At 46.9% G+C, this 57,671-nt stretch carries 47 protein-coding genes (1 of these 47 only partly in view); 26 read left to right on the plus strand and 21 right to left on the minus strand.

Annotated elements, in window-relative coordinates; all coding sequences use genetic code 11:
• Window positions 1–36 precede the first annotated feature (36 nt).
• The gene (locus tag NDI48_06555) at window positions 37–4,908 is read right to left on the minus strand and encodes a non-ribosomal peptide synthetase (protein ID MEP0830869.1); all 4,872 of its coding nucleotides are present in this window, start codon (window positions 4,906–4,908) and stop codon (window positions 37–39) included.
• Between the two features lie 248 nt (window positions 4,909–5,156).
• Between NDI48_06555 and NDI48_06560 the strand changes: the two genes are divergently transcribed.
• The 7 genes from NDI48_06560 (at window position 5,157) to NDI48_06590 (ending at window position 10,543) form a co-directional block, all read left to right on the plus strand.
• Entirely contained in the window at window positions 5,157–6,374 is a 1,218-nt protein-coding gene (locus NDI48_06560; protein ID MEP0830870.1) for a transposase, read from the plus strand.
• Between the two features lie 91 nt (window positions 6,375–6,465).
• The gene (locus NDI48_06565) at window positions 6,466–6,978 is read left to right on the plus strand and encodes a hypothetical protein (GenBank protein ID MEP0830871.1); all 513 of its coding nucleotides are present in this window, start codon (window positions 6,466–6,468) and stop codon (window positions 6,976–6,978) included.
• A gap of 220 nt (window positions 6,979–7,198) precedes the next feature.
• The gene (locus NDI48_06570; protein MEP0830872.1) at window positions 7,199–7,777 is read left to right on the plus strand and encodes a Uma2 family endonuclease; all 579 of its coding nucleotides are present in this window, start codon (window positions 7,199–7,201) and stop codon (window positions 7,775–7,777) included.
• Window positions 7,778–8,148: 371 nt separating this feature from the next.
• Window positions 8,149–8,358 (plus strand): type II toxin-antitoxin system HicB family antitoxin, encoded by a 210-nt coding sequence (locus NDI48_06575; GenBank protein ID MEP0830873.1) that lies wholly within the window; start codon window positions 8,149–8,151, stop codon window positions 8,356–8,358.
• 188 nt (window positions 8,359–8,546) lie between these two features.
• A complete protein-coding gene (locus NDI48_06580; GenBank protein MEP0830874.1) occupies window positions 8,547–9,965 on the plus strand; it encodes a hypothetical protein in 1,419 nt (472 codons plus the stop codon).
• Window positions 9,966–10,058: 93 nt separating this feature from the next.
• Window positions 10,059–10,259: a hypothetical protein gene (locus NDI48_06585; GenBank protein MEP0830875.1), complete on the plus strand. Its 201-nt coding sequence runs from the start codon at window positions 10,059–10,061 to the stop codon at window positions 10,257–10,259.
• A 26-nt stretch (window positions 10,260–10,285) separates the two neighbouring features.
• Window positions 10,286–10,543, plus strand: a complete 258-nt coding sequence (locus tag NDI48_06590; GenBank protein MEP0830876.1) for a type II toxin-antitoxin system ParD family antitoxin — start codon at window positions 10,286–10,288, stop codon at window positions 10,541–10,543.
• On the opposite strand, the gene NDI48_06595 is transcribed toward NDI48_06590, so the two are convergent.
• Window positions 10,528–10,680, minus strand: coding sequence for a hypothetical protein (locus NDI48_06595; protein MEP0830877.1), 153 nt, complete (start codon window positions 10,678–10,680; stop codon window positions 10,528–10,530). The genes NDI48_06590 and NDI48_06595 overlap by 16 nt on opposite strands.
• A 6-nt stretch (window positions 10,681–10,686) precedes the next feature.
• Here NDI48_06595 and NDI48_06600 point away from each other — a divergent pair, with 6 nt between their 5' ends.
• Window positions 10,687–10,962: a hypothetical protein gene (locus NDI48_06600; protein MEP0830878.1), complete on the plus strand. Its 276-nt coding sequence runs from the start codon at window positions 10,687–10,689 to the stop codon at window positions 10,960–10,962.
• Window positions 10,955–11,200: a DUF2283 domain-containing protein gene (locus NDI48_06605; GenBank protein MEP0830879.1), complete on the plus strand. Its 246-nt coding sequence runs from the start codon at window positions 10,955–10,957 to the stop codon at window positions 11,198–11,200. The genes NDI48_06600 and NDI48_06605 overlap by 8 nt, the downstream gene beginning before the upstream one ends.
• A 50-nt stretch (window positions 11,201–11,250) precedes the next feature.
• On the opposite strand, the gene NDI48_06610 is transcribed toward NDI48_06605, so the two are convergent.
• From NDI48_06610 to NDI48_06620, 3 genes are all read right to left on the minus strand, one after another.
• Window positions 11,251–11,400, minus strand: a complete 150-nt coding sequence (locus NDI48_06610; protein ID MEP0830880.1) for a hypothetical protein — start codon at window positions 11,398–11,400, stop codon at window positions 11,251–11,253.
• A 148-nt stretch (window positions 11,401–11,548) separates the two neighbouring features.
• Window positions 11,549–14,884, minus strand: a complete 3,336-nt coding sequence (locus NDI48_06615) for a non-ribosomal peptide synthetase (protein ID MEP0830881.1) — start codon at window positions 14,882–14,884, stop codon at window positions 11,549–11,551.
• Window positions 14,885–14,922: 38 nt separating this feature from the next.
• A complete protein-coding gene (locus NDI48_06620; GenBank protein ID MEP0830882.1) occupies window positions 14,923–16,110 on the minus strand; it encodes a transposase in 1,188 nt (395 codons plus the stop codon).
• A gap of 129 nt (window positions 16,111–16,239) precedes the next feature.
• On the opposite strand from NDI48_06620, the gene menD reads away from it, so the two are divergent.
• Together menD and NDI48_06630 are read left to right on the plus strand one after the other, a co-directional pair.
• Window positions 16,240–18,150 carry a 2-succinyl-5-enolpyruvyl-6-hydroxy-3-cyclohexene-1-carboxylic-acid synthase gene (gene menD / locus NDI48_06625; GenBank protein MEP0830883.1) on the plus strand — a complete coding sequence of 637 codons (1,911 nt, stop codon included), beginning with the start codon at window positions 16,240–16,242 and terminating at the stop codon, window positions 18,148–18,150.
• A gap of 698 nt (window positions 18,151–18,848) precedes the next feature.
• The gene (locus NDI48_06630; protein ID MEP0830884.1) at window positions 18,849–19,061 is read left to right on the plus strand and encodes a hypothetical protein; all 213 of its coding nucleotides are present in this window, start codon (window positions 18,849–18,851) and stop codon (window positions 19,059–19,061) included.
• Window positions 19,062–19,943: 882 nt separating this feature from the next.
• Here NDI48_06630 and NDI48_06635 read toward each other — a convergent pair.
• Complete coding sequence (locus tag NDI48_06635; protein ID MEP0830885.1) at window positions 19,944–20,186, minus strand: hypothetical protein; 243 nt, start codon at window positions 20,184–20,186, stop codon at window positions 19,944–19,946.
• A 52-nt stretch (window positions 20,187–20,238) separates the two neighbouring features.
• Window positions 20,239–20,748, minus strand: coding sequence for an MgtC/SapB family protein (locus NDI48_06640; GenBank protein ID MEP0830886.1), 510 nt, complete (start codon window positions 20,746–20,748; stop codon window positions 20,239–20,241).
• Window positions 20,749–21,213: 465 nt separating this feature from the next.
• On the opposite strand from NDI48_06640, the gene chrA reads away from it, so the two are divergent.
• A complete protein-coding gene (chrA, locus tag NDI48_06645) occupies window positions 21,214–22,431 on the plus strand; it encodes a chromate efflux transporter (protein ID MEP0830887.1) in 1,218 nt (405 codons plus the stop codon).
• Window positions 22,432–22,587: 156 nt separating this feature from the next.
• On the opposite strand, the gene NDI48_06650 is transcribed toward chrA, so the two are convergent.
• From NDI48_06650 to NDI48_06665, 4 genes are all read right to left on the minus strand, one after another.
• Complete coding sequence (locus tag NDI48_06650; protein MEP0830888.1) at window positions 22,588–25,941, minus strand: filamentous hemagglutinin N-terminal domain-containing protein; 3,354 nt, start codon at window positions 25,939–25,941, stop codon at window positions 22,588–22,590.
• Window positions 25,942–26,717: 776 nt separating this feature from the next.
• Window positions 26,718–27,683 (minus strand): cysteine synthase A, encoded by a 966-nt coding sequence (gene cysK, locus NDI48_06655; protein ID MEP0830889.1) that lies wholly within the window; start codon window positions 27,681–27,683, stop codon window positions 26,718–26,720.
• A gap of 117 nt (window positions 27,684–27,800) precedes the next feature.
• Window positions 27,801–27,926 carry an Rrf2 family transcriptional regulator gene (locus NDI48_06660; GenBank protein ID MEP0830890.1) on the minus strand — a complete coding sequence of 42 codons (126 nt, stop codon included), beginning with the start codon at window positions 27,924–27,926 and terminating at the stop codon, window positions 27,801–27,803.
• Window positions 27,927–28,148: 222 nt separating this feature from the next.
• A complete protein-coding gene (locus tag NDI48_06665; GenBank protein MEP0830891.1) occupies window positions 28,149–29,399 on the minus strand; it encodes a hemolysin family protein in 1,251 nt (416 codons plus the stop codon).
• A 371-nt stretch (window positions 29,400–29,770) separates the two neighbouring features.
• On the opposite strand from NDI48_06665, the gene mfd reads away from it, so the two are divergent.
• On the plus strand, window positions 29,771–33,286 hold the full coding sequence (gene mfd / locus NDI48_06670; GenBank protein ID MEP0830892.1) for a transcription-repair coupling factor: 3,516 nt from the start codon (window positions 29,771–29,773) through the stop codon (window positions 33,284–33,286).
• A 140-nt stretch (window positions 33,287–33,426) separates the two neighbouring features.
• Here the strand turns inward: mfd and NDI48_06675 are convergent, their stop codons facing one another.
• Both NDI48_06675 and NDI48_06680 read right to left on the minus strand, forming a co-directional pair.
• Window positions 33,427–35,910 (minus strand): ATP-dependent Clp protease ATP-binding subunit, encoded by a 2,484-nt coding sequence (locus NDI48_06675; protein ID MEP0830893.1) that lies wholly within the window; start codon window positions 35,908–35,910, stop codon window positions 33,427–33,429.
• Window positions 35,903–36,169, minus strand: a complete 267-nt coding sequence (locus NDI48_06680; GenBank protein MEP0830894.1) for a hypothetical protein — start codon at window positions 36,167–36,169, stop codon at window positions 35,903–35,905. The genes NDI48_06675 and NDI48_06680 overlap by 8 nt, the downstream gene beginning before the upstream one ends.
• A 302-nt stretch (window positions 36,170–36,471) precedes the next feature.
• Between NDI48_06680 and NDI48_06685 the strand changes: the two genes are divergently transcribed.
• From NDI48_06685 to NDI48_06700, 4 genes are all read left to right on the plus strand, one after another.
• Complete coding sequence (locus NDI48_06685) at window positions 36,472–36,675, plus strand: hypothetical protein (protein ID MEP0830895.1); 204 nt, start codon at window positions 36,472–36,474, stop codon at window positions 36,673–36,675.
• Between the two features lie 34 nt (window positions 36,676–36,709).
• A complete protein-coding gene (locus NDI48_06690) occupies window positions 36,710–37,042 on the plus strand; it encodes a pentapeptide repeat-containing protein (GenBank protein MEP0830896.1) in 333 nt (110 codons plus the stop codon).
• Between the two features lie 69 nt (window positions 37,043–37,111).
• The gene (locus tag NDI48_06695; protein ID MEP0830897.1) at window positions 37,112–37,855 is read left to right on the plus strand and encodes a 16S rRNA (uracil(1498)-N(3))-methyltransferase; all 744 of its coding nucleotides are present in this window, start codon (window positions 37,112–37,114) and stop codon (window positions 37,853–37,855) included.
• Window positions 37,856–38,248: 393 nt separating this feature from the next.
• Window positions 38,249–38,401, plus strand: coding sequence for a hypothetical protein (locus NDI48_06700; GenBank protein ID MEP0830898.1), 153 nt, complete (start codon window positions 38,249–38,251; stop codon window positions 38,399–38,401).
• A gap of 982 nt (window positions 38,402–39,383) precedes the next feature.
• On the opposite strand, the gene NDI48_06705 is transcribed toward NDI48_06700, so the two are convergent.
• Together NDI48_06705 and NDI48_06710 are read right to left on the minus strand one after the other, a co-directional pair.
• A complete protein-coding gene (locus NDI48_06705) occupies window positions 39,384–40,076 on the minus strand; it encodes a hypothetical protein (protein ID MEP0830899.1) in 693 nt (230 codons plus the stop codon).
• 340 nt (window positions 40,077–40,416) lie between these two features.
• The gene (locus NDI48_06710; GenBank protein MEP0830900.1) at window positions 40,417–41,127 is read right to left on the minus strand and encodes an SEC59/DGK1/VTE5 family protein; all 711 of its coding nucleotides are present in this window, start codon (window positions 41,125–41,127) and stop codon (window positions 40,417–40,419) included.
• A 60-nt stretch (window positions 41,128–41,187) separates the two neighbouring features.
• Between NDI48_06710 and yidD the strand changes: the two genes are divergently transcribed.
• A complete protein-coding gene (gene yidD / locus NDI48_06715; GenBank protein ID MEP0830901.1) occupies window positions 41,188–41,424 on the plus strand; it encodes a membrane protein insertion efficiency factor YidD in 237 nt (78 codons plus the stop codon).
• Window positions 41,425–41,700: 276 nt separating this feature from the next.
• Here the strand turns inward: yidD and NDI48_06720 are convergent, their stop codons facing one another.
• The gene (locus tag NDI48_06720) at window positions 41,701–41,976 is read right to left on the minus strand and encodes a response regulator transcription factor (protein MEP0830902.1); all 276 of its coding nucleotides are present in this window, start codon (window positions 41,974–41,976) and stop codon (window positions 41,701–41,703) included.
• 342 nt (window positions 41,977–42,318) lie between these two features.
• Here NDI48_06720 and NDI48_06725 point away from each other — a divergent pair, with 342 nt between their 5' ends.
• The gene (locus NDI48_06725) at window positions 42,319–43,302 is read left to right on the plus strand and encodes a carbohydrate kinase (GenBank protein ID MEP0830903.1); all 984 of its coding nucleotides are present in this window, start codon (window positions 42,319–42,321) and stop codon (window positions 43,300–43,302) included.
• Between the two features lie 130 nt (window positions 43,303–43,432).
• Window positions 43,433–44,692 carry a class I SAM-dependent methyltransferase gene (locus NDI48_06730; GenBank protein ID MEP0830904.1) on the plus strand — a complete coding sequence of 420 codons (1,260 nt, stop codon included), beginning with the start codon at window positions 43,433–43,435 and terminating at the stop codon, window positions 44,690–44,692.
• A gap of 62 nt (window positions 44,693–44,754) precedes the next feature.
• Here NDI48_06730 and dusA read toward each other — a convergent pair whose 3' ends face one another.
• From dusA to NDI48_06750, 4 genes are all read right to left on the minus strand, one after another.
• Window positions 44,755–45,804, minus strand: a complete 1,050-nt coding sequence (gene dusA / locus NDI48_06735; GenBank protein MEP0830905.1) for a tRNA dihydrouridine(20/20a) synthase DusA — start codon at window positions 45,802–45,804, stop codon at window positions 44,755–44,757.
• A complete protein-coding gene (locus NDI48_06740; protein ID MEP0830906.1) occupies window positions 45,801–45,944 on the minus strand; it encodes a hypothetical protein in 144 nt (47 codons plus the stop codon). Before NDI48_06740 ends, dusA begins: the two co-directional genes overlap by 4 nt.
• 44 nt (window positions 45,945–45,988) lie before the next feature.
• Entirely contained in the window at window positions 45,989–46,522 is a 534-nt protein-coding gene (locus tag NDI48_06745) for a hypothetical protein (protein ID MEP0830907.1), read from the minus strand.
• Window positions 46,523–46,684: 162 nt separating this feature from the next.
• Window positions 46,685–47,383, minus strand: coding sequence for an N-acetylmannosamine-6-phosphate 2-epimerase (locus NDI48_06750; protein MEP0830908.1), 699 nt, complete (start codon window positions 47,381–47,383; stop codon window positions 46,685–46,687).
• A gap of 324 nt (window positions 47,384–47,707) precedes the next feature.
• Between NDI48_06750 and NDI48_06755 the strand changes: the two genes are divergently transcribed.
• The 5 genes from NDI48_06755 to NDI48_06775 all read left to right on the plus strand — a co-directional run bounded on the left by NDI48_06755 (window position 47,708) and on the right by NDI48_06775 (window position 53,389).
• Entirely contained in the window at window positions 47,708–49,999 is a 2,292-nt protein-coding gene (locus NDI48_06755) for a mucoidy inhibitor MuiA family protein (protein ID MEP0830909.1), read from the plus strand.
• A gap of 74 nt (window positions 50,000–50,073) precedes the next feature.
• Window positions 50,074–50,688 carry a hypothetical protein gene (locus tag NDI48_06760; protein MEP0830910.1) on the plus strand — a complete coding sequence of 205 codons (615 nt, stop codon included), beginning with the start codon at window positions 50,074–50,076 and terminating at the stop codon, window positions 50,686–50,688.
• A 50-nt stretch (window positions 50,689–50,738) separates the two neighbouring features.
• Complete coding sequence (locus NDI48_06765; GenBank protein MEP0830911.1) at window positions 50,739–52,325, plus strand: mucoidy inhibitor MuiA family protein; 1,587 nt, start codon at window positions 50,739–50,741, stop codon at window positions 52,323–52,325.
• 266 nt (window positions 52,326–52,591) lie between these two features.
• Window positions 52,592–52,861, plus strand: coding sequence for a hypothetical protein (locus NDI48_06770; GenBank protein ID MEP0830912.1), 270 nt, complete (start codon window positions 52,592–52,594; stop codon window positions 52,859–52,861).
• Window positions 52,862–53,002: 141 nt separating this feature from the next.
• Window positions 53,003–53,389 carry a response regulator gene (locus tag NDI48_06775; GenBank protein ID MEP0830913.1) on the plus strand — a complete coding sequence of 129 codons (387 nt, stop codon included), beginning with the start codon at window positions 53,003–53,005 and terminating at the stop codon, window positions 53,387–53,389.
• Between the two features lie 89 nt (window positions 53,390–53,478).
• On the opposite strand, the gene NDI48_06780 is transcribed toward NDI48_06775, so the two are convergent.
• Window positions 53,479–55,872, minus strand: a complete 2,394-nt coding sequence (locus NDI48_06780) for an ATP-binding protein (GenBank protein ID MEP0830914.1) — start codon at window positions 55,870–55,872, stop codon at window positions 53,479–53,481.
• A 166-nt stretch (window positions 55,873–56,038) separates the two neighbouring features.
• Between NDI48_06780 and cobN the strand changes: the two genes are divergently transcribed.
• On the plus strand, window positions 56,039–57,671 hold the 5' end (the start) of the coding sequence (gene cobN, locus NDI48_06785; GenBank protein MEP0830915.1) for a cobaltochelatase subunit CobN. It continues 2,327 nt past the right edge of the window; 1,633 of the gene's 3,960 nt are visible here — the first part of the coding sequence; it begins with the start codon at window positions 56,039–56,041; its stop codon lies off the right edge, out of view.

A 57,671-nucleotide genomic window follows, 5' to 3' on the forward strand; every position in this document is an offset into this window, starting at 1 on the left:
TCACTTGACTAAAGCAGTTGTCACAAAGATTCTGGCTCATCTTTGTTTATCCTCTTTGTTCAGAGACGATAACTTCATGCGCCGACTCTCGCGAGAAATGGGCACCAAGGCTGGGGCTTGACTTTCAGGCTTACTTTCTTTCAAACTGACAACGACCTGTGAAAGTTGTGCGATCGCAGGAGCCTCAAATACACTACGCAAAGGTAACTCTACCCCAAAAGCATCGCGCACCCTAGAAACAAGCTGAGTCGCCAGTAAGGAATGCCCCCCTAATTCAAAGAAATTGTCGTGGATACCCACCCGCTTCAATCCCAAAACAGAAGCAAAAATTTTCACTAGCACTTCCTCAACAGCCGTCCGAGGCGCAACATAACTTCCTGCTAATTCTGATTTAATCGGCTCAGGTGTCGGTAAGGCTCGTCGGTCTACTTTACCATTCGGCGTCAGTGGCAACGCCTCCAGCACCACAAAAGCGGAAGGCACCATGTACTCAGGCAGCTTTTGCGCGAGATAAGCCTGTAACTGCGGCACCAACTTCCGCATTGCCTTCGCTTGCAAGGGATTATTGGCATAGGATTCCCACGGACGTAACTGTTCCTCTGGGTGGGATGGGGAGATGAGGGGCGAATTTTCCCACTCTTCCTGTTTCCTCGTGTGACAGCTTACAAATAGAACATCGTAGCGTCCTTCCGTACCGGAATCAGACCAGCGTATATCAACGCTGTAGGGTAATTCTTGACCCATCGCCCGCCAATCCTCTGGTTCCACTCCCCAATCTGGGAGTTCGCGCAATGCTCTGTGAAACTGAGCTACTGTTTTAAATTCTTCTGCACCGGAGAGCCATTGTGCCGCCTTAACGGCTGTCATCACCCGCGCATTAGGGATATGAGTAATGCCTAATATCTCTGGTTGGTTTTCCACTAATAACTGATGTACAGCAGATACGGTTAAGTTATTTTCGTACCAGTCTAGCCACTCAATAGAATCCCTCCCCAGCCCTCCCCGCAACGGGGAGGGAGCCGGAGTCTTCTGACTTTCTGGTGTTTCGGGAGGATTGAGCTGGAGTTTTAGGGAGGAGGTTTTTCTAGAATTTGTTTCAGTCCCAATATGAAGAATCACATTGTACCGAAACTGAGTCATCTCATTTTGCGCTCGGCCCCGCATTAACTGAAGTTGTACATCGCTAATTTGGGGAAAATTCTGTTTTAATGCCTTGAAGAAAGCGGGATCAATCACTAATTCCGTCTCTTGGAACACTTGCATTTGTACCTGTTGCTGCAACTGTTCGCGGGTGAGAGAAGATTCTGCTTGATGCAGTTGCACGCCGGCATGAAACGCTGATAACAAGGGGAGACTCCGCACATCGCCAATGAAGATAAAGCCACCGGGAGCTAACACCTTCACAGCACCTTCCAGGACATTCATCAGATAGTCAATACTGGGAAAATATTGGACAACAGAGTTCAAAATCACCGCATCAAAGGCTGCTGCCTCCACTCCCTCAAAGTCAGTTGCCATCCTCTGAAGTAGCCTTACTTGGGGTAGGGGTACGGCATGTTCCCTGACATGGTGTTGGATATACTCAAGTGACGCCCGTGAGAAATCCGTTGCCCAATATTGAGTGCAGTGAGGGGCAATTTGGTATAATAATAAACCCGTGCCGCACCCAATTTCTAGCACTCGCTTTGGTTGTAAAGCCAGAATCTGCGCGGATTGGTTGTTCACCCATTCACGCATCTGCTCTGCTGGAATCGGTTGACCGGTGTAGCTGCTATTCCAACCTACAATGTTGAATGTTGAGTCGGCCTCAGCCGTCGATTGCTCATAAGTCTCGTTGTACAGCATCTGCCATTGCAACACTTGTTCATCCTGCAATTGGCTTTCTTGGGTCTGCTGTTGAATATCTTCAGCCTTGAGTACAACATAAGCCACTAAACGCTTTTCCTCTGCATCTTCACGAGTGGTCACTACGTTTTGTTGCACGGCTGGATGCTGAGTTAAGACTGACTCAATTTCACCTAATTCGATGCGATAACCGCGAATCTTGACTTGCTCATCGAGGCGACCTACAAATTGAATATTACCATTGGGTTGATAGCGAACTAAATCGCCTGTTTTATAAAGACGATATTCTGAGTTATGGCTAAAAGGATGAGGAATAAATCGTTCAATTGTTAAATCGGAATGATTGAGATAACCTCGCGCCAGTCCATCACCACTAATGTACAATTCACCCATAACGCCAATCGGTACAGGGTGTAAATATTGATCCAAAACGTAAATTTGTGTGTTGGCAATGGGGCGACCCAATACAGGTATTACGGGCATATTGCCATACGCCCCCACTGTCTCTTTAACAGGAACAATGCCGGATGTGGCAACAACTGTAGCCTCCGTAGGGCCATAGTTATTCACAACCTGAAAGGGGTGGGAAGCGGAAGGATAATGATGAAGCTTGTCTCCTCCTGTGAGTAAGAGTCGTAAAGCGGTATTATTCAACCCATCTAATAACAGAAATTTCTCGGCTAAAGGGGTTGGTAAAAAACTAATTGTGATGGCTTGGGATACGAATTCATCCCGTAATCGCTCAGGGGAGCGTCGAATTTCTTCATTCGGAAAATAAATACTCGCGCCTATGCTGAGATAAGGCCAAATTTCCCACCCACAAGCATCAAACGCAAATCCTGCAATCTGGGTGGCTCGATCAATTGCTGAAATGGCAAATGCTTGTTGATGCCAAAAGACCAGATTTAACAATCCACGATGTTCAATTTGAACTCCTTTCGGCTTGCCTGTGGTGCCAGAAGTGTAAATAACATAAACGAGGTTATTTAATGTAACGCGGTGGGTTAGATTATCTGCATTTTCTTGGGCAATCCTTTCCCTATCTGTGTCGAAACAAATAACTTGTGGCTGATTCTTGCCAATCCGCTCAACCCACTGCTGCTGAGTTAATAAAACTGGCAATTGGGCATCTTCTAGCATCACGCTCAATCGCTCAGCCGGATAGCTAGGGTCTAAAGGTAAATAAGCTCCTCCTGCCTTGAGAATGCCTAATATCCCGACAACCATTTCTGGTGAATGATCTAGACAAAGTCCGACTAAAACCTCCGCCCCAACCCCTTGTTTTTGTAGGTAATGAGCTAGCTGATTACTCCGATTATTCAACTCCCGATAACTGATTTCTTGGTCTGCAAAAACCAAGGCTACAGCATCAGGTGTTTTTTCGACTTGAGCTTCAAATAATTGATGAACGCATCTATCTTTGGGATACTCTATTTGAGTATTATTCCATTCCACTAATAATTGATGCCACTCCGCTTCATTTAATAGCGGTAAGTCTGCCAGTCGCTGTTCGGAATTGGCAACAATACCCTCTAGCAAGGTTTGGAAATGGCCTAGCATTCGGGTAATCGTGGCTGCATCAAATAAATCAGTGCTATACACCACAAAACCACTGATGCCTTCTGAGGTATTAGCTCCTAGACCCTGATTTGGCTTTCGCTCCCACAGATGAAATTCCAAATCAAATCGCGTTGTTCCTGTATCCACAAATTGCAGTGGGCTTAGGGTTAATCCGGGTAACTCTAGGGTTTCCATGGGTGCATTTTGCAGGGCAAACACCACTTGAAATAGGGGATTTTGGTTTAAACTCCGCTCCGGATGCAGTTCTTCCACCAACTTTTCAAAAGGTAAGTCTTGGTGAGCATACGCTCCTAGTGCCACTTCTCGCACTCGACTCAACAATTCCCGAAAGGTGGGGTTACCGGTTAGGTCAGTCCGCAACACTAAGCTATTCACAAAAAAGCCAATTAACCCTTCAATTTCACTCCGGTTACGATTGGCAATGGGCGAACCTACAGCAATATCTTCCTGTTGCGTGTAGCGATAGAGTAAGGTTTGAAACGCCGCCAATAAAGTCATGAACAAGGTGACTCCTTCCCGTTGGCTCAAGGCTTCGAGTGCCTCGCTCAGATTTTTCGGTAATTGCAGAAATTGCGTCGCACCTTGGTAAGTTTGCACTGCGGGTTTTGGTCGGTCACTCGGCATATTTAGCACAGAAATGCCGTCTAACTGCTGCCGCCAATAAGCCAGTTGAGTGGCTAAGATTTCCCCTTGCAAGCATTCACGTTGCCAGTAGGCAAAGTCTACATACTGAATGGGTAATTCAGGCAGGATGAAGGATGACGAAGAGTTGGTTTGACCTTCCCTCTCTAGATAGGCACTGTAGAGTGCGGCTATTTCCCGAATCAGCACCCCCATCGACCAACCATCGGAGACAATGTGGTGCAAAATCATCAATAGCACATACTCGGCTTCATCCAATTGCAGTACTGTTACTCGCAGCAGTGGACTTTTGGATAAATCGAAAGGGCGCTGAGCTTCTTGGGTGATTCGTCGTCGTACTTCATTCTCGCGTTCGGTTTGGGGGTGCGATCGCAAATCGATTACAGGTAAGGATAAGGTTAAGGTGGGTGCGACTACCTGAACCGGTTGCCCTTGCACCGTGACAAAAGTAGTGCGTAACGCTTCGTGACGCCGCACAATTTCGTTAAATGTCTCCTCCAGCGCTGCTAAATTGAGCGAACCGCTGAGACGTACTGCGGCTGGGGTGTTATAGAAGGCATTGTTAGGGACTAACTGGTCGAGAAACCAAAGTCGCTGTTGAGCAAAGGAGAGGGGAAGCGTGCCTTCCCGCGAGATGGGAACAAGGGGGGTAGAAGAGTTGCTGCTAGTACGATTAGCGGCTCTTAGAAATGTAATAATTTCTGCTTTATGCTTTTGTATTTCTGCACGAATTTCTGGTGTTAGAGTTCCTTCAGGGGCGTTGCAGCGCAGGCGGTCACTCTCAACAAAAACCTGAATGTCTAAGCCACGAAGGTAAGATAAGAACTCAACTGTTTTCAAAACTAAATCTCACTCACTAGCAAGATAACTTGCCACTTCCAGAAAACTTAGTCATCCTCCATGAGGAAGAAGCTATTTACGGCTCCCTCTTGAGGCTTTTGCCCATCAACCAGGATGCGATCGCTTACTCCTCTTCCAGCTTTACCTCTCCGCCGCAAGAAGGCTCCCGTCATAATCTCCGATTTGGCGGGGAGATGAATTGCGGTCAGGATATATGGTATGATTACGCTAATTATACCAGCGTAATCATGCTTGTATTTGAGGCAAAACTTGAGGGACAAAAAGGGCAGTATGAGCGGCTTGATGAAGCTATTCGTACTGCTCGTTTTGTTCGTAATAGCTGCATCAGATACTGGATGGACAACAAGGGAACTGGCAAATACGAACTGAGTGCGTATTGCGCTGTTCTTGGTAAAGAGTTCCCTTGGGCTAGCAAACTCAACTCCCAGGCTCGACAAGCATCGGCTGAACGAGCTTGGTCTGCTATTTCTCGCTTCTACGACAACTGTAAGAGAGGTAAGCCAGGAAAGAAGGGGTTCCCACGCTTTAAGAAGCATCAAACTCACGGCTCTGTTGAATACAAAACAACAGGTTGGAAGCTGTCGGAGGATAGACGAACTATCACTTTTAGTGATGGGTTTGAAGCTGGAAGCTTTAAGATGTGGGGTACTCGTGACTTGCATTTTTACCAGTTGAAGCAGATTAAGCGCGTTCGGGTTGTTCGTCGCGCTGACGGGTACTATGTTCAGTTTTGCCTTGATGTTGAACGGGTGGAGAAGCGGGAACCAACAGGGAAGACCATTGGGTTGGATGTTGGGTTGACTCATTTCTACACTGATTCTGATGGGCAAACAATTGACAATCCTCGGCACTTGAGGAAGTCCGAGAAAGCACTCAAGCGTCTTAGCCGTCAGATGTCTAGAACTCAGAAGGGTTCTAACAACAGGGCTAAGAAAAGAAATCGCTTGAGCAGAAAGCACCTCAAGGTAAGTAGGCAGCGTAAAGATTTTGCTGTGAAATTGGCAAGATGCGTTATCCAGTCTAACGACTTGGTTGCCTACGAGGACTTGATGGTGCGGAATATGGTCAGAAATCGAAAACTGGCTAAGTCCATTTCTGATGCTGCATGGTCTAACTTCCGTAACTGGTTGGAATATTTCGGCAAGGTGTTTGGGGTGGCGACCGTTGCTGTCCCTCCCTACAACACCAGCCAGGACTGTTCTAGCTGTGGGGAAGAAGTTAAGAAGTCTTTGAGTACAAGAACTCATCAATGTCAGCATTGTGGGTTTGTTTTAGACAGAGACTGGAACGCAGCTATCAACATACTTGAAATTGCACTTCGTACCGTGGGGCACACGGGAACTAACGCCTCTGGAGACATCGACCTCTACTTAGGTGAGGAAATCCTCACTAAAGCTCCGGCTCTAAGCAAGCCGAGTCGAAGAAAGAGGAAAGCCAAGAAGTAATTCTTGGAATCCCCCACTATATTGCGTTAGCAATTAGCGGTAGGAGGATGTCAAACTATGAACGAATAGTACAAAGTCGTTTGGCAGAAGGATGCTTGACTTAGCCAAAATCGAAGCGATTGCGAAATCCTACTCTCCTCAAGAACTCTTTGCGGCACTGGTTTGGCAACGTCAGTTCAATGAGTTTGATGGCGAGGAAGTGATTACTGACCTTTCTAACCATCCTTCTTTATGGGCTAGCTTTCTGTTTACCAAACCCATCTTTGCACCCGATGAAAATGGTCTGAGCTTTGGTGGCGTAATCGATACACTTCTGGCAATGGCAAACTATCGTCCTATGCCTGAGACGAGCATCATCCATTTCATCCCCTATCCTGCGGATACGCTATACATCCTGACAGAGAACCAGGACACAGCCGTGTCTCAGCTTTTGGACTTGGGCAAAAAGTGGCGGGCTGACTCGGTAGAGGTGAGTGATGGTTCAAATGAGGAGTATGGTTTGCGGCTCAAACGTCGATTGAGGGCGCGATTGGAAGGAGCGTTATGGGGTGAGGACGTGCAACAAGACCGCGATGCCGTTGTGATTTCCTACTGGTGGGATTGAAGGATACTGCTGTTTGAAAGAGTAGATTATTAGTGATTGGGGTGATTGCAAGCGCGGTTAGCTGAGAATAGGGCAAGTTATAACCTTTAAAGATGGGTTAGACGTGGGAGCGATCGCCTGCGCTAAGTTGAAATGACAGGAAAAGAAGATACGTTCCCAACAAGTAGAGAGAGTAAGCTAAAAGTATTGACTCAGGCAAGGATAGCCGGAGGTGAACGCCATGCCCCCACTACTGAACAAAACCACCGACCAACGCATTGTTCATCATGGAACGTGGGAACAGTTCAAGTTCATCCAAAAGGGCTTTGATGGTTCTCCTGGGGTGCGGCTGTTTTACTATGATGGGGCGATTGAGATTCTCATGCCCGGACAAGACCACGAAACTTTTGCTCGCGTCATTGGTTACTTAGTAACTACCTTTCTGGTCGAGCAGGGAATCTTCTTTAAGCCCACAGGGGCAATGACTCAGGAAAAATCAGGAGTTGTCTCGGTTCAAGCAGACGAGTCATACTGCATCGGGAGCGTAAAGCCAATTCCAGATTTGTCGATCGAAGTTGTCTTCACCAGTGGTGACATCAGTAAGTTGGAACGCTATAAAGCTTTGGGTGTTCCAGAGGTTTGGTTCTGGGAAGATGGATTGCTGAAGCTCTATCATCTTCAAGGCAATAGCTATGAACCCATTGATCGCAGCCAGCTACCCGGACTCAGTGAACTCGACCTTGATTTGCTCAGACGCTGCATTTTGATGGCGGAGACTGACGCGGGAGAAGCCATTAGAGCATTCCGCAAAGAGATTTAGCGCGATTTGAAGCCAAGAATTCTAGCAGAGGCGCTTCCTATGACGATTCTTTGAAAGTGCGATCTGCGCTAGGCTAACGCCTCGCTAGGCTAACGCAGCAGCGCTTCGCTATCGCGTTTTGACAGGATGAGAGGGTGTAATGGTGTTAGAGGGTCAGCATGAAAGTTAGGGAAGTGATTAAGCTAATAGAAGAGGATGGTTGGTATCTAGCATGAACTAGGGGCAACCATCGTCAGTTCAAGCATCCAACCAAGTCTGGTTTAGTCACAATTGCAGGGAAACCATCTGATGATGCGAACACCTGGCACGTTAAACAGCATCTTGAAGCAAGCTCAACTCAAGGAACACAAGAAAGCAGGAGAAGAAGAGTAATGCGCTATGCGATTGTGATTGAAAAGCTAGAGAGCAACTATTCAGCTTATGTTCCAGATTTGCCTGAATGTGTCGCAACAGGTGCAACGATTGAGGAGATAGAACAACAGATAAAAGAAGCGATCGCTTTTCATTTAGATGGTTTGCGAGAAGAGGGTTTACCCATTCCCGAACCAACTATTCTGTATGAATATGTTGAAGCTTGCTGAAACACTTGCGAAATAACCCTAGAGACTAATGTACCGTCTCAGTCTAATAAGTAGTTAGGTTGCTTTAGTTCTCGGTTAGGAGAGTACTTGCGTGGTATTGGTGATTAGCCAGAAACCAGGTTGTTTAGAATATTTTTTCTACTCCTAGATCTGAAAGTTTAACTGTTTGCACTATCAGCAGTAATTTTATGCCTAATAAAATACATGAGATTTTTGAAGTCTCTGAGGAAGCTCTAAAAAAAGAGGGAGTGTTCAACGGATTTATAGATATTGACTCAAAGTTTTATATTGATCCACATCTTCTTGAATCTACAAAGGTTCCAGAACTTGAGAACTCATACCAGAGCTTCAAAAACCACTTCACAAAAATCATTCATCTTCTACAAAAAATAAAGAGTGATGAAGATAGATTCTTTCGTGCTGCTCACAAAGAATTGATATTTCCAGAATTGCCATTTGTGTCTTTAGGATATTCCACAGAGGGCACGTCAGGTAGTGGCATTGGATCAGGGATAGCTTTAAATCTAACCAAGACAGCTTGGGAAATCGTACAAGCAGGCATAACTGATCCAGTTGTCTTTGAGCTAGTCGGACTTATTGAAGAAAATATTGGCGCAGATCGAATCAGCGACATGACGCTCCACATCATCTATTTAGATTTGCTAGCTTACTCAGAGCGAGTTGCTAAGAATCTCAATTTAAATACTTGTTATAAAAAAGTACGCAATAGGGAATTTTGGCTTCCAACAGTTCCAGGTAGTAGTCCTACCGTATTTATTCCCCACGAAATTCTAAATGATCTTCCCGTTGCGTATGATTTAGGGGATATTGACCGTGTTTGTGCTCATAACGAAGAATTACGTAATCGTGTTAATGAGATTATTGGGGATTCGTGGAAAGATGCCACAGGGAAAAGAAGAAGAAGAATAACGAAACGTGAGTTGAAGCATATTCTCCTCCATTGCCCTGAAGTGCTGCGGGATTTAATTGAACAATACAAGAAAAAAACCGCTTATGACTTTGATAGAGATCCATCGGGGCAGCTTATATGGTACGACATTGCGAAAAAGTATGCCAATCTATTTCCACTCTTGTTAGATGTGGAGAAAGTGACACCTGACAACATTCTTCAGGTGGTTCTCAAGATATGTAATCACTTTAAAGCCTTGGTTGAGGCTAATGGATTAGCTGTACATTTCTGGAATGACTCAAAAAGCTTAAGAAATGAACGCTTTGCACAACTGCTTTTCTTTGGCATAGCAGATGCCTACTGTAATGCTCACAATCTAGATTTAAGTAGAGAACCTAATGCAGGTAGAGGGCCTGTTGACTTCAAAATCTCTAGCGGTTATAACACACGAGTAAATGTTGAGATCAAGTACACCTCAAATGACATCAGCTCAGGTTATAAGAAGCAACTTCCTATATATAATGCTGCTGAACGAACACAATACAGCATTTTTTTGATTATCAAAACCACTGAGTCTACCAAAGCTTTAGACGCTCTAATCAAGTTTAGGCAAAATGAAGTGACTAGTGGTAAGAGAGCACCAGAGATATTTGTTGTTGATGGAAGAATTTATCCCTCTGCAAGTAAAGTAAAGTAGCAGCAGCAACCTCAACTGATGCTTCTCACACCCTACCGTTGACTTAAACTGCCACTCCATCCGATGGCAGGGTGACTCGGCATCAGGAGAAGCGTGAAGCGAAGCTATCGCGCTAGCGAATCGCTCATTCATTCCCTCCCAACTTTTCCAGCAACGCTTGCCACGCCTCAATCTGCTGCTGCAACTGCTGGATGCGATCGCGCTTGCAGGATAAAGGGATGCGATCGCGTCCGACAGGATAACCTCACCCAACAAGCTACAAAGAGTAAGCTAAAAATTAAACAACTTTACTAAAGACAACCGGAATCAGTAAAAGAGTTATGACCCCGCTGAATATTTCGCTTCCTGAGACCATTCAATCGTTTGTCGAGCAACAAGTCGCTAAAGGAGGTTACAGCAATGTATCCGAATACATCCTGCACCTGATTCTCCAAGAACAAGCTAAAGCTGCACGAGTTGAGGCATTATTACTGGAAGGCTTGGATAGTGGCGAACCGATAGAAGTAACCGATGATTGGTGGGAGCAAAAACGCATTCAGTTAATGCAAGGACTTCAACAGACTCAGGAATGCGAATAAATACGACAGTGCTGCGATCGCGTTTTGGCATGAGGTGAGGAGATGCGATCGCATTTGGTATGAGGTGAAGCTGCGATCAGGGATGTTAGGAAGGGCGATCGCAGGAATAATAATGGGTGACAGAAACCGCTAATCATGAACCAATGCCTGAGATTATCTGGACATCCTATCTTCGTTACCGTGCAACCCAAAGAGATTTTGACCTTGACCTGATTGAAAATATCCTACGGTTCTCTAGCGAACGATATTATGATGTAGAAACAGATCGGGCGATCGCAGTTGGAAAGCATCGTGAGCAGCTAGTTTTAATTCCTTATGAACAAAGCGAAGACACGATTACACCGATTACAATTCACACCACAACCCGGCAGCAAATTCGATTTCGTCTAAAAACTGGGCGGTTTATCACAAATGTCTGACAACAAGCAACCATTGCCACAAATGAACTACTTCAAAGAAGAGGATATTCTTCATCTGCTAATCTCCGAAGAACCAGAATCAGCAAGTGTTGAAATCAGTCCAAATATTACGGCTGAACTCAATGCAGACGGGGAGTTGATTGGTGTGGAAATTCTCAATGCCAGTGCTTACATCCGAGATTCTATTTTAGAATCTGTTCACGGTAAGTTGTTGAACTTGGTTCGCAGTGAAGTATAGTGCGATCGCCATTTTATAGAGTGCGATCGCATTACCAAATAATCTGGTTGTTAGCTAAAGTGCGATCGCGTTTGGCATGAGGTGAAGCTGCGATCGCGTTTGGCATGAGGTGAAGCTGCGATCGCATTTAGGATGAGGTGAAGCTGCGATCGCGTTTTGGCATGAGGTGAGGATGCGATCGCATTTAGGATTAATGTCACTGACTTAAGAGCCTTGAAATAAATTTCAGGCTCAAAGCTCAAGTAAGCTAAAGCTTACTGGATGAGCTTTTTAACCCGTTTTAACCCGTTTTAACGGGTTTTAGCTTTGACGCCGAACTTTAGTTCAGGGTTTATCTGTACCTTTCTATCAAAACTCCACATCTTCTCGCTCATTCCTTGTAGAATTAGCCGTATCCTGACCTTGAGCCGCCCAACAAATTGTTTCAATATGCTTAGCTAAACTCGCCACAGTTGGAGCCTCAAACAAAATACGTACAGATAACTCCACTTGAAAGGCATCACGTATCCGAGAAGTTAGTTGAGTTGCCAGCAGAGAATGACCCCCTAATTCAAAGAAATTATCGTAGATACCGACCTGTTGTTTTCCCAAAATCTGACGCCAAATTCTCGCTAATTCTTCCTCGATGCCAGTCCCCGGTGCCACATAATTTTGTTCCGTATCCAGATTAAATGTATCGACCTCTGGTAGCAGACGACGATTGACTTTACCATTTGGTGTCAGTGGCAGAGAGTCTAGCATCACGTAGGCTGAAGGCACCATATATTGTGGTAACTTCTCGTTCAAAAATTGGCGCAACTCACTCGATTTTGGATTGTTCACTTGCTCGTTAAAGACAATGTAGGCGACCAAGTGTTTATCATCCGGTACGTCCTGCTGAACTATCACCACTGCCTCTCTCACGGCGGGATGCTGATTGAGTACGGATTCAATTTCTCCCAACTCGATACGGAAACCGCGAATCTTGACTTGATTATCAATTCGACCTAAAAACTCGATGTTGCCATCTGCTCGATAGCGGGCTAAATCACCTGTTTTATAAAGGCGCGTTCCTGGCTGGGCACCCATTGTAAGGGCACCCATAAAGGGTGCCCTGGGAATGAATCGTTGAGATGTTAACTCAGGACGGTTGAGATAGCCTCGCGCCAGTCCATCACCACTGATGTACAACTCTCCTGGAATGCCGATGGGTACAGGCTGAAGCTGCTCATCGAGTAGATAAATTTGCGTGTTTGTAATGGGGCGACCTATGGGGATAGATGTTGCTTCTTCCGACACATCTTGCACCTGATAAAAAGAAGAAAAAGTTGTCCCCTCTGTTGGCCCATAAACATGAATTAATTGCTGTGGCGCTCCCTTTTTTTGAACCTTTCTTACCCATCTAGGATCGACCGATTCACCTCCAAATAACAAATATCGCAATGAAGCAAAAGCATGGGGAACATCTCTGACAATCTGTTGGAATAAAGCGGTGGTTAAAAATAGAACAGTAATGCCTTGTTGTTGGAGTTGTAAGGCAAAGTCGTGGGACGAAAGCAGGACATCTCGGCTAATTCCCACAAGCTGAGCGCCATGAAGCAGTGCGCCCCAAATCTCAAAGGTTGCAGCATCAAAGGAAGTATTCGAGACTTGGGCAATTTTATCGGAAGAGTCTAACTTTATATAGTTCGTATTGCACACCAATCGATTCACCGCTTTGTGCGGGATAGCCACTCCCTTGGGTTTTCCGGTTGAGCCAGAAGTGTAAATAACGTAAGCTAAATTGTCACTTGTCACGCCGCTGCTTGGGTTTTCTGAACTTTCTTGGATAACACGATTCCAATCTGTATCTATACCAATAACTTGTAATTTTTGTGTGCCAAGACGCTCAACTAAATGCTGTTGTGTTAATAACACTGAAGCTTGAGCATCCTCAAGCATAAAATTCAGGCGTTCTTGGGGATAATTGGGGTCTAAGGGTAAATAGGCTCCTCCAGCTTTCAGGATAGCCAACATGCCCACAATCATCTCTACAGAACGCTCTACACAAAGTCCCACTAAAACATCCGAACTGACACCCTGTTTTTGCAAGTAATGTGCTAACTGGTTACTACGGCTATTCAGTTCTTGATAAGTCAATGACTTATCATCAAAGATAACTGCGATCGCATTAGGATTGTGTTCGACTTGCTCCTCAAATAACTGATGGATACAGCGATTTTGGGGATAATCTGCAACGGTATCATTCCATTCCCCTAATAACTGCTGCCGCTCCGCGTCCAACAGGAGTGGTAAACTGGCAACCCTCGTTTGGGGATTCGCCACAATCCCTTCTAGCAGTGTTGTAAAATGTCCTACCATTCGCGTAATCGTGGCTGCATCGAATAAATCCGTGTTGTACACCACCACGCCTCTAATTCCTTCGGAGTGTTTCCATTCCTCCCCCCACAGACTTCTGAACCCTCCTGAAGCATCCCAAAGGTGAAACTCCAAGTCAAAGCGCGTTGTTTTAAAGTCAATCGTCAGAGGACTCAGGGTTAATCCCGGCAATTCCAGCGCCTCCATGGGTGCATTCTCAAAACCAAACACCACTTGGAATAGGGGATGGCGGCTTAAAGCCCGTTGGGGATGCAATTCCTCGACAAGCTTCTCAAATGGCAAATCTTGGTGAGCATACGCTCCCAATGTAGCTTCCCGTACTCTACCGAGCAATTCTTGGAAGGTTGGGTTGCCCGATAAGTCGGTACGCAGGACTAATGTATTGACAAAAAAACCAATTAACCCTTCAATCTCGCTGCGGTTGCGATTGGCGATGGGCGAACCGACGACAATGTCCTCTTGCTGGGTGTAGCGGTACAGTAGGGTTTGGAATGCTGCCAGCAACGTCATAAACAGAGTCACCCCTTGTTGTTGGCAGAGTTTCTCTAATCCCTGACTTAAACTTGGGGCGAACTCTAGAAATTGAGTCGCCCCTCGATAACTGGGTACAGTAGGGTTCGGTCGATCCGTGGGCAGATTCAGTCGGGGAATACCATCCAATTGTTGCCGCCAGTAGGTTAACTGAGTTTCCAGGACTTCTGTTTGCAACCATTCGCGCTGCCAATGGGCAAAATCGGCATATTGGAGAGGCAGTTCTGCCAGAGGAGAAGGCTGATTTTGAGCAAAGGCGGTGTAGATAGCGCTTAATTCCCGAATCAGCACTCCGATAGACCAATCGTCGCAGATAATATGGTGCAGATTGAGCAATAGCACATGGTCTGTCTCCTCCAGCTTCAACAGGAATACTCGCAGCAACGGGCCAGTGGCAAGATCGAAAGGACGTTGAGATTCCTCGCTCACCCATTGCTTGGCTTGGAGTTCCCGTTCCCCGGCGGGACAATGCTGTAGGTCGATGACTGGCAAATTTAGGGTGAATCGGGCGGCACAACTGCCCAAGGGAGAGGCTGACGCATTCGCGAAACTGTCGGCAGGAATCATCTGAACGAGTTGCTCTTGGGCTATCCCAAAGCGGGTGCGTAAAGCTTCGTGCCGACGTACAATTTCGTGGAACGTCTGCGCCAAGGCACTGAAGTTGAGTGAGCCGGTCAAACGCAGCGCTGTTGGAACATTATAGAAGGTATTGCCCGGTACTAATTGGTCAATGAACCACAGCCGCTGCTGGGCAAACGAGGCGGGGAAAATAAAGACTTCTTCTTCCTGCTCCATAAAACTGATACAAAACCGGACATAACCGGATATGAGGTTTACTTACTGCTTCGTCCAGGGCTGTCGGCAGCTTCCTGTCCACAGTCGTTAAGTTCCGGAGAAGCCCTCCGTACTTTTTCAGGGGGTGCATATTCCAGATTTAGTGAGGCGTTGAAATCGCGACACTTCACCGAGCCGCACCCTTGGCAATGAAAAACCCTATCGCTTAACTTCATCGGCTGAACGTGTCCACATTCTGAACAAGTCTTTGATGAAGGGAACCAACGGTCTACTAACTCAACAACTGTGCCAAACATGGATTGCTTGTAGGTCAGTTGTCGCCTAAATTCGTACAATCCCAAATTACTGATTGCATCAGCTAGTTTTGAATTAGCCATCATCCCCCTGACATTCAGGTCTTCAACCCTAATACGGTGGTATTTCTGGCTTATTTCGGTTGTTAGATTTTGCAAGAAATCACGTCGAATATTAGCGATTCTGGCGTGAAGTTTAGCTACTTGCTTGTAGTACTTTTTGGCGCTGTTAGAGGCGGGTATTCCCTGCTTTTTATTGCCTAGTTGTTTGTTGCGATTACGCCACTGCAATTTGGCAAGCTTGATTTTCGCTTGTTTGATGGATGCAGGGGCTTCTCTGGTTGTCCCGTCGCTAAAAGTGGCGAATGTCTTCACTCCTAAATCAATGCCGACTTTCTCCACTTCATGCAGTAAAGGGGGGACTTTTTCGGCGTGGATGGCAAACGACACATACCACTTATCCGCTTGACGGGACACCGTGAAAGTTTGGCTGGCACAGGTGAATGGAACGGGTTCATACAGTCTAAATGTTCCTAGTGTAGGGATTTTGATTTTGTGAAGAGCGCTAACGGTGACCAGCCCGTTTGATGAATCGACGGTAAAGGAATCTCTGTCTTTTTTGCGCTTGAAGGTTGGGAATTTTCCTAAACCCTTAAAAAATCGATTTAGTCCATTTTTCAATGCAATCAAAGCGTTTTGGTAAACACGAGATGAAAGTTGATTCATCCAGGCAAAATCAGGCTTCTTTTTGGTTAGATTGGTTAGAACCTTGCGAATGGCTGAAAGTTTTTTGGTCAAACCTCCTTTGATGTCCATCACTTGCTTGTACAGACCTAGCCCGTAGTTGTAGACAAACCTGGAAAAGCCAGCATGTTTCGCCATCAAAGTGCGTTCTTGGTTATTTAGTTTGAGTTCGAGCTTAATGGCATACATGGCTGGAACGTCCTAGCTTGTCTTGAAATTTATGGAGAATCGATTTACTAGGGCTTACTCCCTACCCCCAAAAAACCTTAACATCTTAAAGTACGGGAATCTTGTTTTTCCGAGACGCGATCGCTAGCAATGCCCATTGATTTTCGTAACATTAACACCGTCTGGGCTTCCATCCTGACGGAAACCCTGAAACGCTTAGGATTGACCACCGCCGTCATCTGTCCAGGGTCACGTTCAGCCCCTCTCGCTGTCGCTTTTGCTCAACAAAACGAGATAGAATCGATACCGGTTCTGGATGAACGTTCAGCTGCTTTCTTGGCCTTGGGAATCGCTAAGGCCACTCAACGCCCGGTTGTCCTCGTGTGTACCTCTGGCACAGCCGGGGCGAACTTCTACCCCGCGGTGATTGAAGCCAGGGAAAGTCGGGTTCCGTTGCTCATCTTAACTGCTGACCGTCCCCCGGAACTGCGAGATTGCCATTCTGGGCAAACCATTGACCAACTCAAGCTATATGGTCATTACCCCAACTGGCAAACTGAGTTATCGTTGCCTTCTGTGGGAATTGGTCGATTGAGATATCTACGGCAAACCCTGGTTCATGCCTGGGAACGCGCCCTATTTCCGACTCCTGGCCCCGTTCACCTGAATATACCTTTCCGCGACCCCCTCGCGCCCTTACAGCAACTTGATCCGGATACCCTCCCCTCCCCGTTTGAACTCGAAGAGTTTTTCACGGATTTATCCCATTCCCCATTACCGATTACCCCTTCCCCATACCCCAGTCCCCACTCAGAATGGCAACAATGCGATCGCGGTATCATCATCGCGGGTGTAGCCCAACCTCAGCATCCCAAAAACTATTGTGATGCGATCGCACATTTATCCCAAACTCTAGGATGGCCTGTACTCGCGGAAGGACTCTCACCCGTGAGAAACAATGCAGACATCAACCCTTATCTGATTTCTACCTACGACTTCATCCTGCGTAACCCGAAACTGACGCAACCCCTCACACCTAAAATGGTGATTCAAATCGGGGAACTCCCAACGAGTAAGGAACTGCGTACCTGGTTAGATCAAACCCAACCCCAACGTTGGATCATTGACCCCAGTCATCATAACCTTGACCCCCTGCACGGCAAAACCACCCACCTGCGGACAACAATTGAACAACTGGTTACGACTCTTCCCCCCATTCAAAAAGCGAGGGATACTGTTGGCGAATTAACTGACGGGTCAGACCCCTCCCCAACCCCTCCCCTAAGAGGAGATGGGCTTTCCGGCACCCCCTTCCCTTGCAGGGAAGGGGGCAGGGGGGTTAGGTTTTCCGAATTCGCCAATAACATCGGGAAGTTATGGGAACATCCAACCTCTGGCTACCTAAAGCAGTGGTGTGAACTTGAAACCCAAGTTAGGTCAGCGGTTGACCAGAAAATGGCTACGATGACGCAATTATTTGAAGGAAAAGTCGCCTGGTTACTCTCTCAAATTCTCCCACCGGAAACACCCTTATTCATTGCCAATAGTATGCCGGTGCGGGATGTCGAATTCTTTTGGAAACCCAACAAGAGAAGGATTCAACCCTTTTTTAATCGAGGTGCTAACGGGATTGATGGCACCTTGTCCACCGCTTTGGGTATGGCTCACCGGAATCAAAGTAGTGTCATGCTCACGGGGGATTTAGCCTTGTTGCATGATACCAATGGTTTCTTACTGAGAAATAAATTTGTCGGTCATTTAACCATTGTTTTAATCAACAACAATGGCGGGGGTATTTTTGAGATGTTGCCGATTTCCAAATTTGACCCACCGTTTGAAGAATTCTTTGCCACACCCCAAAACATCAACTTTGCACAATTGTGTGTGACTTATGGGGTAGAACACCAATTGATTGAATCTTGGGAGCAGTTTAAGGAATTGTTAAACCCACTTCCGGCGGAGGGAATTCGAGTTTTGGAGTTGCAAACTAACCGCAACGCTGACGCTAAATGGCGCAAAGAGTATCTCGTAAAGTTGGCATCGGGTCTTAAAATCATCTAGAGCGACGAGCCGAAACTTATTAGACCTCTTGCAAAAGTCTAATTTCCCTCCTTGTATGAGTTCCCGCTCAATCTCTCTGATATGAAGGAATATTTCTTGCTCCCTGGTGTTAAGGATTGATGCCAGAGGTCTATTAATAGACCTCTCCGATAATTAACCTGAAAGCCTTCTAGCAAGGTCGCTGAATCTTAATGTCCGGAAATGTCGAATGAATATAGGCAGATCCTGAATCAATAGAAGTAACCTCTGTAGGTAGCCAGGTATTTGCAGAGCCTATCAAAGGTACTTAACTCAACCTTAACCAGGGCTGACCCCTTCGAGGGCTATGATCTGGACAGGGTGCCGTGTAACTTAATTTCAAAAATATTCTCTATCATTCAGCTAAAAATTGCCCTTTAAAGTGGAGAGAAACCGCTAATAGACTTTTAGTCGGCGGCGAAACCCCAGAAGATTTTAATCAACTCAAATGAGGCTAAAAAACTCAATATTTTTTAGGCTGTGTAGGCTGAAGTAGAAATTAAAATTTATCGATTTAAGCCGTAACCATGGATTCGGGGAAAGTCCAAATTTTAAAAATTAATTGCCGTCATTTTTATCAAAGTTTTCTGATTCTCAAGCCTCCAAATTTATCGTTGGGAGCGGTCAACTATCTATTCTGAGTCATCGCTTAATTACGTTCTGTAATAACCACCCCAGCCATGAAAGATCCGGTATTAAAACAAGCGAAATCTTGGGGGTTTGTTTGTCAAGAAGATAATCAGGGTACCTGGCAAATCTTACCCCAACAACTCAAAGAAAGATGGAAGATGAGGTTAGTACAAGACAGATGGTTACTGATCGTTGGTGATATCCCTCAAATTCATCTTTATTCACACGAAGCGATTACTTTTTTAGATCGCCGTCGCCTTTAAATAAATTCTCTCGAATTCTAGAGAGGGCTTTTCCCTAGCTTAAGCTAGGGAAAAGAATCAAAGCTCTCGCTACATCATCCTACACCCCTATTTTTAGACACCAGGGTAGTTTTTTAATATTTAATTTTTAATTAGATCGAAGTGATTTAAGTTGTTTAGACTCATTCGTAGGAATTTCATTTGAACTCGTGGCTTTTTTTTGCAGCGCTGCTAGCAATTGAGCTCTTACCTCTCGTGCCCAGCACTCAAAGTCAAAGTTATCGTTCAATTCACTGATTTTTGCTTGAAGTGGCGAGGACGATTGGGCCTTCTTAAGATTGGTATTCATTGTTACGTAGTGTTGCACAGCAATGACTAGATTGAAACAAATAATTAAGGCTATACCTGTATCGTAAGGCATAGTTTGAAGCTTTTTATGCAGGAAATGCAAAACAATGATGCAAATTGCGAATAATTTAAATTTAAACGGATCAAGAGTATTTCAATGGGCCAGGAAAGATTAAATTACTCTTAATCTATTACCTAATCTATCATTTTGCGTGCATAGAGTTCCTAAATTCTGAGAAAAATACACAAATAAGTTGTCAGGTGGACATGACCCACCCTACGTATCAATCGGCGTATCAATCGGCACTACGTCCTGCAATCATGCTGTTGTCTAACTCGCCATCAACAGCCTAGATTATTTTGAGTAAGCCCAAGGAATTCCCTCACCTAAATCACTAAAAAAAGCGCCCCAATCTGGAGCGCTGGACAACCACATTACAAAACTGAACCTTAGATGATTTCGACTTTAGCTGTGATTGGCAGAAATTCCAGGTAATCCTGGAACTTCACGCGTCGCTAAAGAGTTGAAATGGCAACACAATTTTACAACCATCTTTAACTTTCAGCCAGGTTGCCACCAATTCCTAATTGCTTTTTGGAATGCTTAAGCTGTTTCCAGAGAGCTTTAATTTGTTTGTAAGCCTCTTCAGAAGAAATTTTGCCATTCGTTTCTAGGTTGCAGATAAAGCTGATCCGTTGGGCGAACTCTTGTAGATTGGCATTAAACACCAGGTTCTCCGGCTTAACCTGACCATAGTAACGACTGTGAGGGTAAATAAATGGGTTGCGTTCAGTCATCACACTCTCCTTATTTTGAAACTTTGGCTTCAAGTTGAACGAAATGGATAGGCTATTGCTCTGTTATCCTTGACTTTTCGATTTTTCCGTCCTTATTTTTGAGACGAATCGAGACTGATTTTTGGATTTTTTTAACTCCACTGAGTATGACCAGTGTCCAAATTGCCCCAATCAGACTCATTTGCCACAGACCACAGCCAATCGCGGCTCCTAATCCCGCAGCTACCCAGATGGTGGCAGCGGTAGTTAACCCCTTAACTTCTAATTTGCCAACTCCCTGATGGGATTGTTGCAAAATCATGCCAGCTCCTATAAATCCCACGCCTGTGGCGACCCCCTGAATGGTGCGACTCAAGGCATTAGTAGCCGCATAGGGGCTGTCTCCTTCAGCTTGTAAAGGAATCATGACAAACATCGCGGCTCCCAAACTGACCAGCATGAACGTTCTCATTCCTGCTGGTCTACCCCCTTGCTGGCGGTTGATTCCCAGCAGGCAACCCACTAGCAGTGCAAGTGTCAGTCTGAACATTAGGCTGGCCCAATCGTTGGAATTGATCAACATAAAACCCCTCCTGTGTACTCCTGGTAGAATTCCATGGCTTCAGTTCGTCAGAAAGGTTGTCACAGACAGGGCAAGCACTGTCAAGCGTTTATAGCTAGCTAGCCTCAACTGTCTTTACTCTGACTTAAGTTACCCTTTGCTTAATTTATTCTTAACCTAAAGTTAACTTTAAGGACGGGTCTGCATTCTCAGTCGTTGAAGCCTGGGCTAGTACTGGACTTTTAATCACTGTTTTTTAAACTTCATTAAATCTACCGGAATAGTGTATAAACGAGGGAAAGCGCAAAAAAAATTAGCGATGAGTTCAACGTAGCTGGACAAGTCAGAGCAGTGATAACACACAGGATCAGGGGGGTTTAAGTCGGTGCTGAATTTGCGATCGCCATAAGCCAGTGTTAATCTCGCCAGCACTACGATGGCAGTGGTGGTTATGCTGAGTGCAACAAACCGTGTTAATCGAACGCGATGAACCAATCAGTATCAGGGCGTCTCAGAGAACTCGCCAAACTCTTTCTTAAACTAGGCATCATCGGCTTTGGGGGGCCAGCCGCTCATATTGCCATGATGGAAAATGAGGTCGTCCAGCGACGTCAGTGGCTAACCAGGGAGCATTTTCTCGACCTGATTGGCGCAACCAACCTGATTCCTGGCCCAAATTCCACAGAGATGGCAATTCATGTGGGATATATCTACGCAGGATGGCTGGGACTGATTGTGTCCGGTGTCTGTTTTATCTTACCGGCTGTTCTCATTACGGCTGGGTTGGCCTGGTTTTATGTGACTTATGGCACTCTGCCGCAAGTTGCCCCTTTGCTGTATGGCATTAAACCCGCTGTTTTAGGCATTATCCTAGATGCTCTCTGGCGGTTAGGAAAGAAAGCGATTAAGACTCGCAAGCTATTCATCATTGCCTTGGGTGTTGTGGTGTTGTTATGCCTGTTGAGACTCAATGAAGTGATTGCTCTGGTCATTGGGGGTATCTTAGGTATGGTTTGGCTGCGTACTGGTGACCAAGACGACTTACCCAAAGATCAGGCCAACCTATTCATGGCTGGCTTAAGCACAGGTGCAACGTTAACCGCGAAAGCGGCAGTGGGAACTTCGGTGGTTACAGCCTCAGCGGTCAATGCCCCATTGTGGCAGTTGGGTTTGTTTTTCCTGAAAGTCGGTAGCATTTTGTTTGGTAGCGGCTATGTATTGGTGGCGTATCTCCAAGGCGGATTAGTTCAGGAATACGGTTGGCTGACACAACAGCAGTTACTCGATGCGATCGCCATCGGTCAATTTACTCCAGGCCCCGTCCTTTCTACAGCTACCTTTATCGGCTACACCATTGCAGGTATTCCCGGTGCGATCGTTGCAACGGTGGGAATTTTCTTCCCTTCGTTTATTTTTGTTGCGGCTCTCAATCCCCTGGTTCCTCGCTTACGCCGCTCTAAATGGACTTCGGCGTTTATCGATTCGGTCAATGTGAGTGCTGTGGCGCTGATGAGTGTCGTCACCCTACAACTGGGAGTCACGACTTTAACAGTACTGAAATTCCCATTTATTGATTTTCTGGCGGTTGCGATCGCAATCCTGTCAGCCGTTTTGGCCATTCGTTTCCAATTCAATGCCGCATGGTTAGTTTTAGGTGCGGCTGTAATCGGTTGGGGAGCTGCACTTTTAGGTTACAGCGGGTAAACGTTGAACTGGCTCAATCAAACCGTCTAAAACGAATAGCACTCAGTTAAGGCTGAAACCTCGACAAAATGGGGGACGAGAGAGATCAGGGAACATAGACTTCCCCACTTTGCCCATCTCCCTTGTCTTCTGTGCCATTCCGCTCTAAAACTAATGCTAGGGTTTGACAGACACTGGCTTCCGAGATTTGGAAACCTCAACAATTGCCGTCATTGGGTTAGCTATGGGTTCAAAGTGGATGTTAATTAGCGACACATATTCACTACCAAGAGATTGACTCACTAACGATAAAATCTTCTGTTTCACTAAGTTTTGATGGCCTGGTAGATTCTGTAACTCTACATCACAATTGGCGAACAAACCACTCACATTTATTGACAAACTGCCCCCATTAGTATTCATGTAGTCAACAATTTTGGACAGAATATCTGGAAGTGATTGACCTTCCTTGTCATTAGAGAAGGTACAGCTTAGCACTCCTACAGATGACACTTGAGTCGGCTGTTGTTGAGGTTGGGGTGAAGTTTGCTCTTCGGGTGGAGCAATTGTTGGTGATGGTTGGGTTGTTGTTGTAGTCGTATTTGAAGTAGGTGACGACGCTGATGTTGTAGTCGTACTTGAAGTTGGAGTTGAAGTTGGAGTTGGAGTTGGTGTCGGGATTGTAGTCGTACTTGAAGTTGGAGTTGGAGTTGGTGTCGGTGTCAGGATTGGAGTCGGTGTCGGGATTGGAGTTGGTGCCGGAATTGGAGTTGGCGTCGGGATTGGTGTCGGGATTGGTGTCGGGATTGGTGTCGGGATTGGCGTTGGTGTTGGTGTCGGGATTGGCGTTGGTGTTGGCGTCGGGATTGGCGTTGGTGTTGGCGTCGGGATTGGTGTCGGGATTGGCGTTGGTGTTGGCGTTGGGATTGGCGTCGGGATTGGTGTCGGCGTTGGCGTTGGGATTGGTGTCGGCGTCGGGATTGGTGTCGGCGTTGGCGTCGGGATTGGTGTTGTGCTGGGCGTACCGATTATGATGCCGCCAGAACTAGTGAATAAATCAGAAGGGGTATTATTCGCAACATACGTACTGTTGTCTCCAATATTGGTCACCCCGTTATTAACGGAAGAAATCCCGCCACCACTTACACCAGCCGTGTTACCGGTAATATTAGAAGTGGAAATATTCGCCGTACCACCATAAACGTAGACACCTCCACCAGATGTGCCAACGGAGTTGCCACTAACTGTGCTGCCGCTGAGTGTCAAGTTAGATTGAAAGGAGAAGATACCTCCACCGCCAAATTCAGTTCCAGTAGCACTGTTGCCGGTGATGGTAGTATTGTTTACACTCAGCCCTGGCGCATATTCGCTTAAAATTCCACCACCTCCGACAGCGCCAGAAGTATTGTTGCTAATGGTGGAATTGTTGATGGTCATGTTGCCCGCATTGCGGAAGACACCACCCCCTCCCAGTGTCGCTGTATTGCCAGTAATGGTGCTGTTGTTGATGTTCACCGTACCAGTACCCGTGAAGTTGGCAATACCGCCACCTGCTGCACTCGCCGAGTTGCCGGTGAGGGTGCTGTTGTTGACGTTCAGGGTGCCAGTGCCAGTGTAACGAACACCACCACCGTATTCAAAACCATTTAGGTTACCACCCGTAATTGTCAAGCCACCAAGGGTGACATTACCACTACCACCGATATCGAACACGCGGAAGGCATTGCTACCACTCACTGTAGTAACCCCCGCACCCGCACCTGTTACTGTCAGGGCTTTGTTGATTGTAATCGTCGTCGGATCAGTGAAGGTTCCGGCGGCTAAATTAACATTCCCGCCTGCCGATGAAACATCGACCGCATTCTGAATTCTGCCAGTAGTGGCTACATTAACTGTAGTGGCAGTCCCTGTGAGAGCTGCCGCTCCTGTTGTGACAATGCCATTTAGTGACACGGTTGGGGCGTTAAAAGCAACTGCCCCATCGTTGGTTGTGATATTTTGATTGAGTGCAATTGCAGTTCCAGCGTTGGCAGTGAGGCCAACACCTGCATTGGTCATGGAGATGGGGCTGACGAAGGTAATATTGTTGGATGCAGCCAAAATCACGTTGGCATTCGCACTATTGATCAAGGCTGGATCGATAATGGCAGTGCTGGTGGTATCTGCTGCGTTGGCAACATCTGCCAGGGTTGCCGTACCGCCCGCCTGCACAATAATGTCTTGTGGATCGAGTAACCACGTCCCGACTAGACCGTTACTTGCCCCCGCATCCACAACAGCACCTGCAATATCCAAGCCCATCTTGCCGGAGGTTTCCACAAACCCACCATTCCCGCCTTGGGCACCGCCCCTCGCGCTAATATTGCCATAGAAACGAGTGGTGTTATCTGCCCAGGCAATGACCTTACCGCCATTGCCATTACTCAGGGCATCGGCATTAATCGTGGTATTGCCATCCACAAAGGTAAACTGGGCATTGGGCACCGTGCCTTGACCCTTGTAATCTCCTCCAATCAACACGGTGCCACCGCCATTCGTACCAGAGGCGTTAATGTTGGCACCTATCACTCTAACTTGCTCACCCAGAACATTGACTTGACCACCCGTCTGTCCGGAAGTGTTCAATGTACCCGAAGTGAGAGCTGTTGCTCCATCAATCGGAACAGCCGTCTCAGAGGCTATCAAGACGACTTGTCCCTGCTCATTGACCCTTACACCTGTGGCTTGACTGACACCCTCGCCAGTAATGAGTTGAGGCAAAGTTAGGGGACTTATATTCGTAGAATTAGAAGTCTCGCTGGGGTCAATCTCCAAACTCAACAGATGTCCCGGTTGCGAAATTTTCACCAAACTCGACCCAGGTACCGCCGCGATGGTAAGAGTTCCTCCCGGTGCCGTTTGCGTCCCTGTGTTAATAACATTGCCACCAACTAAAGTGAGATTTTGTCCTTCATTTACCGCCAGATTTCCCGCATTAATCAGACTTCCTGGTTGATTAAGATTAAAAGCCAATTGGCTGGGTTCTCCCACCAATGCCGCATAATTATTAGAGCCAGTGGCATTAAACCAATGGTTAGAGCCAAAACCAACCCCTGTAGCCGTAGTGGCTGTGAATGAGGCAGGAACGTTTAACTGAGCATTCCCACCAAAAATAATACCGGCAGGATTGACTAAATAAAGGTTAGAGTTCCCTCCCGTAACTTGAAGTAGCCCATTAATCACGGAGGCATTGCCTCCCGTCACCCGTCCCAAGATGTTGTTGATATTGGGATTGGAGACAAAGTTTGCAGTTTGTTCGGCACTCAGACCAAACTGACTAAAGCTATGAAATAGATTGCTGTTATCTCCGGAGAGAGTGCCTCCTGTAATATCGATCTGGTTCCCATTAGGAGTTGCGATCGTACCTGTGCCATCTTGTGCGGGTGTGATAGATTGAGCTTGTACAGAAACAGGTAGAAGACTAAAAAAAGCTAGAAATCCAAAGAGTTTTCTGACTTTTAGTAGAGGATTTTTTGAGGTAAATAGCGACATACTATTAATTCTGAACAAGAGTTAATATAGATTTTTGACACAGATGCCCCTCAGGAAAACGAACAATCTAAAATCTATCATTATTTATTTTTAGCCAAATTTTCCCCGCATCTCTATGGCTTCATTAAATCTCGACAAAACAAAACGACTTTGTAATTTTCCGGTATAGAATTGATAAATCCTCAGTAGAGGCAGCGGATTGCAGCAAAGAACTGAGCCTCTACCGCCTACTGCCCTCCGTTCATTCAGAAGGCTAGTATGGCAGGGTAAACGGTGGTAACAGTATTTGGGCTACCCAATTGGAAGGTTTTTTTTCTTGAACATTCGAGCCTTGCCCTGTTATACCATCTGGGGCGAGGATTTGTCACCGTTATTGGAGGAAACTCCCTACTGGTAAGGTTTCCAAAACGCAAAATCTAAAATCTAAAATCCAAATCTGGGTATTAAGATTACGCATTTTCCAAATCTTCTTGCAAGTCTGTTTGATGCTCAATTCCAAGCGAAAGATAGACTAAGTTATCTTTAATCCCTCGCTACAGTCTTTCTGCTTCTGGCACCCGAAAAAGCAAATATCACCGGAAAAAAAGGGGGATGGGCAAAAACAATAAAAGCGATCGCATAACTAACGCGATCGCTTTTGATACCCAATCCGGCTTGTAGACTCCTTTTTTAAGCGTCTAAAAAATCTCTTTCCTCCCCCCCTCTCTCCTTCCCCCTCCTTTGGGGAATAAGGGGGTTATCGCCACAGATGTGGTATGAACCCCTCATCGACTCAATTAAACCAGTAGTGGGAGTTCTTCTTCCGGTTCCAGTTCTTGGAACATCGGCGTACTCAGATAGCGCTCACCATAGCTCGGTTGTACCATAACAATTAAACGCCCTTCATTTTCTGGTCGTTTTGCCACTTTAATGGCCGCCGCTAAAGCCGTACCTGAAGAAATGCCGGATAAAATGCCTTCTTCTCGTGCCAGACGGCGACCATAGTCAATCGCTTCCTCATCGGTGACGGTAATCACTTCGTCAATTAACTCTTTGTTAAGAACCTCCGGAATAAAACCAGCACCAATACCTTGCTGTTTATGGGGTTGGGGTTCACCACCGGAAAGTACTGGACTATTAGCCGGTTCTACAGCGATCGCCTTAAAACTGGGTTTACGCTTTTTGATCACCTCAGCTACACCCGTGAGAGTACCACCCGTACCCACACCCGCAATCAGGAAATCAACCTCTCCATCCGTATCCGCCCAAATCTCCTCGGCTGTAGTTTCCCGATGAATTTTCGGATTGGCGGGATTGCGAAACTGTTGCGGCATGAAGGCATTAGGAGTCGTAGCCACAATTTCTTGCGCCCGATTGATCGCCCCCTTCATCCCCTGGTATCCTGGCGTCAGTTCCACTTGAGCACCATAAGCTTTGAGCATTGCTTGCCGTTCGTGACTCATGGTATCAGGCATGATCAAAATCACGCGATAACCTTTCGCCGCAGCAACCATCGCTAAAGCAATTCCCGTGTTACCTGAGGTCGGTTCGACGATCACACTTTGTCCCGGCACAATCCGACCGGCTTCCTCTGCGGCCTGAATCATACTCACGCCGATCCGGTCTTTCACGGAAGCGGCTGGATTCATCCCCTCTAGCTTCACGACAATTCGAGCAACACATCCTTCTGACTGGGGAATGGAATTGAGTTGAACCAGAGGCGTATGTCCAACTAATTCCGTTACATCATGAGCAATTTTCATTACTGTTACCCACTTTTGCAAGTCTAAATGTAATATATGGGATTTGACTGTTGGCTCTCATCCCGTTTTTCAAGCAAATCCTGTAAGGTTGGACTATCCCACTGCATCGTAGCGCCATCAATTAAGTTGCGCCAAATAGCGATTTGGGATTTGATGCCCCTCAGCAATCGGGTCGATTTGCAAATAGTTTCCCTGTTGATGATGGCTGGCTAATTCTAGCAAAGCCAACAATACATATCTCATCCGACAGGAAAGTTCCCTGTCGATGGAATCACTTAAAAGCCAACCTCCCCTCTTACTATACTACGGTTATCCGCCCGATATTAAGTTCATTTGTGTTTGTAGGCTTTCTGGGACTGGAACTGACCCAGGAGACAAAATTTCCCTGGTAGGGTTACGAAAGCATCATTTACACTCTGCAAATGTTAAAAATTAATACAAAACTCATCAGTTCAAGGATTTAACTCAATTATCGACTTTTGAATTTCTAGTGCTTGCCACGAGTAACTTATCCACTCGATTGCCGTCCATATCCATCACTTCAAAGCGCATACCCCGCCATTCAAAGGAATCAGTAGCGCTGGGAATACGTCCTAAATGGGTAACAACAAAGCCACCCACAGTGTGATAGTTACCGCGTTGTTCTCTCGGCAATTCTTCAAGATGAAATAACTCAAAAAACTCGTCCACCGATAACATTCCATCCACTAACCAAGACCCATCGTCACGCCGCACAGCTTGGGGTTCGTCTACCTGATCGATAGAGGGAATATCGCCAACAATCTCTTCTAAAATATCGTTGAGGGTTACCAATCCTTGAATCACACCATATTCATCAACGACGATAGCCATCTGAGTACCGGATTGCTTAAACAACTCTAAAATTTTCAATCCAGGTGTACTTTCTGGCACATAGACCGGACGTTGCAAGGCTTTGGTTAGGTCAAGCGGTTTAGTTGCGAGACAGTCGGTTAGCAAATCGTTGACTCGAATGATCCCAAGCACATTGTCTAGTTCCCCCTGACAAACTAGATATCGAGAATGATTACTATCAATAATCGCCTGCCGATTCATTTCTGCTGAATCGTCAAGATCGAGCCAGACAATTTCCGGTCGCGGTGTCATCACAGCGCTCACTCGCCGATCACCCAAGCGAAACACTCGTTCCACCATGTCTTGTTCCGCTTCCTCAAACGTTCCCGCCTCCGTGCCTTGCGCGATCAAAACTCTCACCTCTTCTTCTGTTACCAGTGGCTCTGTAGAAGGTCTGATGTTCAACAGCCGCATCAACATCTCCGTTGAAGCGCTCAACAACTGCACCACAGGAAAGGTGATTTTAGACAACATCTGCATCGGGATGGCAACAGCAGAGGCAATTTTTTCCGGATTGTTTAACGCCAACCGCTTGGGCATCAGTTCGCCAATCACCAGCGTTAGATAAGTGATAATCAAAATCGCCGTTGCTGACGCGATCGCCTGACTATAGACAGCCAGCGAGGGAATCAAATTGACCAAAGCCCCAACTCTCGTCGCAATCACTGATTCACCGAAAGCACCAGAGACAATCGCTAAGAGCGTGATTCCAATCTGAACAGTACCCAAAAACTGATTCGGGGCATTCGCCAGTTCCAAGGCAATACGAGCTTGGACGTTTCCCTGATTGGCTACCTGTTGCAGCCGCACCTTGCGGACGGAGACAATGGACATCTCTGACATGACAAAGATGCCGTTGAGGACGATCAGTAAGAAAACAATGAGAATTTCCACAGAGAAAGAAAACCTTCTTTTACTGGTAGTTTCGGCGAACTGAGCCGAGCTGATTTACTATGGGATCTTCCAACCTCCTATTCCAGTCGCAGAAGGCAGAGGTACGGGGTGCAATGATCAGTGTACATCTAGATAAAGCTTGTGTAGTTGGCCTTTTTACTCCTAATACCCCCAGGCGAAAATCACTCCCCCATCCTCGTATGAGCTCCGGCTCCACTGTGCCTGAGCCCATCAATTCCCAGCGGCTTCTTTAAAATTAGTGAGATAGGCAGCTAGCTTGCCTGCGTTTGTGATTACCCTCTCACACATTCTGTGGACCCATGGCTTTTTCTTCGATCATTCGGGCACTAGAGCGATCGCCCCTCACCGGAGAACTGCTCTCGAAGCTGAATCGCACCTCCTCTCTGCATCTGAGTGGTATCCCCCGTCTACCCAAGGGATTGGTGGCTTCTGCTCTTGCCAAAGCTCGTTCTAGCCACTTGTTCGTTGTCTCTAGCACCCTGGAGGAAGCCAGCCGTTGGGCTACCCAACTGGAAGCGATGGGCTGGGAAACCGTCCATTTATACCCAACCTCTGAAGCCTCGCCCTATGAGCCATTTAACCCAGAATCTGAGATGACTTGGGGGCAAATGCAGGTGTTAGCCGATTTGGTGAGAACTCAAGAGTCACGAGGAGGGGGGACGCAGCCGTCGCCCATACAGGCGTCAGGGGCAACGCACAACGGGCCAATGGCGATTGTCGCCACACACGCGGCGCTGCAACCCCACCTCCCCCCAGTAGAGGCTTTTAAACCCTACTGCTTGACGCTCAACCGAGGGATGACTTGGGACTCCAAAACGGTGGATCAGAAGTTGGCGCGGCTGGGTTATGATCGCGTTCCCCTAGTGGAAACAGAGGGTCAATGGAGTCGGCGGGGTGATATTGTGGATGTTTTCCCCGTCTCCGCTGAATTACCTGTACGGTTGGAATGGTTTGGCGATGAACTCGACCAGATGCGAGAGTTTGACCCCGCCACCCAACGCTCTCTCGATAAGATAGACCAGTTGGTACTCACCCCTACGGATTTTGGCCCGATTGTGGCTGAGGTGCTGAGTACGTCTGGAGTGGAACAAGTCAAAGCCCATCTCTCTCCTGAAGAACAAGACGCCTTGGAGATAGGGACACCCCCAGAAGGCATCCGCCGTTTTCTGGGTTTTGCCTTCAATCAACCCGCGTCAATCCTGGATTACCTGCCAGAAAATACCTTAATTGCGATCGATGAACCAGACCAGTGTAGGGCACATAATGATCGCGCTTACGAACACGCCGAAGAACAACTGGCGCTGATAACTCCAGCACTCCCCAAAATTCACCGTTCTTTTGACGATTCTTTAGCTACCGCACAACGTTTTAAGCCAGTGTACCTGTCGGAACTGGCAGACGAGCAAGGTCTAAATCTCGCCAATCGTCCCGTACCCGCAACACCCCACCAGTTTGCCAAACTCGCCGAGGTGATTCGTGGGGAACGCGATCGCAACTTCTCGATTTGGTTGATTTCTGCCCAACCCAGTCGTTCTGTCTCCCTCCTACAAGAACACGACTGTCCTGCACAGTTCGTCCCCAATCCCCGCGATTACCCAGCGATTGACAAGCTGCAAATCCAGCACACACCAATCGCCGTCAAATATTCCGGATTAGCCGAACTCGAAGGCTTCATTCTCCCAACCTACCGGATCGTCGTCGTCACCGACCGCGAATTTTTTGGGCAACATACCTTAGCCACACCCAGTTACGTCCGCAAACGACGCCGCGCTGCCTCAAAACAAGTTGACCCCAACAAGTTACAGCAAGGGGATTATGTCGTTCACAAAAATCACGGGATTGGTAAGTTCCTCAAGCTGGAAAGCTTAACGCTGAATTACGAAACTCGTGAGTATTTGGTGATTCAATACGCGGATGGCTTGTTGCGAGTTGCTGCTGATCAGTTAGGGGTACTGTCCCGATTTCGCGCCACTGGTGAACGCCCGCCTGAACTGAATAAAATGTCCGGCAAAGCTTGGGAAAAAACCAAGAACCGGGTGCGTAAGGGAATTAAGAAACTAGCAGTTGATTTACTACAACTGTATGCCCAGCGATCGCAACGCCAAGGATTTTCTTACCCCCTCGATTCCCCTTGGCAGGAGGAGTTAGAAGATTCCTTCCCCTACCAGCCAACCCCAGACCAATTGAAGGCGGTGCAGGATGTGAAACGGGATATGATGAGCGATCGCCCAATGGATCGCTTAGTTTGTGGGGATGTGGGTTTTGGTAAAACCGAAGTCGCGATTCGGGCTATTTTTAAAGCCGTTACAGCCGGTAAACAAGTCGCCTTCCTCGCCCCCACCACGATTCTCACTCAGCAGCATTACCACACCATTAAAGAACGCTTCGCCCCTTACCCAATTCATGTGGGTTTGCTCAACCGCTTCCGCACCGCAGAGGAACGCAAGGAAATTCAAAAACGCCTTGCTACCGGGGAATTGGATGTTGTCGTGGGTACCCATCAATTATTAGGAAAAGGGGTAACGTTCCGCGATTTAGGACTGTTGGTCATCGATGAAGAACAACGGTTTGGGGTGAATCAGAAGGAGAAGATTAAGTCGCTCAAAACTCAAGTCGATGTTCTCACCCTCAGCGCCACACCCATTCCTCGCACCCTCTATATGTCCTTGTCGGGGGTACGAGAGATGAGTTTGATTACCACCCCACCCCCTTCACGCCGACCGATTAAAACCCACCTTTCTCCCTACGATCCCGAAGCCATGCGGACTGCGATTCGTACTGAACTTGATCGCGGGGGTCAGATCTTCTATGTTGTACCCAGAATTGAGGGCATTGAAGAAGTGGGTACGCAATTACGGGAAATGATACCCGGTTGCAGACTCGCGATCGCCCACGGTCAGATGAATGATGCGGAACTCGAAGCGACGATGCTGGCCTTTGGTAACGGTGAAGCGGATGTTCTCGTTTGTACCACGATTATTGAATCTGGCTTAGATATCCCCAGAGTCAACACGATCTTAATTGAAGACGCCCATAAGTTTGGCCTAGCTCAGCTTTACCAATTGCGGGGTCGAGTGGGTCGGGCTGGCATTCAAGCTCACGCCTGGTTATTTTACCCGAAACAGAAGGTACTTTCAGAACAGGCTCGCCAGCGCTTACGAGCGATTCAGGAGTTTACCCAGTTGGGTTCGGGGTATCAATTGGCAACTCGCGACATGGAAATTCGAGGCGTCGGCAATTTGTTGGGTGTGGAACAGTCGGGACAGATGGAGGCGATTGGTTTTGACCTGTATATGGAAATGCTACAAGAGGCGATCAAAGAGATTCAAGGGCAAGAAATTCCCAAGGTGGATGATACACAAATTGACCTTAATCTTACGGCCTTTATCCCCGCGGACTATATCCCAGATTTAGATCAGAAGATGAGTGCGTATCGGGCGGTAGCCTCTGCGGAATCCAAAGATGAGTTAGTCCAAATTGCCGCCGATTGGAGCGATCGTTATGGCCCAATTCCCACCGCCGCCAATCAGTTACTTCGGGTCGTAGAACTCAAACAAATTGCCAAATCATTAGGGTTTAGCCGCATTAAACCAGAGGGCAAACAGCACGTTGTTTTAGAAACACCCATGGAGGAACCCGCTTGGAATTTGCTCAAAGAAAAACTCCCCGAACATTTGCGATCGCGCTTAGTTTACACGCCAGGTAAAGTAACTGTTCGCGGGTTAGCTGTGCTCAAAGCAGAGCAACAATTGGAGAACCTAATTAACTTCTTGAGTAAGATGCAAGGAGCACTGCCAGAACCAGCACTCGTTTGAATTTCAGTTAAGTGGGTGTAACATCTTTCTTTAGTATTTATTACACCCCCTTACTTACTTACTTACCAATCTCCTCTCTTTCCTCTCTTTCCTCGGTGTTCTCTGTGCCTCTGTGGTTCGTTCAATTAATTAAATAGGTTCTATCCCGCTAAAGCTGGTGGAGGCAGTAGCTCCCGCTTATCGCCCTGCAAGACTTTAATTTGCCCCTGATCATCTATATCCACAACAACGACATCTGCCTCTTGAAGGCGACCACTTAAAATTTCCTCCGCAAGGCAATCTTCCAACAACCGAGTGATTGCCCGACGCAGAGGACGTGCGCCATAACTGGGGTCATAACCTTCATCCACCAAGCGGTCTTTAAACCGTTCAGTAACCTCCAACGTAATTCCTTGCTCCCTTAACCGACTGAATACTTCGTTTAAAAGAATAGAAGAAATTTGTTTAACTTCATTTTTCGTCAATTGCCGGAAGACAATGATTTCATCAAGACGATTGAGGAACTCTGGACGGAAGTAAGCTTTCAGCTCTTCATTTACCAGCGAGCTAATGAACCTGTATCCAGCATCCGCTTGATTTTCACTCGAATCAAAACCAAGACCACTGCCACCTTTTTCAATGACTTTAGAACCGATGTTGGAGGTCATAATCAACAACGTATTCCTAAAGTCTACAGTCCGACCCTTAGTATCGGTCAAACGACCATCTTCTAAAATTTGCAGCAGCAGATTAAACACGTCGGGGTGGGCTTTTTCAATTTCGTCAAATAGTACAACGGTATAGGGAGAACGGCGAACGGCTTCGGTTAGCTGCCCCCCTTCATTAAAACCCACATACCCAGGAGGGGAACCGATGAGCTTGGAGACGGTGTGACGCTCCATGTATTCGGACATATCCAACCGAATCATCGCCGATTCAGAGCCAAAGAAGTAAGCCGCCAATGACTTAGCGAGTTCCGTCTTCCCTACCCCGGTTGGACCCGAAAAGATAAAACTGGCAATGGGTCGATTGGGATTACTAATGCCCACACGAGCGCGACGAATGGCACGAGAAATCGCCTTGACGGCTTCTTCTTGACCGATGAGTCGCTGATGTAGGATATCTTCCATCTGAAGCAGCTTAGCCGACTCGGATTCGGTTAGTTTGTTCACTGGAATTCCTGTCCAGGAAGCAACAATGTGGGCGATGTCCTCTTGATTGACGACGGGAGCGTAGTCAACATCATCAGCATCACTAAGGTTAGACTGCTCGTCTTGGATGAGTGCGCGAATTTCTGATTGAATTCTCATCTCTTGAGCACGCATTTCTCCGGCTTTACTAAACTCTTGCAAGCCTATAGCGTCTACTTTATCTTTGAGAACTTGGCGCAGTTCTTTCTTCAGGCTTTTGGCACTCGATGGTACTTTTGAGTTGAGTATCCGGACGCGGCTTCCGGCTTCATCAATCAGGTCAATCGCTTTGTCGGGTAGAAAGCGGTCTGAGATATATCGGTCGGAGAGTTTAGCGGCAGCTTCGAGAGCCAAATCTGAGATTTTAAGCTGGTGGTGCTGTTCGTAGCGATCGCGCAAACCATATAAAATTTCAATGGTTTCCTCCACACTGGGTTCATCCACCATCACCGGTTGAAAACGACGTTCTAAGGCAGCATCCCGCTCAATGTACTTACGGTATTCATCCAAAGTGGTCGCACCAATACACTGGAGTTCGCCGCGTGCTAGGGCCGGCTTGAGGATATTTGCCGCATCGAGGGAACCTGACACGGCTCCAGCCCCCACTAAAGTATGAACCTCATCTACCATCAAGATGATATTTTGGCACGACCGAATTTCCTCAATGATTTTCTTGAGGCGCTCTTCAAACTCACCTCGGTACTTCGTGCCGGCGAGTAGCGAACCTGTATCAAGGGTGAGAACCTGCTTGCCTTGAAGGCTGATGGGAACATCGTTGTTGACAATGCGCTGGGCGAGTCCCTCTGCCAGGGCTGTTTTACCGACTCCTGGCTCTCCGATTAAGATCGGATTGTTCTTGGTGCGACGAACCAGAATTTGAATCATTCGTTCGACTTCTTTCTGACGTCCCACAACGGGATCGAGCTTGCCCTGTGCGGCGAGTTGAGTCAAATTGGTGCCACATTCGTCCAGGGTTGGTGTCTTGGTGCGGGTGCGACTTCGCTCATTTAGGGTCGGTTTCGCTTCCGAGAGCATCTCAATGACTTTAGCCCGAACTTCTTTGGAGTCAACTCCTAGGTTTAAGAGTACTCTTGCCGCCACACCTTCTCCATCTCGGATTAAACCCAAAAGTAAGTGTTCGGTGCCAACGTAGTCCTGCCCTAGTGTGCGAGATTCTTCTAGAGACAGTTCCAGTACACGCTTGCTCCTGGGGGTGAAGGGAATTTCAACCGCAACAAAGCCAGAACCCCGACCAATAATTTTTTCAATTTCTTCTCTGACTTCTTGAAGCGTGACGCCCAGAGATTGCAAGACGGTTGCCGCGATACCATCTGCTTCTCCAATCAGACCTAACAAAATCTGCTCTGTACCTACAAAATTGTGACCCAGACGACGTGCTTCTTCTTGAGCCAGCCGAATCACCTTAATTGCTGTATCTGTAAAGCGTTCAAACATGGGGGTGTCCTTGGGGAGGGAGTAATTGCTGTTTTGTCTGGGAGGGGGATTTTAAGCCAGCCACTTGAACCAAAGCCTCTCGGTGAAACTGAACCACGCAAGAGGATGATTCCCGATAAGGCACAGATGTGGAGACTTTTAGTGTAATGTTATGCGACGTCGAGTCTAGTAACCGTTGCACGGTACAGGCTTGCATCTTTCCCTTACAGTAGGCAACGATGCGATCTCCCACCTTAATATCTAACGCTTGAATGTTCATTCGTACTCACCCTCATGTTCAAGGAATTGGCTTAGTCAGTCGTATCCAGCCCGAAACACCGTTTATTAACACGACTTTGCCGAGCAAGCCGTTTATTTTCCTAGAGGTGTCCTAGTTCGCTACCGCCCTTATCGCCTAAAGCCCGTCAGATAGGAAGAGTAGATTTTTCGCTCCTAGCTACTCAACTGTTGTAGTGTCTCTTAAGGGTAGCACGTAAATAAAGGTTGGGATTATATCAAAAAATAAATTTTATCGTCAAGTAAGACTGTTATACTGAAATTATTATTCATCCTGGTTAAAGAATGCTGGCTAAGTTAACGACGCCGCACCAATTGCTGACTCACCTGGCAAATCGTCAGAGTCAGCACCCTACAGCCATCACTCTTGATTACTCAATACTGGGTAAACAGACTTGCCCTTGCTGTTCGGATACCTTGCTGCGTCATATGCGTTTTGGAGGACTGTACTGGCGATGTAGCTCCTGTCATCAAGAAATGCCCATCTAGAAACCAGTGCCGCAACAGAAGTAGCAACCCTTAAATGAAAACGAAAAAAGCGATGAAGACCAGCGAACTTTTAAGCCGATATGCAGTAGGACAAAGAGATTTTAGGGGTGCGAATCTGATGGGGGCACAACTAAAAAAGGTCAATCTAAGTTATGCCGATTTTAGTGGCGCAGATTTGAGGGGAGCCAACTTAACAGCCGCTAATCTCAGTTATGCCAATCTTCAAGATGCCACCCTGACAGGAGCTAATTTCACAGAAGCTAACTTGACCAAAGTCAACTTAAGTCAAACCCACCTTCATGAGGCTAACTTCAGTCGTGCTAACCTGCGTGGGGCAATCATGCCTGATGGCGTGATTCAAACTTAATTTAAACTTAATTCAAAGTTCATATATTTTTAGTAAAATTTGTCGATTCGCAAGTAACTGGAGAATCGATTGGCTCAACTGCAACGATTAGTGATTTCCCCTCAACAGCACAAAGAGGGAGAGATTTTTCTGACTTCTTCGCAACAGCACTACCTGAGTCGAGTTTTACGCTTGAAAGCAGGCGATCGCTTTATTGCGATGGATGGACAGGGTAGCTGGTGGGTGAGCGAGTTAGAAGGCAGTTTGACCCAAGCTAAAATTCTCGAATCCCTGTGCGTGCAAACCGAGTTACCGGGAACGGTGACGTTGATGGCCGCACTGCCCAAAGGCAATGGCTTTGATGATGTGGTGTATCAAGCAACGGAGTTGGGCGTTGCTTGCATCATCCCGTTAAAGAGCGATCGCACCCTCCTCAATCCCAGCACCCAAAAAGTCGAACGTTGGCGACGCCTGACTCAAGAGGCGGCTGAGCAATCTGAACGCCAATTTGTGCCCACCCTTCTCGACCCCATAGACTTTACCGCTAGTCTGCAATTACCTGAAACCTCCAACGCCTCCCGCTATATTTGCGTGGCACGGGGCGATGCGCCCCATCTTTTGAGTTGCTTGCTTGAGCAAAAATTAGCATCTTCACCCTCATCCGTTGTTATTGCTATCGGCCCCGAAGGGGGATGGACACCTGTGGAAGTAGAACAAGCCACAGGTGCTCGTTTCCAACCCGTTTCACTCGGACGCCGTATTCTTAGAGCTGTCACCGCTCCAATCTTGGCTCTATCTTTAGCCTCATCAGTTTGGGAAACGACTCAAACCTAATCCCTCAACCTCTGGACTACCTTTGGGGACGCTTTCAACGAATGTCCGGCATCGCTATCCCTGGGGAACCGATGGGTCAGCGATCGCTCTTTCTTAAGAAACATGTGGGTCATGCATCACTTTCTGCCCAACCCGAAGAGCGGATTTAATGCAAATAATTTTTGCGGAAGATGAAATAAGGTTCAAAAAAATGTAGAAGTTTGTACAACGAGCGAAATAATTAAGATTATTACTCTCTTCTAAGAAAAGTATTGCAAACCTAATCAAACAAATATTGCAATTTAACCTCAAACCCTCGAAAATTCCCCATAATTTAATCAGGCCAGAGTATAGAACTCACTTCATCTCAATTCAATTTAAGCTCATCCTTCAAACTATCAGGAGAGTCGTTTTATGGGCATTTACAAACTGTTTAACAGTATCACCCAGTATATCTCTGAAGCGGTAGTCAGAATTTTTAGTCCCAGTGACGACGCTTATCCAATCATTGGGGTACAGCCTTTTAGTGGTGAACCCTTACAGGGTCATAAGAGAGCCGATTGGTAACGACTAACAATAGCCATTTTTGACCCTTTTTATCAGTCAATACTCAAGAAGTTGGTGGAGATTTAGGCATTTTCTCCACCGACTTTTTGGCCTCTATATTTTAAAACCCATGGCATACAAAATTTGGGTCAATCCTCGTGATTTTCTTCAATTAATCAGGAGTAATTGACCAGACATTTTGCTATAAAAACTTCTAGTTCTATCGTAAGTTTCGACTAGAACTTGAGTAAGAAGCGAAAATCAATCAACTCATTGCAAAACTTAATCTTAAATCCCTAATTGGTTGACACGACAAAATCTCCTTTTGAAATAAAATATAAACCCCCAACTCCCCTGAGAGTCAGAGGTTTAATTTTATATTCCTATAGCAAGCCTAAATGATTAATGAGAGCCTCTATTCTTTCGTCTGCGTCCTGGTGTGTCCTCTGCGGTTCCTTAAAAAGGTCTGTCTCACAAATCAAAGTTAGGATTGCTATCGTGTTTCTTCAGCTAGACCCCTAAACGTCTACTACCTCAGACCGCTCTGATGGGGAGTTTAGTCCCCCTTTGGTAGCAATAAGGTGAAGGAAGCGACAAAAACTTCACACCGTTTCTAGTCAGCCGTTTTATTTGCACCGTCTGTATATCTGACGTCGCTCTCCTCCGATATACAGTTATGGGCCACTGCGGTATAACTCCCAACCGGTACGATTTCTATTCGCCTACTAGACTCACACAGAACCCAATTCGCTCTATCGCTCTACAGGCAGAAGAGCTAATAATTGGCTGTCAGCCTAGGGGGACAAACTCAATTTCACTACTGTAAATAATGGCACAAACTAGAATGTTCTTTTTTTAAAAGATATAAAGTTTTTCCTGAGAGAGAGGAGCGAATGCAACGATACCGTAACATTTGAGTCTGTCGAAGGAGCGGTGAACTCTATTGCAACCCTTTCACTCAGGGCAAACCGCTAGACGGGATCAATGTGAGCGGCATGGAAAATCACAAGGACAAGTGTCGAAGTTGATACTGTTTTTGATTGAACTGTTTTTGTTCTAGCGTTAATAAGTTGTACTCGATCGGGGGTCGCATATCCCACTGGACTTCGGCAAACATCAACAAACTCACTGCCATCATGATGCCGGTGGAGACAAATTGCAAACTACCTGTATAGGGTAAGGCGGCAATACCGCAAAGATGAACGAGTCCAGCGAGGATAAAGGCACGCGATCGCATCCCCACTCCTGTACAAAAGTAACCAACAGCACTTAACCCTAACCACAGCGGACACAGACGCATTAACACTTCTCCCCAACCCAGGAAGATACTCAGGTCTGTTACAACAAGCCCTCCCAGCATCAGGCTGACCCAACAATACAGTACCCACTGCAAGCGCTCGACCTTGACCCAAAAGTGAGTCAAGAACACCATCACACTCGTACCGATGAGGGTGAGTACTGTCCAAATTACGGCTTGAATAACCCAGCTAATGGGAAGAAATTGAGCTGTTATAAAAATAACACCTGAAATCAGACCCCAAAGGATAAATACTTGGTCAATTCGAGTGTAAAAACCAGAAATTAGGGTCTTATCTCCAATTCGGAGGTGAATGCGTAACAACCCTTGACGGTCTTGATAATCGAGTGATTCTTGCTTGTTCCGGAGAATGGGTTCTGTGGGATTGAAGAAAGTCATCAGGGGTCTATCGTTCGGGATATGTTGCTGCGGTTATCAGTCAATTGTAGTAATATATCTTCACCTATCTTAAAGATAGTACATAATCCAAAAGAAAGATTTATCCTAATATTCATTAAGATTATTGGTTGCTTTGGGATTTAAGGTGATCAGCGTTGCTAGTGCTGTAGACCGTTAAATCTCTCCAAATTAAGTGGCGTAAGGGAGAGAATCGGTATCAAACTATATAGTTTTGAGTATAGTGGCGAGTTCCACCATCCAACTTCAGCAAAATGGCTGAAAACCCAAAGAGAAATTCAGTACTTTGGCTGAACATCAAAAACCCAAAATACTCTAGGGATCAACCGCCCAAGGGAAGAAGTACGCTCAAGTAATAAGCCAGTGCAGCACTCCCCAAAGGAACGGTGAGATTATCAATCCCAAGCTTGGAGAAGGATTCTAAAGCCGTGGCAACAATTGCGATCGCCACTGGCACCAACCAAGTTTGCCAAACGTTGCCCTGGACGCTCAAAAGAATCAAGCAACTGACGGCATAGCTTGTCAGAGCCATTGTCAAAGAGCCTTCCCAGCTTTTTTTCATTCCCCAGACTTCATAAGGATGTTGACCAAACTTCTGACCGATGAGTCCAGCGAGTCCATCGCCCCAAGTCATTACCAAAATACCCATAGCCGCATAGTGGAATTGCTGGAGCGGCCAAAACCAGGCGACGAGGACACCGATACTAATCGCATAAAAGAATGTCCCCAAGCTTTTGCGCCCGACGCTGTTAATACCGGGCAGGATCGGGATGTAATAAGACAAAAGCGCAATCAGACTGGCGATAATTGAGGCCGAGATGCCCACCCAAGCGGGGATTTGCAGCCACCAAGCCACCAAAATCACGTTGCCGGTGCCGATATGGACGACCTTACGCGCCAGTTCTGAACTCCTGCCACTACGGCGATGTAGCGTCTCTGCAAATAAGACAATGGCTCCTAAACCGACTCCAACAATACTAATTTGGAGCCATAATTCTGGAGTTGATTCTAACCAGGGTATAGATTGAAACAAGGACTTCTTGAGACAAAAATTACAACCTCTTTATCACTCTATCGAGATTTCGGGCCCAGAATGAAAATCTTACTAATTTGGCTAATCCGGGGCTACCGTCGTTTTATTTCTCCCCTCTTTCCACCCGTTTGCCGCTTTCAGCCGACGTGTTCGAGCTATGCGATCCAAGCCATCGAACGGTTTGGGACTTGGCGCGGTAGCTGGCTAGCGATGAGGCGAATCTTGCGCTGTCATCCCTTCCATCCAGGGGGATACGATCCCGTACCACCTCAGGTGAGTTGCTCAGACGATGAATAAACCCATCCAGATTTGATTTGTAGCTCTGAAGCTTTGTCATGGCACAGCCATAATCCTTGTATCGAAAATCGTATTAGGCGGTGTCATCGGTACTCACTCAGGATTCGGTCAGGAAAGGTTAACACTGCGGAGCTGTTAAGATTTGCACCAAGACGTTGAGTGAATGCTGTCAAAGAGTCCCCTGAAGCCAAGTGGCCTCACAGAGAATCCCCGCAACCTCTCAATGTCCAAATGAAGCAAACCGCCAATACTTTACGCACGAGATGAAGCCACCAGCTAAGAAAGCGCTTGATCATTGGGTGTGGGTAAGGGACAGCAGTTGACATCATTTATACAAACTTTGCCCCACTGTAAGGCCCAACGTACCAACGCTACCCGGTTATCGGTCGATGTCTTGGTCAGGATGTTGCTGATGTGATTATCGACCGTGCGCTTACTAATTTCTAGCTGCTGGGCAATTTCCTGATTGGTTAAACCCGCGGCTACTAGTTCGATGATTTGTACTTCGCGATCGCTAAGGGACGCGGGGGTGTATGACTCGCCACCAGCCATAGGTATTTTGCCCTTGGTATATCTACTTACCATTTTAGAAGATTGTTTATTGAGACTACCTGAGAGAGACTCCAGCCAAGGAATCGATTCAAACATCTGAGGCAAGAGCTTCCAGTTCCACTCCTTATTAGGGTGATGAGCCTGTTAAGCTTGCCCAGCGAGGATTCTCCCCTAGCAAAGGAGAAAAACTCCTTGATTTATTAAGTATATATACATGAGTAAAAATATCTATTATTTTCTAAAGGATTAACCAGGTGTATGAGAAATTTCCTTCTAAAGATGAAGGAACAAGGATAGAAATCAGAAGATCGTCACGCCTCTGGTAGTCTGAAAGCAGTCGAGATGTATGCAGCCGTGACCAATCCTCGTGTACTCTGCCTGGGTGAAATTTTGTTTGACCTTCTAGCCGATCAGCTAGGGCGATCGCTTGAAAACGTTGAATCCTGGACTCCTTACCCAGGAGGTGCTCCAGCCAATGTTGCCTGTGCCTTGGTGAAGCTGGGAACCCCTGCTGGCTTTATCGGTTGTGTGGGACAGGATGAAGCCGGAGACGATTTAGTTCAGTTATTGCAGGAAGTTGGGGTGGATAGCACCGGCGTCCAGCGCCATCCAACGGCACCCACGCGAAACGTTTACGTCGTGCGTTCTGAGCAGGGAGATCGCGAGTTTGCCGGGTTTGGCGAACTGGATACCTCGAAATTTGCCGACGCCTTCCTCCAATCATCCAAGTTACCGGAGTCTTTATTTGAAGCCGCTGATTTTTTAGTGTTAGGAACGTTGGAGTTGGCTTATCCTCAAACACGAGAAGCGATTCAAAAAGCCCTGCGCTTTGCAGAACTGTATGATGTCAAAGTATTAGTGGATATCAACTGGCGTCCCATGTTCTGGCCCGATCCCAGTGAGGCTAAGCCACTGGTTCAGGAGATTTTGCACAAAGTCGATTTTCTCAAGATTGCTAAGGAAGAAGCGGAATTATTCTTTGATACTACAGATGCAGGTGCAATTACCCATCGTCTTGGCTCAGTCGAAGGCGTCTTAGTGACGGATGGCGACAAAGGCTGTGCCTACTGCTTGAGTGACCATGAAGATAAGATTCCAGCTTTTTCCATGGCTACCAAGGATACGACGGGTGCTGGAGATGGTTTTGTCGCCGGGTTTGTTCATCAGTTGTGTCAACATGGGCTTAAGAGCCTTGTTGATGCTGAATCAGCGAAGAATGTTGTGAAATATGCTAGTGCCGTGGGCGCACTGACGACCTTGAAACCGGGTGCGATCGCGGCTCAACCCACAGCCCAAGAGGTAGAAGCATTTCTCAAGGAACACTAAAGCGTCATCTTTAGCCAGGTGAAACTCTTACCTGACAATCTGGGACATCAGTCGATAACTCAACCATCCAAACCCGTCCTAAGACAGCATTTTGTTGGACGGGTTTTGTATATTTTAATTTTGAATTAATATGACTACTGACCAACTCCTGCGAAACATAATTGCCAATCAAATTGCCGCTGAACCCAAGCACCGCATTACCTTCGCGGATTACATGGACTTGGCACTCTATCACCCAGAACAGGGATATTACGCAACAGGTGCCGTCAACATTGGCTCAGAGGGCGACTTTTTTACCTCACCTCACTTAAGTAGAGATTTCGGGGAGTTATTGGCTGAGCAGTTTGCCAAAATGTGGGATATTTTAGGACACCCGATGCCTTTTACCTTAATGGAAATGGGAGCAGGTCAAGGGTTGTTGGCGGCAGATGTATTGTATTACCTGCATCGGCATTACCCAGACTGTTTTGAGGCGTTAGAGTACATCATTATCGAAAAAGCCGCAGGACTAATTTATCAGCAACAACAACAGCTACATCGGTTAAAAATAGGGGACAAAGCGTTACCTTTACGATGGTGTTCGTTAGAAGAAATCCCCGAAAATTCAATTATAGGTTGCTGTTTCTCCAATGAGCTAATTGATGCTTTTCCTGTACATCAAGTTGTAATCGAAGGGGGGCAAATCAAGGAAATTTATGTGACAACAGCTAATACTGGTATTGATAACATAACGTTAGACGCACAAGCACCGTCTGAAACTAACTTTGTCGAAATCACAGATACTCTATCAACCTCTAAATTAACCGACTATTTCGACTTCATCGGTATTGACTTATTATCAGGTACTTACCCGGAAGGTTATCGCACCGAAGTTAATTTAGCCGCTTTGGATTGGTTAAAGACTGTCACCAAGCGATTGCACCGAGGATTTTTATTAACAATTGATTATGGTTACTCGGCTGATCGCTATTATCAGCCAGCGCGTCATCAAGGGACGTTGCAATGTTATTACCAGCATCAGCATCATGACAACCCCTATTTGTATATTGGACAGCAGGATATTACCGCCCATGTCAACTTTACTGCTCTAGAACGTCAAGGGGAATTGTGCGGTTTGCGTAAGGTTGGGTTCACTCAGCAGGGGTTGTTTTTAATGGCATTGGGATTAGGCGATCGCATTGCGGCACTTTCTGCAAGGGATAGCGATCGGGGAAATGCGATCGCGAAAGGCCAAGATGTGATAAAAATCATGCAGCGTCGTCAGATTTTACATCAGTTGATGGACCCAATGGGACTGGGGGGTTTTGGTGTTCTGGTTCAGAGTAAGGGATTAAAGCAACAGGAAGAACAAGTGCCACTCAAAGGATTGATTGTACCGCCAATGTTTTAATTTTTTCTGCTTTACAGCAGTTCTTAGTTGCGTGAAGTACATCAGAAAAACCCCCATCCCCCTCAACTCACACTCACCACTGCCATAGATTGAGACACTTTCACCAAAGCTTCCTGAACTACCTCAGAACCCGCACCAGGAATACATGACTTTTCTGTCAAAATACGCTTCCATGCTCTACTTCCCGGTTGTCCCGAAAACAATTGCAGCATGTGCCGGGTAATTTTATTCAGCTTCAGTCCCTTCGCCACCCAGAAATCAATATAGGAACACATCACTTCAGCTACTTCATGACGAGTTAGGGGTGTACCTTCCTCACCGTAAATCTCAGAATCAGCCGGTGCAAACAAGTAAGGATTGTCGTAAGCGGCACGTCCAATCATCACCGCATCCACAAGTTTTAGCTGATCTTTCGCCTGTTCTAAGTGAGTGAATCCCCCATTAATTTCAACGAATAGGTGAGGGAATTCCTGTTTGAGGCGATGCACATCACCATAACGCAAAGGGGGAATATCGCGATTTTCCTTGGGGCTTAAACCCTGAAGCCAAGCCTTGCGGGCGTGGACAGTAAAGCGCTGACAGCCTGCATCTGAGACAATACGAACAAAGTTAACCATATCCTCATAGCGATCGCACTCATCAATCCCAATACGATGCTTGACTGTAACAGGGATATTCACCGCCTCAATCATCGCTTCTACAGCCTTTGCTACCCGTTCCGGTTGTGCCATCAGGCAAGCCCCAAAGTTCCCATCTTGCACTCGACTGCTGGGGCAACCCACGTTGAGATTAATCTCGTCGTAGCCCATATTCTCAGCAATTCGCGCACATTCCGCTAATTCTTTTGGGTTATCGCCCCCGACTTGAAGCGCTAGGGGTTTTTCTTCAGGGGAGAAACCCAGTAGATGTTCTTTGTCGCCATGTAGAATTGCCGCACTAGTGACCATCTCGGTATAGAGTAGGGTGCGGCGGGTAATTTGCCGCATGAAATAGCGAAAGTGGCGATCGGTTCGATCCATCATCGGCGCAACACTTAAGGGGTTACCGCTATTGAGTACCGTGAGTTCGGTACAAAGCGGATTGGGAACAATAGCTGTGCTGAGATGGCTCATTCGAGTTTGGCTTTTGAAATCTGAGGGTTTATTGAAGCGATCGCATCCAGTTCTAGACTAGCAATCTGGTTTAACACTCGTTGTTTAGGCACTATGCCAGCAGCTACAGTTGCGTATACCACAGGGTAAGGGCACGACATGTCGTGCCCCTACTCGCTATCTTTAGTTTTGACAATAGCGCTCCTTATTTCTGAAGAATCGGTGGATATTCTAGCTCTGCTTCCCAGAAATAAACGCGATCGCAATATTTGTATTGATTAGAACAAATAGTTTCAATCGCCACATTACTAGTGGGCGTGACATCTAACGTTACAACTTCTCCTTGTCCCGGAGAAACAGTTCTAGCTTCAGCCCTTTGCCCATCCAAGTAAATGTTGACATTAACTGGAGGACTACCTCTGTCGTTGTCGCGCATTCCAAATGATAACCTCAGCCGTTGAAAGATTACTCCTCGCTCATTCGGTTGAAGTTTACACGTCATTGAGGCAGCACGATTCCCCGGCCCCATAAATAACCTTGATGTGTAAACCGCTCTACCGACAGAAACATCTTCAGTCCGACGCAACCAGTTACCAATTCCTGTATTAACACACGGTTGCCTAAGGAGAAATATGGACAGGGGTGCCTCTTGAGCCATTGGCTCACCTTGAGGGGCAAGAGTCAACAACAGTGCGGTACTGGCAAGGACTGCGCTAATTAACTGGGTCTTTTTTGACATTGAGAGACTGCAAACGCAACAAATCTCAACCTACATTATTCCACAGGGCAATTTTATACTTAGTTGGATTCACACCGCTAATTTTCTATGGGTAACTCTGGCATACTCCTAATCCCGACCATCTGTGGTGACTCGAAGACAAGCCGTAAATCTCGCCAATCATCAGACAGCTAAGATCGCTTTTTGATAAGCTTTGACTTGCAAATCGATGCCAGTAATCGCCGTGCCTACCACAACAGCATAGGCTCCTCGTTTCAGGGCTTCTTGAGCCATTTGGGGTGAGGCGATACCGCCTTCACAAATGACGGGAACATCCAACTGCTCTACGCTCTGACTGAGCAAGTCAAAGCCTGGGGGAGAGAGGTGTTGAGTTTGAGCCGTGTAGCCATAGAGAGTGGTACCGACGATATCCGCACCTGCTTTTTGGGATGCGATCGCATTCTCAATCGTATCCACATCTGCCATCACCCACTTGCCGAGTTCATTGTGAATTCGAGCAATGATCGTCTCAACTGTTTCTCCTCCAGGACGTTTGCGTAATGTCGCATCAATTGCAATGATATCCGCACCCGCCGATGCGATCGCTTCTGCATGGTGAAACTGAGGAGTAATATAAACGTCCGACCCTGATAACTGCTGTTTCCACAACCCAATAATTGGAGTTGTTGGACATTGCCTGCGTACTGCCTCGACATGAGCGGGTGTATCAATCCGCACTCCCACAGCGCCCTGATTCACAGACGCCTGTGCCATAGCGGCAATCACCAATGGGTCGTGTAAAGGTGAGTCAATAGGGGCTTGACAAGAAACAATTAAACCATTCAAAAAACTCTGAATTAGACTGTTAGAATTCGCTACCATACTAGAGATTGGAAGGGATGAGGGATATTGACGAGCAATTTTAACCCTAGGGCGTATTTTCCCACCCTTCCCTCCCCGCAGTCCTCCTCCTTAAAGTTTCGGTTAAGAAGTGGCAAAAATTCTGCCAAAGTCCCCTTTTTAAGGGAGAGTTAGGGGGAGCTAAATCGGAGGGGAGAGTCAAGAAAACACAGGCTACCGAGTTCGCACACCAGGGAGCATCACGGCTCAAGTTACTGCAAATTTTTTGCATATCCTCTCTTCCCTGAAGAGATATAGAAATAGAGGCTGGAAAACGCCATCCATTAAGCCCTGAAGAATATGGTAATGTCTGACGATAAGAGGCCAAGCGTCTACGCACAAGTGACTTCCAGAATTGACAAAGTAAAAGTCTATGCGGCGGGTGCAACGGTTACCCGTGTCGCCGACTTACAGCTAGGCGCAGGCGAAATCCCAGAACATGTTGAAATGGCGGGATTACCTCTAGCACTGGATGATAGCAGCGTTCGGGTGCGTGTGGAAGCAGAGTTGGATGTGAGTACGGCAATTGCCACCGATGTTCGGATTGGTTTAGCTGTTCCCCCCCGCCAAGCGGTACAAAATTCACCAACTGATGAGGAAGTGCGGGAAGCGAAGGCTGAGGTACAACGCATGGAGGATGCGATCGCTTTAATTGAAAATGAAATTGCCATCCTCTATCAGTTAGATGTACCAGAACGCCCCGATGGGGAAAAAGGGAAAGCTCCCCCGCCTTCGCCCCTGAGTGCTAGACTCGCCTTGACTAACTTTAAGGACGAACAAGTTCGTGCCCGCATCCAAGAAAAGCGGGAAACGGAGGAAAAGTTACGCCAAGCGAGGGAACATCTCAACGACTTACTGCAAAAACAGGCTCGTGCTTCTTCTGCCAGGGAGGTTCGTCCCCATGAGCTTCGCAAGACAGCGGTTGTCCGGTTGAGTTACCAGGATGAAGTCAGTACGCTGGCAGGGCAACGGTTAATTGTAGAGTATTTTGTTCCTGGGGCGCGTTGGACACCCACTTATATTTGCCGTCTCGATAGTGCGGGAAATCAGGCAACACTAGCAGTACGAGCCTTAATTTGTCAGCGCACGGGTGAGGATTGGTCGGGAGTAAGCTTGGAACTTTCTACGGCTCAACCCTTAGCTTGGTGTGAGTTGCCGGAGTTGCCCTCTCTACGGCTTGGGCGTGCTCAACCCAGGTTAAAAAAATCGGGCTGGCGTCTTCCTCCAGTTGGTGCTGAGATTTTGTTTGAGGACTTTGATCGGCAGAAACAGGTAGCACTGTCTACTTTATCAGAACACTCTATCCTCACAGATATCTCTTCCCCAACCGTGCCACCGTTACCCGATTTGGCTATAGAAGTTGTGGAACCTCAGGGAATTGAGGCCACACAAGTCCCACAAAAAATGAGTCAGTCACTCTTGGATACACAAGAAATCTTTGAGAGAAGTCAGGAACTCCGCAAAGCTTCCTTATCCCAGCAGACGAGACGGCAGCGAGCCGAGTTAACAACCGATGAATCTTCTGCACCACTGGATGAATTTGATATCACCTTGATTTCTCCAGGCATGATCGACCCATTGCAAGAAGCCAGAAGCTTCAAGAGTATGCCTTCAGCAGCTCCCTCTTCACCAAGAGGCGCTTTCAGAGCCGAGAAATCTGTACAATTCCACGAATACCAACGAGCACAAGTGAGCGAAGAGGAAGACACTTTAACCAATCTGCTTGCCTATAGCTTAATGCGGATGGGAGCCGCCGATGAACCAACCCAACGCGGTAAGTTGTCCATTGAGCAACGGCAAGAAGTCTATTTAGAAATCCTCCAGCGCCGAAACGTTGTTGTTAGCTTCGATGTCATCACCGTAGTGCAACAGGCTGTATCTAATGCACAAAATTGCAGTTTCGTCCATCTTCCTCCTGGCGGGATTAATGTGCGAACAGTTGCAGGTTCCTTTGACTATGCTTACAACGCTGATGGACGAGTGGATGTCCCTTCAGATGGTGAATTTCATTCCGTCGCCCTGACGAGCAACTCGACAGACGTGGATTTGCGCTATGTGGTGGTGCCCCGCGAGGATACCAACGTTTTCCGCATTGCCCAACTCAAGAACCCGCTACAAGCCCCCTTACTCGCTGGCCCTGCGGATGTCTATGTAGATGGCGAGTATATTTTATCGACTAATATTACTACAGTGCCACCCAAGGGACAGATGGAGTTAGGTCTGGGGGTTGAGCAAGCCATCAAAGTAGCCCGGAACACGAGTTATCAGGAAGTTCGTTCCGGTGAAACCCTTGTTGCTTTTAACGAATTGCGCCACAACATTCAAATTGATATTGCCAACCGTCTACCCAGAGAGGCTCGAATTGAGGTGCGGGAACGAATTCCCATCCCTGACGCAGATGCCAAGGTTGACGTGCAAATTGATCGCGTCTCACCTGAGTGGGAGAAATATGAACAACAGGAACGCGGTACACCGATTCGCGGAGGTTATCGCTGGCGAGTGCAAGTGCGTGGTGGTGAGCAAACAAAGCTAGCGTTACAGTACACCATTAAGACGTTTGTGGATAGTGAGCTCATCGGTGGAAATCGACGGGAATAACTGAGTCTTTGGCGCAATTACTTGAGCGATGTTGTGTTGAAGTAAAAATCGAGCATCTACTAGGGACATTCGCTATGCAGTCGGAACACCTACAACAAATCATGGACTATTACATTGAGGATGCTCAAAACCATCTTGCTATCATCGAGCATCATTTATTGAAGTTGCAAAGTACGATTGAAGACCCAGAAATCGTGAGTGAGTTATTCCGCGCTGCACGTTGCGGAATTGTGGGCGGAGCTAACTTGCTACCCATCAGTAGCCTTTATATCAACAGCATTCATAAAACGGGTTTTTGCTTAGTCGATTGTCTGAAAGTTATCCAGCAACAGGGTTCGATCAAGATTGACCAAAAGCTAAAAGACCTATTAATGCAGGTGTTTTACCGCCTCAAATCGTTAATCGAACAACTGCGGCAGCCCTCTAACTTAAAGGATGATCAAGCTAAGCAAGTGATATCAGAAATCGAGCCAATTCGGGCAGCTCTTGTGGCACACCTTCATGGATTGAGCCATCAATCGCGAGGTAAAAATCGGCTAGAAGTTGGCAGAACGAAGTGTTGTAATGTTAGCGACGTAACTCTACAAGAGTCAGCACATATCGCGTCCGATTTGGACGAGGACATTCCCTCTCTAGAAGACTTGGAATCACTCTTCGACGAACTCTTCCTCGATAATGCTTCAAACTAATTTAGCCCTCAGCAGTCAAGACGAACTGTAATCCAGAGGAAACAATATTCATGATGCAAGCCATTGGGCAATCGCCAAACACCATTCAACAACTCACCCTCGATGCACCGGTATCAATCGTCACGCTCCTAGAAGACCGCGCCTTAGTGCGGCGAGTGGGTCAAGTTAACCTAACACAAGGATTATGGCGAATTAAAGTCGAGAACGTTGCACCCGTACTTTCCGATAAATCGCTACGTGCCGAATTTACTGGAGACTATCCAGGGGCAAGAATAGACGATGTTCGCGTTCGCCGTCAGATGCGAGTGTTGGAGGAGGAACGACCCGAAGAAATTAAAGCCTTGTTGGCAGAATTGCGATCGCTGCAAAACACCTTCGACAATCTTACCGAAGACCGCCAACATCAACAGTATTCCTTTGAGCAAGTTTGCACCATCTTGGCGCATAGTTTGCAGGAACTCCCCATCGATGCCGTTTGGGGACAACTCGACCCCAAATCTTGGCGTGACCAATTTCAAACCTTATTTAAGCAGTTGCGCGAACTGCGTGGCGAAATTTTGAACGGTTATCACAATCAGGAAAAGTTAAGGGAGCAGATTAATGACTTAGGCAGCCGAATCCGCGCCCTGTCCAGCCCTGAACTGCTCTACACTGCCCACATCGAAGCCGATTTAATGATTTCTCAAGCAGGAGACTATGAAATTGCTTTCGACTACGTGGTTCCCAATGCAATGTGGCGACCGTGGCACCAAGCCCGTCTGCTGTTACAAGAAAAGCCCTCTCTCTCCTTTCGCGTCGATGGTTGTGTATGGCAGCGCACTGGTGAAGATTGGAATAATGTGGATTTAGTCTTTTCCACCGCCCGTGCTTCCCTGGGTACTGAACCCCCCTTACTTGCCGATGACCCGTTGAATGTGCGGGAAAAATCCAAACAAATTACCTTAGAAACTCGTGACCAAAAAATTCAAACTATCGGACTCGGTGCAGGTGCGACACCGGGTACCGTTGAGCTACCAGGTGTAGATGATGGCGGTGAAGTCCGCAACCTACGACCTACTAATAAAGCGACGATTCCCTCTGATGGTCGTCCCTACCGGGTTCCCATCTTCTCTTTCTCCTCAGAAGCAGAGGTGGAGTATGTCTTGATGCCAGAACTGTCGTGTCAGGTTGTCCTTAAAAGTGAGCAGACGAATACCGCCCAATTCCCCATTCTGGCAGGGCCAGTGGATTTAGTGCGCTCATCCGAGTTTGTCGGCAAGACATCGCTCGGATTTATCGCACCGGGCGAGAAGTTTGCCTTAGGCTGGGGGCCAGATGGGGCGATGCGTGTGCAACGCACGACAACCCAGAAAAGGAAACAAGACCATCTCACGAAGTGGAATAGCGTCACAACTACGATTCAGTTATTTCTCTCGAATATTGGAGCAGAGTCAAGGACGATTAAAACCACAGAACGCGTACCCGTTTCGGAGTTGGAGCAGGTCAAGGTGGAAATGATTGCGCCAAAAACCACAGACGGCATCCAACCGGATGAGAATGGCTTCTGTACGTGGAATTTCACCCTAGAACCCTACTCTCAACTTCAGGCGACTTTAGTCTATAAAGTTTCAGCCGCTCCAGAGGTTCAAGGCTTCTAAATGCTTCCAGGAGCCTAGTGATCGAAATCACATGCTCTGGCAGTATCCCGTCACCGGGATGAATTATTTGCCGTCACAAAAAAATAGCGTTAATTTCACGAACTGCAACAGGATGCCATCACTGTTGGAGGCAGAGTTTCGTGAGAAGTTGAATTTGTTAAGTACAACACAGTCTTCGCAGAGACAGTGAACGTGTACAGCCTTGCTTACGGGTCTTAGAGCTTCCTTAATCTATTCCCTCTAACGCAAAAGATCACAGACCGACTATGGCAACTTGTGCAATTACCGGGCTAAGTTATTTAGAAATTAAAACATTAATTCAATCTCTAAATAGTCTTCACTGGGAGACCGACTACGCGGAGTTTTGTCGAATCTTAGGCTTAAGTGAAGGTACATCCTATAGCTTGAATAAATATGCCCAGTTTGAAGAATTGTGCAAAGCTTTGAACAATTTTAATATTCCTACATTACTTAAGCTGATAGAAGCAGGTGCAATCGCTGACCAACAACCCAAGGGCGCAAGTTTCTGGGGTTGAGAGATGAGCATAAAGATTGTAGTACTCATCAAATCTTTACATCATTTCATGGAAGCTTCACAGATACTTGTCGTTATATCACAAAAACTAAGTGATAGGGATAACAGAGGGAATGACCAAAACTAACAGGGGAAATTACCTATGTGCCTAGCACTTGTTGTAGACGACGACCCAACCCAACAACTCATCATCTCCAAACTGCTCAAAAAGATTGGGCTAGATGTAATTGTGGCGAATGATGGCGTCGAAGCACTGGAGCGAGTTCAATCTACCTCTCCAGTACTGGTAATTTTAGATATTCTTATGCCACGAATGAATGGCTATGAGGTTTGTCAACGACTAAAGTCGAATCAAAGAACTCAGCATTTACCTGTGTTAATGTATTCTGGGCAAGAACAAGAGTTTAACGCTTTGAGCAAGGGGAACAAGTCTGGAGCTGATGCTTACCTCTCTAAGCTTTGCCATCATCAAGAACTGATCAACACCATTTATCAGTTGTTACCAAAAAAAAAGAAATCAGTACCTTAGATTGAACCTACTTGTTAGATTGAGTCCAGTGCATTGCTTTGTCCAAGGTCTGGTTGGTAGGATTCTCTAACTAGGGCAATCAAAGAGAGCTACTTGGCCATCAAGGCTGTCACTTGCTGTAATAACTGTACAGGTTCGACAGGTTTGAGCAAGTAATCATCAATAAATGCACTAAGTTCGTCTTCTTGGTCTTCAGTGATGGTGGACATGGTTAAAGCGAGAATTTTGATTTGTTGAGTGGAAGGGGAGTTACGTAGGCAATGGGTGATCTCATAACCATCCATACCCCGTAATTGCCAATCGACAATTACAGCATTGGGTTGGAGCAATTCAATTTGCTGGAAGGCTGTGGAACCATCAATCAGCCAGACAACATGGTAACCTGCGGCGGTGAGAATTTCGCAGATCGACGTCGCACTTTCTTCCTGATCTTCCACTAAGACAATGCTGCCTTGAACTATGAAATTGTTCTTTTGAAGAGCAGCGTCTTTGCTGGAGGTAGAAGAAGCTAAAGGTTGATTGGGCAACCAAACTGTAAAATAAGAACCCTCACCCACTACAGATTCAACTTCAATACGTCCTCCGTGGAGTTCTACCAACTGTTTCGTCAACGCTAAACCCAGACCTGTTCCTTCATAGTTGCGCTGATATACCGTTTCTAACTGCTGAAACTTTTGAAAAAGTAAAGGTAGGTGTTCTTCGGCAATACCGATACCCGTGTCTTCAACTTGAAAGACAACCCAATTCTGCTCTCGCCAGATCCGTAAAATAACCTTACCCCCTGAGGGAGTAAATTTGATGGCATTGCCTAAGAGATTAAACAAAATTTGCTTAACCCGGCGTTGATCGGCACAAAAGCGATCTTCCTGCCGCAGTGTGCCGTTCATACCATGTGATTTAACTTGCAAATCTATTCCCAACTTGAGTTGACGAAGGTCGGCTTTTTCTTGAAAAGTTCTGATTGTTTGGTGAGCCAAGTTGCTCAGAGAAAACTCGCTGATGTTCAAAACAGCTTTCCCTGCCTCCACTTGAGATAAATCCAAAATATCGTTGATCAGCTCTAATAAGTGTTCCCCACTTTCTTGAATCGTTTTCAAATAGCGTCGCTGTTTTTGCAAAGGAACTTGTTGTGTGCCTTCCTGACCAAAAGACCAGCGTAATAGCGTCGCCGACATCCCAATCACACAGGTCAGAGGCGTCCGTAATTCATGACTCATTGTAGCCAGGAATTCACTCTTCGCTCGATCAGCGGCTTGAGCGGCTTGCAAGATATCGCGAAGTTCTTGTGTGCGCTCGATTACTCGTCGTTCGAGAGTCGTTTTTTGCTGCTGTAACTGAGCATACAACTGGGCTTGGTGAATGGCGACAGCAAGATGTTCTGCAATCTGCTGGAGAAATATTTTTTCACTCTCTAGCCAATGGCGCGGCTGAAAACACTGGTTGGCAATGAGTAGCCCCCAGAGCTTTTCCTGAACGATAATGGGTGTAACTAACTTAGCGCGAACCTGATAACGTCGCATCAGGTCTAAGATGCAAGAAGACGCTGGGTAAGCAGCTTCGACATCATCAATGCTTAAAGTTAGTCCTTGGCCATATTTCGTTCTACAATTCGGTACCTTAAGTAAGCAATCTTCCTTTTCCACAAAATTCAGGACGGAAGAAATCGCATCGGAAGATCTAGCTTCGTAGGTAACACGACCCCAGTAGACTGTAGAGTTGAGGAGTGGCCCTTGAGAGGTAAGACGTAAATTTAATGATGCTGTCTTGTCTTGTGTTGAGGAAATGTCATCTTGGTAGATGGCAGAGACACAATTGAATTGATCAAATTGATAGATTAACAGTCGATCAACCTGGAGAAAATGTCGCAATTGCTCAACGGCTGTTTCCAGAATGACTGGTAACTCCAAGCTTTGGCGAATTTGGGTTGTGACCTGATTGAGGAGTCGTTCCTGCTCAATTTGTTGGCACAGTGCCTCCTCGACCAAGGGTTGACAGACGGCCACAGGGCAATCGGCGGAGTCACTGGTTTCAGCAGAAGCCAAGATTTCCAACAATGAGAGTGTAAATTCCGTCTGAAGGGTTGGATCATTCGTTCGCAGACGAGTCTGGGATTGATGCAGCTTGTTCAGGGCCATACGATGGTGGCTAGCACGATGACTCAGTTGGGTGAGGAAGGAAGCGATCGCCCTCGGCTCGAAGGTCAACCCAACCTGATACAATCTCGACTTAGCATCATACTCAGCCACCGACTCTGGCTCTTGCGGTTCCCCGACTAGAAGTACACTGAATCGTAATGACAGCAGAACAGCAAACCGCTGAGTCTCAGATTCCGGAGCCGTTGCGCTCTGAGATAGACTCTCATCGGTCAGGAGTAAAGCTCCCTCACCGAGTCTGGACTTCATCTGCTGTAATACCTGTTGCAGCCGCTCAAACATAGCCAATGGCAACGTTCGGCTGAATCTTGGATCACCCACTATAGGCATTGCTTTGGTCTATGTGTGACGCTTCTCTCCCTTCGTTGATGCTATTCGAGACTTGGTGACCCAGTTGTAATATATTCTTCAATCTTTATCATTAGCTTCTACCCGCAGACTAAAACAAGAGATAACACATTGCACTTGTCATTCGACGAAGCCAGAGGACAACACCATGCACCGTATCGCCGCAACGCCAGGAGGGTGGAACCCTCAAGCAGAAGGCGTCATTTTCATTGAACAGTCAGCAGCACCTATCGTTTTCCTTACAGCAGCGGACACAGATATTCAGACTCTGGCAGCATCAACATCTCAATTACCAGTGGGTTTCCCTGGACTACGGGTGGTCAATCTGTTGCAGTTGCAGCAGCAACTCACGATTGATACCTATGCAGAAAATGTCTTAGCGTCTGCTCAGATCATTATTTTACGGATCTTGGGGGGACGTGCCTACTGGTCTTATGGATTAGAAGTGGTGCTAGACACGGTGCAGCAAACGGGTGCTGCCTTGGTCGTACTGCCTGGAGATGACCGCCCCGATCCCGATCTCATGAGTCACTCTACAGTATCACTGGCAACTGTTAATCAGGTCTGGCGATATCTCACGGAAGGGGGTGTGGAGAATTTTGTGAATGCCCTTAAATTTGTTGCGGATGTCTGTCTGGAGCAAACTTACCATCCACCAGCGCCAAAACCTGTGCCTCGTGTTGGGCTTTATCAGGAGTCAGAGGTCAGGAGTCAGGAGCAAAGCACAAAGGCCAAAGTTGGGATTCTGTTCTACCGTGCTCATTACTTGGCGGGAAATACCACACCCATTGATGCACTTTGTCAAGCTTTAGCCAAGCGACAGTTGGAACCTGTACCTATATTTGTCTCTTCGTTACGTGACCCGGATGTGCAAGCGGAATTGTTGACGTATTTTCAGCCGCAAGAGGGTTCTGGAATTGAACTGTTACTTAATACAACCAGTTTTTCTCTAGCGAAATTGGACGCGGAAACCCCTCAGTTGGAGTTGTGGAAGCGTCTGGATGTGCCAGTGTTGCAGGTTATCCTCAGTAGCGGCACGGTAGAACAATGGGATTCTCAGTTTCAGGGACTTACAGCCCGTGATACGGCGATGAATGTGGCGCTGCCAGAGGTGGATGGGCGTATCATCAGCCGTGCGGTTTCGTTTAAGTCGGTGCAATCCTGGAACCCTGATTTGGAAACGGATGTGGTGGTTTATGAGCCAGTGCCTTGTCGGATTAATTTTGTCACTGATTTAGCAGCGAGTTGGGTACGATTGCGGCAAACTCCACCGGCTGAACGACGCATTGCTCTGATTTTGGCAAATTACCCGAATCGCGATGGACGCCTTGCTAATGGTGTGGGATTGGATACGCCTGCTAGCTGTGTGGAGATTCTGAAGGGGTTGCAGCAGGCTGGTTATCGGGTTGAGGATGTTCCGGAAACGGGGGAGGAGTTGATTGGGCGGCTGACGGCTGGGGTGACGAATGACCCGGAAGGGCGGGATTTTCGGTTGGTTAGGCAGGAGTTGTCTTGGGAAGAGTATGGGGGGTATTTTCAGGGGTTGCCTCCGGAGGTTCAGAGGGGTATTGGTGAGCGATGGGGGTTTGTGGGTGAAACGAACCACAGAGGCGCAGAGAACGCGGAGGAGGAGGGGAAGAGAGGGGATGGCTGTTCGGCGTTTGCAATTTCAGGGATTGAGTTGGGGAATGTGTTTGTTGGGATTCAGCCGTCGCGTGGGTATGATGTTGACCCTAGTTTGAATTATCATGCGCCGGATTTGGAGCCGACTCATGCTTATC

Source organism: Microcoleus sp. AS-A8 (assembly GCA_039962225.1).
GTDB lineage: Bacteria > Cyanobacteriota > Cyanobacteriia > Cyanobacteriales > Coleofasciculaceae > Allocoleopsis.

Excerpts from the sequence above, each read along its gene's own strand:
- NDI48_06560 (MEP0830870.1), top strand. The coding sequence starts at position 5,157 with ATGCTTGTATTTGAGGCAAAACTTGAGGGACAAAAAGGGCAGTATGAG.
- NDI48_06565 (MEP0830871.1), top strand. The coding sequence starts at position 6,466 with ATGCTTGACTTAGCCAAAATCGAAGCGATTGCGAAATCCTACTCTCCT.
- NDI48_06570 (MEP0830872.1), top strand. The coding sequence starts at position 7,199 with ATGCCCCCACTACTGAACAAAACCACCGACCAACGCATTGTTCATCAT.
- NDI48_06575 (MEP0830873.1), top strand. The coding sequence starts at position 8,149 with ATGCGCTATGCGATTGTGATTGAAAAGCTAGAGAGCAACTATTCAGCT.
- NDI48_06580 (MEP0830874.1), top strand. The coding sequence starts at position 8,547 with ATGCCTAATAAAATACATGAGATTTTTGAAGTCTCTGAGGAAGCTCTA.
- NDI48_06590 (MEP0830876.1), top strand. The coding sequence starts at position 10,286 with ATGACCCCGCTGAATATTTCGCTTCCTGAGACCATTCAATCGTTTGTC.
- NDI48_06595 (MEP0830877.1), bottom strand. The coding sequence starts at position 10,680 with ATGATTAGCGGTTTCTGTCACCCATTATTATTCCTGCGATCGCCCTTC.
- NDI48_06600 (MEP0830878.1), top strand. The coding sequence starts at position 10,687 with ATGCCTGAGATTATCTGGACATCCTATCTTCGTTACCGTGCAACCCAA.
- NDI48_06605 (MEP0830879.1), top strand. The coding sequence starts at position 10,955 with ATGTCTGACAACAAGCAACCATTGCCACAAATGAACTACTTCAAAGAA.
- NDI48_06615 (MEP0830881.1), bottom strand. The coding sequence starts at position 14,884 with ATGGAGCAGGAAGAAGAAGTCTTTATTTTCCCCGCCTCGTTTGCCCAG.
- NDI48_06620 (MEP0830882.1), bottom strand. The coding sequence starts at position 16,110 with ATGTATGCCATTAAGCTCGAACTCAAACTAAATAACCAAGAACGCACT.
- menD (MEP0830883.1), top strand. The coding sequence starts at position 16,240 with ATGCCCATTGATTTTCGTAACATTAACACCGTCTGGGCTTCCATCCTG.
- NDI48_06630 (MEP0830884.1), top strand. The coding sequence starts at position 18,849 with ATGAAAGATCCGGTATTAAAACAAGCGAAATCTTGGGGGTTTGTTTGT.
- NDI48_06635 (MEP0830885.1), bottom strand. The coding sequence starts at position 20,186 with ATGACTGAACGCAACCCATTTATTTACCCTCACAGTCGTTACTATGGT.
- NDI48_06640 (MEP0830886.1), bottom strand. The coding sequence starts at position 20,748 with ATGTTGATCAATTCCAACGATTGGGCCAGCCTAATGTTCAGACTGACA.
- chrA (MEP0830887.1), top strand. The coding sequence starts at position 21,214 with ATGAACCAATCAGTATCAGGGCGTCTCAGAGAACTCGCCAAACTCTTT.
- NDI48_06650 (MEP0830888.1), bottom strand. The coding sequence starts at position 25,941 with ATGTCGCTATTTACCTCAAAAAATCCTCTACTAAAAGTCAGAAAACTC.
- cysK (MEP0830889.1), bottom strand. The coding sequence starts at position 27,683 with ATGAAAATTGCTCATGATGTAACGGAATTAGTTGGACATACGCCTCTG.
- NDI48_06660 (MEP0830890.1), bottom strand. The coding sequence starts at position 27,926 with ATGAGATATGTATTGTTGGCTTTGCTAGAATTAGCCAGCCATCATCAA.
- NDI48_06665 (MEP0830891.1), bottom strand. The coding sequence starts at position 29,399 with ATGTCAGAGATGTCCATTGTCTCCGTCCGCAAGGTGCGGCTGCAACAG.
- mfd (MEP0830892.1), top strand. The coding sequence starts at position 29,771 with ATGGCTTTTTCTTCGATCATTCGGGCACTAGAGCGATCGCCCCTCACC.
- NDI48_06675 (MEP0830893.1), bottom strand. The coding sequence starts at position 35,910 with ATGTTTGAACGCTTTACAGATACAGCAATTAAGGTGATTCGGCTGGCT.
- NDI48_06680 (MEP0830894.1), bottom strand. The coding sequence starts at position 36,169 with ATGAACATTCAAGCGTTAGATATTAAGGTGGGAGATCGCATCGTTGCC.
- NDI48_06685 (MEP0830895.1), top strand. The coding sequence starts at position 36,472 with ATGCTGGCTAAGTTAACGACGCCGCACCAATTGCTGACTCACCTGGCA.
- NDI48_06690 (MEP0830896.1), top strand. The coding sequence starts at position 36,710 with ATGAAAACGAAAAAAGCGATGAAGACCAGCGAACTTTTAAGCCGATAT.
- NDI48_06700 (MEP0830898.1), top strand. The coding sequence starts at position 38,249 with ATGGGCATTTACAAACTGTTTAACAGTATCACCCAGTATATCTCTGAA.
- NDI48_06705 (MEP0830899.1), bottom strand. The coding sequence starts at position 40,076 with ATGACTTTCTTCAATCCCACAGAACCCATTCTCCGGAACAAGCAAGAA.
- yidD (MEP0830901.1), top strand. The coding sequence starts at position 41,188 with ATGAAAATCTTACTAATTTGGCTAATCCGGGGCTACCGTCGTTTTATT.
- NDI48_06720 (MEP0830902.1), bottom strand. The coding sequence starts at position 41,976 with ATGGCTGGTGGCGAGTCATACACCCCCGCGTCCCTTAGCGATCGCGAA.
- NDI48_06725 (MEP0830903.1), top strand. The coding sequence starts at position 42,319 with ATGTATGCAGCCGTGACCAATCCTCGTGTACTCTGCCTGGGTGAAATT.
- NDI48_06730 (MEP0830904.1), top strand. The coding sequence starts at position 43,433 with ATGACTACTGACCAACTCCTGCGAAACATAATTGCCAATCAAATTGCC.
- dusA (MEP0830905.1), bottom strand. The coding sequence starts at position 45,804 with ATGAGCCATCTCAGCACAGCTATTGTTCCCAATCCGCTTTGTACCGAA.
- NDI48_06740 (MEP0830906.1), bottom strand. The coding sequence starts at position 45,944 with ATGTCGTGCCCTTACCCTGTGGTATACGCAACTGTAGCTGCTGGCATA.
- NDI48_06745 (MEP0830907.1), bottom strand. The coding sequence starts at position 46,522 with ATGTCAAAAAAGACCCAGTTAATTAGCGCAGTCCTTGCCAGTACCGCA.
- NDI48_06750 (MEP0830908.1), bottom strand. The coding sequence starts at position 47,383 with ATGGTAGCGAATTCTAACAGTCTAATTCAGAGTTTTTTGAATGGTTTA.
- NDI48_06755 (MEP0830909.1), top strand. The coding sequence starts at position 47,708 with ATGTCTGACGATAAGAGGCCAAGCGTCTACGCACAAGTGACTTCCAGA.
- NDI48_06760 (MEP0830910.1), top strand. The coding sequence starts at position 50,074 with ATGCAGTCGGAACACCTACAACAAATCATGGACTATTACATTGAGGAT.
- NDI48_06765 (MEP0830911.1), top strand. The coding sequence starts at position 50,739 with ATGATGCAAGCCATTGGGCAATCGCCAAACACCATTCAACAACTCACC.
- NDI48_06770 (MEP0830912.1), top strand. The coding sequence starts at position 52,592 with ATGGCAACTTGTGCAATTACCGGGCTAAGTTATTTAGAAATTAAAACA.
- NDI48_06775 (MEP0830913.1), top strand. The coding sequence starts at position 53,003 with ATGTGCCTAGCACTTGTTGTAGACGACGACCCAACCCAACAACTCATC.
- NDI48_06780 (MEP0830914.1), bottom strand. The coding sequence starts at position 55,872 with ATGCCTATAGTGGGTGATCCAAGATTCAGCCGAACGTTGCCATTGGCT.